Consider the following 57,671-nt stretch of genomic DNA (forward strand, 5'->3'; position numbering starts at 1 on the left):
TTGCTATGTGATAAACTTTTTACATCATCTTGCATGATAAAACCTCCTGTGTTGATAGTGTGGTTGCCAGGCCACATCAATCTTAACACAGGAGGTTTTCTCTTCCGTTTACTAAAGTATTTTTTACCGACCCCCGGTTGAACCGGGGGTTTATTGGCGCTAAAGCCCCAAATATAACAGGCAGCTGGTTTAACGCCAACTGCCTGTTTTTTTATTTGATTCAATCAGCGATATCTTTCACAATCCTGATGCAAATGAGTCTGATGCAATTCAGTTCAGCAAATCCCTGTTTTTTTCATTCGGATTTGAAACCCTGAATACTGGTTTACGATTGTTCCCGCTCATCAGATTTTGCGTCCCGGATACTGTTTTACGGCTTCAGCCAACAACGCCATCGCCTTTTCCAAATCTTCACAGTTGAGCACGTAGGCCAGGCGGGCTTCATCCACACCTTTCCCCGGTGTCGCGTAAAATCCGTTGCCAGGCGCGATCATAACCGTTTCGCCGTTCATGTCAAAGTCCTGCAGCATCCAGATGGCAAATTTTTCCGCATCGTCTACCGGGAACTTGACCATTACATAGAACGCCCCTTTCGGCTGGGACGAAACCAGGCCGGGAATCTTTGCCAGTCCGGCCGCAATGGTATCACGGCGTTTTTTGTACTCTTTGTTAACCTCTTCCAGATACGAAGCCGGCGTATCGTACAAGGCTGCCGCACCCACCTGTTCTACTGCCGGAGCACACAGACGGGCCTGGCACAGTTTCATAAACTGGGCACACAGCTCGGTGTTTTTCGTGATGATGCAACCGATACGGGCGCCGCAGGCGCTGTACCGTTTGGAAACGGAGTCCACCAGGATCAGGTTCTGTTCCAGCTCTTTGTAGGTGCCAAAGCTGGTATACGTTCCGTCATAGACAAATTCACGATACACTTCGTCGGAAATCAGAGCAATGTTGTACTTTTTGATAACTTCCGCAATCATATCCATTTCCTGTTTGTTATAGACTACGCCGGTAGGATTGCCCGGGTTGGTCAGCAGGATAGCTCTGGTTTTATCATTAATGTATTTTTCCACAGTTGCCTGATCCGGCAGGCGGTACCCGTCCTCCGCACTGGTAGGAACGGCCGTAATTTTAGCGGTGCCCAGTTTGGCAAAGGTCGTATAATTTGCATAATACGGCTCAAACACCAGAATCTCATCCCCGGGATCGCACAGACTGAACACTGCCATTTCCAGGGCTTCGCTGCCGCCATTGGTAATATAGATATTCTTGGTTTCGTAATGCATGCCCCAATCGTCATAATATTTCTGAATTGCTTTGATCAGGTTGGGATCGCCCTGGGAATTGCCATAAGCAACAACCTTCTGGTCAAACTTACGGATAGCTTCCATAAACTTTGGCGAAGTAGCAATGTCCGGCTGCCCGATATTCAGGTGATAAATCTTCTTCCCTTTCTGTTTGGCTGCTTCTGCGTAAGGCGCCAGCTTCCGAATCGGAGAAGTCTCCATTCCCAGCGCCCGTTCCGAAATCTTCATGTTCTTTTCCCCCTATTTCACAGTTGTTATAAGGAAACACAATGCAATCCGCTTTCTAAAAAATGTTCTCCCTATAGATATCAATTATAAAGCATGCATGGGCAAGCCGCAAAAAAAATAGTGTAATAGATATTACACTATTTGTAAAAACGAAGCGGGTTTATTAAAAGTATATTGTACACAAAATACGATGAGCCATGTCCAGTTCATCCCAGTATGATGTACCGTCTACTGAATTATTTTACTGTCTCCCGACAAGTATTGCCTTATTATACCATCTCCTGACGACTCTCACCGGATATCAGGAACACACGGATATTATCTTCAGGTCTCGCCCCGTTCCGGCAACGGAATCTGCACCAAGATCGTAGCCGTAAACATCACCACGCACCCCAACAGTTCCCGGGAACTCATCTGCTCACCCAGCAAGAGCGCTCCGGCAATCACGGCAAAAACAGACTCCAGGCTCATGAGCAGCGAAGCAATGGTAGGATCTGTAAACTTCTGGGCGACAATCTGCAATGTATAGCCGATGCCGCCTGAAACCACGCCGCAGTACAAAATCGGAACGGCGGCAGACACGATGCCTGCCCAGTGGGGCGTTTCGATACAGAACGCTATCCCGGCGGAAACAATCGCTGCCGTGGTAAACTGGATGGCAGCCAGTTCAATGGGGTTGACCCGTTTCACAAAGTAATCGCAGCACAAAATGTGCCCGCTGAACATCAGCGCACAGATGCAGACCAGCATATCGCCAAGGGTCAGGCTGAAATCTTCTTTCACACATAACAGATACATGCCGCCCACACCAATAAACACGGCCAGCCATACCAGCCAGGAATTTTTCTTTTTAAACAAAAGAAAATTCAGAATCGGCACAAGCAGCATATACATGGCCGTAATAAACCCGGCCTTGCCTGCGGTCGTATACACTACGCCCATCTGTTGGAACACACTGCCCGCCGTTAAAAACAGACCGCAGCAGATACCTCCTGTTACTGTCTGACTGCATGTCAGTGCACTTACATTTTCATTCGCCGCAGCGTTGTCTGCTGCCGCAGGGGCAGACAGGCCGGCAGTGCCGTCAGGAAAAACATCCTTATTTTTTCTCTGCCGCAACCCAAACGCCAGCGCGCCGACCATCACCGCAGCCAGAGCCATACGCGCCGCATTAAATGTAATCGGCTCTATACTGTCCATGCCCATGCGCTGGAATACAAAGGCCGTGCCCCAGATCATAGCCGTCAGTAACAACAAAAGATTGCCCAACATTTTTTTATCGTTCATCGTCTGTAGTTCCGTTTAAGTAGCTTAAGAAAACTGAAGAAAAAAACTATGCCGCCCGCATTATCAAGCAATGACAATCTACTTCAATGTGATTACAACAATTTCCGGGGTGCTGCCGATACGCACCGGCGACCCCCACAAACCATAACCGCAGGAAGTGATGCCCATCATGTTGCCGAACTTTTTACTGCCGTAATCCAGCAGGTACATACGTTTCGTTACGAAATTCAGCGGTGCCTGCTGACCGCCGTGGGTATGTCCTGCCATATATAAATCGTAGCCGGCCTTCTCCGCTTCCCAAAAACGCCGGGGCTGATGTTCCAGCAGCAAATTTGCTTTTCCGGGATCTTTGCCCGCCAGTTTTTCCAAGTACGGATTGCGCGGTTCGCTGCGATAATCTTCCAGACCTACCAGGTGAATGTGACAGGGAAGGTCAACCGCTTCATCCACCAGCATATGAAAGCCGACGGAACGAAACAGTTCCAATTCCGTCTGAATCCGCCCGTCAAAATGGTCGTGGTTTCCTAAAATACCATATACGCCGTATTTGCTTTTAATTTTTTGCAGCGGCTCATAGCTCTTTTCCCGTAACAGATAGGTAAGACTGTTGTCCACCTGGTCGCCGCCGAATAAAACCACGTCTGCATTCTGACGGTTAATAAGCTCCGTCAGTTCTACCGCATACTGCCGTCCGAACAGGGAACCCAGATGGATATCCGTCACCAGCACGATTTTCACCGGCTGAGGCAGGTTCTTCCCGGTATCGTGTTCCACTTCCCGTACCACGGGATGCACCGCGTTCCAGGCGCCGTAAACCAGAATTGCCATAACAACCACAAAAGCTCCTTTGGCATACAGGGTATATGCGTGTTGCCAGGCAGCGCCGTTCCCTGCAAGCAACCCGGCCAGCCGCAGCAGTATGTACAAAATTCCTGCGTAAGCAGAATAATGGAAAAACGCCAGCCAGTATCCGCCCAAAAAAGCAAACGGCCTCAATAAACGGGGTTCTATCGCAAGGGACGGTCCCCATACATTGACCGCGCAAAACAGCAGCGGTAAACACAAAAAGAAACACAAAACAAAAGCGTGGTTTAAAAAAGTAAAACCACGCCGGTACATCAGCCAATATAGACCGGTCAGCAGCACGCCCACCGCTGACCAAAAATAGAAAAAGCTTCTCATAGTTTACCGATTTAATCCTCTGACAGTTTTCAAACGCATACTGCTACCGTCAATCCTGATTCCGGATTTCTTCCAGAAGGAATTCGTTTTTAACCTTAATGTAGGTTCCCTTCATTCCCAGCGATTTGGTCTCAATCAGGTTAGCGCTTTCAAATTTACGCATGGCATTGACGATAACAGAACGGGTGATCCCTACCCGGTCCGCAATTTTAGAAGCAACCAGGATACCTTCCGTACCTTTCAGTTCCGCAAGAATATTGACGATTGCTTCCCATTCGGAAAACGAAAGAGTGGAAAACGCAATCTGCACCATTGCCTTTTTGCGCGCATTTTCCTGAACCTGCACCTCGCGTTCCCGCAAAATCTCCACGCCGATCACGGCAGCGGCATATTCCGCCAGTAACAGATCGTCGTCATTAAAGTCCCGGTCATAACGGGCCAGAATCAGCGTTGCAATGCGTTCGCCATTGCCATTAACAGGCACGATGGTAGTCCGCTTCTCCCCATACATGCACTTTTTATCGTCAATAAAAGAGCACATCTGTTCTTTGTGACTTATATTCGAATTGGTCTCCGTCGTTTCCCTTACAAGTTCCATATATTTTTCCGGGAAACGCTGGTCAACCAGCACCATATCGCGCATGACACCACATTCAAATTCATCCAGCAGACTATAGCCCAAAATAGTTCCGTTTACATCTATCACATATACATTGCTGGAAATCAGGTTTTTCAGCAATAATGCAACCTCTTTGTATTTAACACGTTCCCCGTTCTGCATCAGCCGGTTCAGTTTACGGGCCTTCTCCAATAATTTCATTCATGCACCTCCATTTGTAAAGCTTATTGTGATTCACGCTCTCGGGAAATTTTTCTGATACACTTTGTTGATTCTCTCATTGGTAATATGGGTATATATCTGGGTGGTGGATAGGCTTGCATGCCCTAACAGTTCCTGAACGGCACGCAAGTCAGCGCCATGCTCCAGCAGGTGGGTTGCAAAAGTATGCCGGATCGTATGAGGACTGACATTTTTCTGCAGCGCCAGCTTTTGCACATATTTATCCAGAATCCGGCGGACACTCCGGTCTGTCAGAATGCCGCCCCGGTTATTGACAAACACATACTGATGCTCATCTACATGATACTTGGCCATTAACGGAGCCCTGCTTTGGGCATAATAACGAAGCAGCGCATCTTTGCAGGTATGACCGATGGGTACGATACGGTCTTTATTGCCTTTGCCGTGCAACAGGACAAAGAGCCCGCTCAAATCCACATCAGAAAGATGCAGACCCGCCAGTTCCGACACGCGGCAGCCAGTAGCATACAGCATTTCCAGCACAGCCTGGTCACGCAATCCCAACGGTGTGGCATCAGGCAGATCCAAAAGGGAATCGATTTCCGTTTCTTCCAGAAAGACCGGCAGCCTCTTATCCAACTTGGGGGTACGGACCTTGGTAAAAGGATTCTGCCCGATGTGCTCTTCCCGCATTAAAAATTTATAAAAGGAACGCAGGGAAGAAATTCTTCTGGCAATGGTCCGTCTGGCATAATTCTCATGATTCAGCCAGGCAAGATACGAACGGATATGAATGACCTGAATCTCATTCCACGCAAAATCAGTTCCAGCTTTGGCTATCATAAACTGCTCAAAATCGGAAATATCCCTCCGATAATTCTCGCCTGTCAGTCTGGAACCGTTTTTTTCAACTAACAAATAATTATAAAATTTTTCAGCCCATTCTTTGCGCAGCTCTGCTTGCGACAAACAATCCACTCCCTATCAAACCATACCCTGTATAACGATATGTAGTCTCTATAATACTGATTCAATATGAGATAGATTCAACTAATAGTACCACGATTTTTGAAAATAAGCAAACTTATTTTTTTAAAACAACAATGAATTTTTTGAATATTCAAAGTCGTTGGTTTATACAAAAAATTAAGTCGTGTATTCGTACATCAGTGACAATCCAACTCCGAACACCGGGCAATCACCTGTGCAAAAGCATCCAATGCCCTCCGGGACAGCAGCTCGTTCCGGAATCTTCTCTTGCGCACCCGTTTTTCCAGGGCCGGCATGATCCCGTAATTCACATTCATAGGTTGGAAATCCGTAACCGCCGGATTGCTGATGTAATGAGCCAGCGCACCCATAGCCGTAATGTCCGGGAACTCAACCGGAGGCAGCCCTTTTAACGCACAGACCGCCTGAATACCGGTCATTAAGCCGGAAGCTGCCGATTCCACATACCCTTCCACCCCTGTCATCTGTCCGGCAAAAAAGAACCGGGGATTTGTCCGCAGCCGGAAATCCGCATTCAGCAGTTTCGGGGAATTCAGGTATGTATTTTTGTGCATCACGCCGTAGCGCACAAATTCCGCATTTTCCAAGCCGGGAATCATACGGAACACCCGTTTCTGTTCCGGCCATTTCAGATGGGTCTGAAAACCGACCAGATTGTACAGCGTCCCTGCCGCGTTGTCCTGCCGCAGCTGTACCACCGCATACGCTTCTTTTCCATTCCGGGGATCCCGTAAGCCGATGGGCTTCAGCGGACCGAAACGCATGGTATCCTCGCCCCGGTACGCCATCTCCTCAATGGGCATACAGCCTTCAAACACATTATGCTCAAAATCTTTGATCTCAGCGGTTTCCGCCGCTTTCAGTGCTTCATAAAACGCAAGGTACTCTTCCTTTGTATAAAAGGGACAGTTGAGATACGCGGCCTCCCCTTTGTCATACCGGGACGCGCGGTAAATAATATCGTAATTCAGTGAATCCCCTTCCACAATGGGCGCCGCCGCATCAAAGAAATGCAGATATTCCGCCTTGATGATGCGCTGGATTGCCTCGCTCAGCGCCGGGGAAGTCAGGGGACCGCTGGCAAAAATAACGATGCCTTCCAGATTCTCCGGCTCGGTTACTTCTTCTTCCATCACCGTGACCAGCGGATGTTCCCGAATAAAAGTTGTCACTGCTTTGGCGAACAGTTCCCGGTCCACAGCCAGTGCGCCTCCCGCAGGAACCTGGTTAGCGTCCGCAGCCTTCATGATGAGGGAATCCAGACGGCGCATCTCTTCTTTCAGAAGCCCTACCGCGTTTTCCACATTGCCGGCCCGGAAGGAATTGCTGCAGACCAGTTCCGCAAAATATTCGGTTTTATGAGCCGGACTGGTTGTTCCCGGCCGCATTTCATGCAAAATTACCGGAATACCCCGGCGCACAATCTGCCAGGTTGCTTCACTGCCGGCAAGTCCTGCCCCGATCACATGCACCGGCAGGTCCGGAAAGATAGGTTCTGTCATAGGTTCTCCATTTCGTCGTCAGCCGGCGGCACAAACAGTGAGAAAAAGAAGTTTTCTCACTGTTGTCCTGCCAACATATTCTTACCATGCCGGTTCTTATTCTTCCGCTTTTTTAACGGCTGGCTTCCTGCCCCGTTTTTTCGTTCCGGCCGTTTTTGCTTTGGCGGATTTTCTGCGGGTTTTAGTTTTTTTCGTCTTTTCAGCAGCCACGCCGTTTTCCGCTTCCATAAGCGAAGCAGTCGTCACCTTTTTCCTGCGTCCAACCCGCTTCGGCGCTGCATTCGTGCAAGCCGGGTCAGAACAGAAGTATTTTACTTTTCCATTTCCTTCCACCCGTTCCAGCAACTGCTTTCCGCAGACCGGACAGGGTTTTTCGGTAGGTCTGTCCCAGGAGGTAAACTCACAGACAGGATAATGCTCGCAGCCATAGAACACGCGACCCGTCTTTGTCCGCCGCTGTGTTACCTCACCGCCGCAGTTCGGACAGGGCACGCCGATTTTTACCAGCAGCGGTTTCGTATTATGACACTGGGGGAAACCGGAGCAGGCCTGGAACTTGCCGAACCGGCCTTCACGAATGACCATATCCTTGCCGCACAGCTCGCATTTTTCTCCGCTTAACTGCAGCGGAGGCGGATCCTTGGGAATCACCCGGTCCGCTTCTTCCAGCAACTGTTCAAAGGGTTTATAAAAATCAGCCAGTGTCTTTTCCTTTTCCACCTGGTGGGCCGCAATGGCATCCAGTTCATTTTCCATGTGGGCCGAATACGGAATATTGATGATATCACCAAAATGCCCTGTGAGCATATCCGCCACTTTGATGCCCAGTTCCGTAGCCATCAGCTTCTTGCCTTCCCGCGCCACATATCCCCGGGTCTGGATCGTCTGGATAATCGGCGAATAGGTAGAAGGACGTCCGATGCCTTCCTCTTCCATCTTCTTGACCAGGGAAGCTTCTGTGTAATGGGCCGGAGGCTCGGTAAAATGCTGTTCACCGGGCAAAACTTTATGTAAGGTCAATACGGTGCCGGATTTAATAAACGGAACCTCCGCCTGTTTCTCTGCGTTCAGTTCTTTTTTATCCGCCAGACGCAGATGACCGTCAAAGGTCATGACCGAACCGGTGGCTTTTAATTCATAAGCGCCTGCCCCGATGGTCAGCGTCGTCTGTTCGTACTCGGCCGGTGTCATCTGGCTGGCCATGGTACGGTCCCAGATCAGTTTATAAAGACGGAACTGCTCTTTCGTCAGGTACGGTTCCATTTCGGAAGGCGTCCGTGCAACAGACGTAGGACGGATCGCCTCGTGGGCATCCTGCGCGTTTCTCTTATTGGTGAAAACATTGGGTTTCTCCGGGCAGTATTCAGCGCCGAAAAGCTGTGTAACCAGCTCGCGGGTGGATGCCACAGCCTCTTCCGACAGCCGGGTGGAGTCCGTTCTCATATAGGTAATCAGACCGGCAGAACTTTTGCCGATGGTAACACCTTCATACAACTGCTGGGCCACCATCATCGTGCGGCGGGTCGTGAAATTCAGTTTATGGGAAGCTTCCTGCTGCAAGGTGCTGGTAGTGAAAGGCGGCAGCGCGCGGCGGGATACCGTCTTGCGGAACGCAGCTTCCACTTTGTAGGCGGCCTCTTTCAGGTCAGCTTCTACCGCCATAGCTTCCTGTGCATTGTGTACTTCCAGCTTCAGGCCGTTTTTCTTGGTTGCTTCTGCATCAAACAGCGGAGCTTTGGCTTCTTCACGAAGCTTTGCCCTGATGGTCCAGAACTCTTCCGGAACAAATTCGTCAATCTGCTTATCACGGTCAGCAATGATTTTAACCGCTACGGACTGTACGCGGCCAGCGCTTAAGCCTTTGCGCACCTTACGCCACAGCAGCGGGCTCAGTTTGTAACCGACGAGACGGTCGATGATCCGGCGGGTCTGCTGCGCGTCCACCATCGACATATTGATGGAACGGGGATGCTTTAACGCTTCCTTCACGGCGCCGGACGTAATTTCATGGAACTCAATCCGGCAGGGGGATTTATCATCCAGACCCAGGATATGGGCCAGGTGCCAGCTGATGGCTTCCCCTTCCCGGTCAGGGTCAGTTGCCAGATACACTTTATCCGCTTTGGCGGCTTCTGCTTTTAACTCGCGGATTAGGTCGCCCTTGCCGCGGATATTGATGTACTTCGGTGTAAAATCATGCTCCACATCCACGCCCAGCGTGCTCTTGGGCAGATCGCGCAAATGACCCATGGATGCCTTCACTGCATAATTTTTACCTAAAAACCTGGAAATCGTCTTTGATTTGGTCGGTGATTCTACAATAATCAAGTTCTTTTTCATATTTCCTCCCGTAATAAAATATTGGGTAATAACCAGATTTAAGGAAACGCTGATTAAATGAGTTTGTTCGATGACCAAGCAGGCTTTGAACATTGTAACCGGTACCGGCAGTTAGGAACACTTCGTCATCAGCTACAGAAATACTGTTGCGCCGGATTCATCTGCACAAAGCCCATCATCTGCATCTCCAGCAGCATAACGCTGGCCTCCCCGATACTGAAGCCCGACGCATTCACGATCTGTTCCAGCGTCAGCGGTCCCTGTGTCAGCAAGTCCAGAATTTTCCGGTGGGCCTCCGGGCATTTACGTAACGGCACCGCGTCACTGCAGCCGGAAAACAGATTGGAATGCACGCTGCCGCTTAACTCCGGGAACAGTTCCTCCAGAATCTCGTTCGGGGAATCCACCAGACGGGCTCCGGCTTTGATCAATTTGTGAGGCCCGGCGCTTTTATCCGTAAAAATATTGCCGGGAACACAGAACACTTCGCGTCCTTCGTCCATGGCAAACTCCGCCGTAATCAGCGCCCCGCTCCGGGCCGCAGCCTGTACCAGTACCACGCCCTGACTGATGCCATTGATGATCCGGTTGCGTTCCGGGAAATGATACCGTTCCGGCTGTGTTCCGGGCGGATATTCGGACACAAGCGCCCCGTTCTCCGCAATGGCCGCAAATAATTTTGCGTTTGTATGGGGATACACCACATCCACACCGCAGCCCAGCACGGCGACAGTTTTTCCTCCGCCCTGCAGCGCTCCCGCATGGGAGGCCGAATCAATTCCTTTCGCGCCTCCGCTGACAACCACCACACCGGCGGCTGCCAGTGCTTTGCCAAAAGCAGTTGCCACCTTTGTGCCATACGCATCTGCCAGACGGGATCCTACCATGCCGATGCTGTAACGACAGTCCGGCAAGGTTCCCTTTACAAACAAAACCACAGGCGGACGCAGAATCTGCTTCAACCGTTCCGGATACTCCGGACCGGTTACAGGCACAACAGAAATACCCAACCTCTCACACTGCTCCCGCAGCTTTTCCGGAAGGTCCCCGTTGTCCTTTCTGCATTCCGCAAACTGCGCAGCGCTTTTTTCAGAAACAATTCCCGTTGCGAGAATGTCCGCTTCCTCCGCTTCATACAGATTCTGTGCGCTGCCAAAAGCCTTGACCAGCGCCAGTAATCGCGCCGTGCCAATTCCTTTGGCAGCTCCCAGTGCAGCCCAGTAATAGTTTTCCATAAAACCGCCTCTTTTCTTAAATTTGGGTGCCCTTTTTTTCCATATTCATTTTTAATGTTACTTTAATATACATAGCACAACCGCTATCATAAAGTCAATGTGTTTTTCATTTTTCTTCATTAAATAGTAAAAAAGCAGTAATAGAACGGAAGGGAGTACAACGTTTGGAAACAGGGAACAAACACGCTGCTGTGTTTTGCAGCCAACGGTCAGCAGCGATGCAGCGAAACCGTGAACTCCGCAATCTGCTGCGCTGCCTCCGGGTGACCGTACAACGCTTTCTGCTGTTCCTGCCGGCGCAGCCGCTCCGGAACCGGAACCGTCCGTACCTGTTCCAGATATTCTGTCAACTGGCGGAGGTCCGTTACCGCCGCAACGCCGTATTCATTTTGCAAAAACGCAGTGTTCCCCTGCTCCTGCCCGGGCAGCGGCCGATAAATCAACAGGTTGGCCCCGCAGGCCAGACACTCGGCCAGGGAAATTCCCCCCGCCTTGGTAACGACCACGTCCGCCGCCTGCATCAGCTGCGGCATACAGTCTGTAAAACCAAGGACCTGCAGGCGGGACTGCATTGTTTCATCTTCCGCGCCAGCAGCCACAGAATGATTTGTAAACGTGTGGCACAGGGCTTCCAGTTTTTTCCGCAACGTATCATTATGCCCGGTAACCGCCACAATATGAACCGGTTCAGACTGTCTGGCCAACAGGCTCCGCACAATTTCTTCCATCGGAAGCATACCGCCCCCGCCGCCGGCTAACAGACAGACAAACGCATCCTCGGGCCAGCCGTATTTTTTTCGTACAGCGGTTCGCGACTCCGCAACGGTATTTTGCAACGCAAACCCGCTGCGAACCGGAATGCCGCTGGCAAAAAGCGCAGGGGCTGCTTCCGGTTGTTTTTCATTTTCTGCCTGCGGTTTGCCATTGTTGTCACCGGAACAGGAACCAGAAACATCAGCCTTCACGTCGCAATGTTCCGCAGCATCGTTTATCTGTCCAAACAGTTTTTCATCCGCCACAAAATAAGCGTCCACCCCAGGACACACAAGCCAGCGATGCACCGTAAAATCGGTTATCACGACGCCCAGCCACAAATCCGGGTCGTACTTCTGCTTGTACAATGAGAGTATCCCCGTTGGCGTCGCGTGGGTGCTGAACACCACATCCGGCTTAACCGCTTCAATAAATGCTTTGCCCAGGCGAAGCAAAATTCCGTTGAGCAGATTACGCATCCACAGGGAACCGCCGCCCTGGTTACTCCAGCGGTAGGACAGTTCATAAAGGAACGGGCAAAATTTCAGAACGGTTCCGTAAAAATTCAGAAACGCTTTTCCGATGACGGAGGGAAAGAAATCAAACACGTTCCCCTGCACCACTTCTACGTTTTTCAGGCGCAGCAACGCTTCCTCCAGCGCAACGGCAGCCATCCGGTGGCCGCTGCCGATGGGGGCGGACATAATCAGTATCTTCAGTTTTTTGTTGCTGCCCGTTTCTCTTTCCATATATTTTTTACCTGACCGATGTGTTACGCAAACACTTTCAAAGCGCCTTTGTAACCATCAGCACGCTTTACAAACTATCTGAAACAGAATTCTCTTATCCTATTGTTGATTTGCCAACACATGTTATAATGTTGTAAGCAAACACGCTATACTATACAATATCTTGAGAAATATTGCAATATGCTTTTTGTATTAAATAGGTACAATCTTTATATTTTTCGGATATGTAACCTGACAGAAAAGGAGAAATCATGAGCAGTTTAAACGCAACCCCGGCAGGTGAACGGGTCCATATCGGTTTATTCGGAAAACGCAATGCAGGCAAGTCCAGTCTGATCAACGCCCTGACCGGGCAGAAACTGGCGGTGGTGGCAGACGTGCCGGGCACCACCACCGACCCGGTATTGAAAGCCATGGAACTGTTGCCCTTAGGCCCGGTGTTGATGATGGACACCGCCGGCATCGACGACAGCGGCGAACTGGGACAGCTTCGCGTGCAGAAATCTTTGCAGGTGTTAAACAAAACCGACATCGCCATCCTGGTCATCGACAGCACCGCCGGCATTACAGACGAAGATTTAAAAATGCTGCAGCGCATCCAGGACAAGGAACTGTCCTGCGTGGTTGTGTTTACGAAAGCGGATGTGGCAGAGAAAAACGAAGCCAACGTTTCAGAAACAACTGCATCAAAACAATTTAAGCCAAACGAAACGCAAGAAAAGGCCGCCAGGGAAGCAAAGCAAAACACAATGCAGGGCAATGCTGCACCGGATGCAAAAATTAACGCTATTACCTCCTCCATTCCGCTAATTTCCGTCAGCTCCACTACGGGGAAAAATATCAAAGAACTGAAAGAACTGTTAGCCCATCTGGTGCCCCAAAAGAAAGCGCCTTTCCCCATCTGTGCCGATTTACTCAAGCCGGAAGATCAGGTACTACTGGTAACGCCCATTGACAGCGCCGCACCCAAAGGCCGTCTCATTCTGCCCCAGCAGCAGACCATCCGCGACATCATCGACAGCGATGCCGTAGCTGTCATCACAAAGGAAAACCATGTGGGCAGCGCACTAAAAAATATGAAAAGGCCGCCGGCGATGGTCATCACCGACAGCCAGGCATTCGGTAAAGTCAATCAGGCGGTGCCGCAGGAAATTAAGCTTACCTCTTTTTCTATTTTAATGGCCCGTCACAAAGGTAATCTGGAACAGGCCGTGCTGGGCGTGGCGGCCCTGAAACAACTGCATGACGGCGACCGTATTCTGATTTCCGAAGGCTGTACCCATCACCGCCAGTGCGGCGACATCGGCACGGAAAAGCTGCCGAAATGGATTCAGGATTTTACCGGAAAGCATTTTAACTTTTCCTGGACCAGCGGCACGGAATTCCCCACCGACCTGTCCCTGTACAAACTGATTATCCACTGCGGCGGCTGTATGCTGAACGAACGGGAAATGCAGTATCGGTACCGCTGCGCTGCGGACCAGAACGTACCCATGACTAACTACGGACTGTGCATCGCCTACACTCACGGAATTTTAAAACGCTCGTTAAGCGTGTTCCCGGATTTGGCGGAAAAACTGTAACGTTTAATTGTCTTTTTAGAATAATATTAAGAAAAGGACTTCTTCAAAATCACGGCCTGACGATCCAGTCTTCCACCTTCAGGTTTGGAACACGGCTGAACTCGCCGGTGTTGTGTGTAATGAGAGTGACGTCCCTTGTAAAAGCCTGAGCAGCAAGCTGGATGTCATAAGGGCCGATGGGCGTCCCCTGCTTCTCAAGATAACCGCGTATCCTTCCGGCAATCACTGCGTCATCAACGGTAAACGGGACGATGTTGAACGGCGCCAGGAAAAGCGACAGCTTCTGTCTGTTCTTTTCTCCCCAGTTGCTCTTTTCCGCACCGTATTCAAGTTCAAAAACGGTGACGGAAGAAATCAGGACAGAAGACGGATCCAGGGAAAGCAGCTTTTCTGTCAGGTCAGGGTAAATGTTTTTCATAAAATAGATGCAGATATTGGTATCCAATAGGTACATTAGAGAGCCTCCCGCGGGGGAACGGTATTCCAGGAAGGCTGTTCCCTGTCAGTCATATAATCTTCCGGAAAAGTACCGATCACCTGCCGGACCGGAGCCCACGGGTCATCTGCCGGATACGCTATATAAATCTCCCCGATTTTACTGATATAGTATTCCTTTTTATCTGTTCTTAACTCCTGCGGAATTCTCAACGCCTGGCTGTTTCCGTTCTGAAAAATTCTTGTGGTTGTCATGAGAATCTCCTCCTTTCGTGTGTACATACCGTAAGTACACACATTCAGTATACACGAAATCAAAGACAAACGCAAGAGAAAGGTAACGAACAACTCTTTTCAGGATTTATCAAGTTTTATATCTTTTTATAAATCGTTTGTGCACTTTTGAAACGAAAAAGCACAGGGACATTGTGGAAGCAGAAAATCCCTCAGGTTTTGTTTCAAGAATTGTTTCAGGAATCATCAGTCTTTAAACAGCTTCTTCTTCCCGATATAAAATACCACAGCCACCACGATTACAAGAACGGTTAAGCGCACCATGCTCTCCCGGAAGTGTACCACGTCGTGACCGATGACCACTTCCAGTGCGGTGGATGGAAATTTGCCGATGAGGTTGGCGATGATGTAGTCTCTTGTGCTCATGCGGCTCAGGGCGCCGACGGCAGTAAGGATGCCGGACGGAAAATACGGTAGCGCCCGGGCGAAGGTCATCCAGATGATGCCGTTCTTTTCACTGGCCTTGTCAATATCCTGCAGACGGTTGGCTTTGCGGATCAGTTTTTCCGCCGTGTTGCGGAAGAAGAAACGCATCAGCAGGAAGCTCAGCACCACGCCGGTGGTCTCCGCCAGCCAGGACACGGCGATACCCAGGGGCAGGCCGAAAATCAGGCCGTTGGCGGTTGACAAAAAGATAGAGGGAAAGATACTGCCCGCATTGATGAGCACATCAATAAAAAAGCTGATGAAGATGGCCCAGGGACCGAAGGAACGCAGGTATTCCGCCAGCGCTTTCACGTTGCCACTGACTGCAAGCCGGCCTGCTTTGTGTAACACTTCGCCGGCAAACAGGTTCAGGCACAGCAGCAATACCAGCAGCAGCACAAGGGCCGCAATCTTGGTTACCCCGTCCGGATCCTGATACCACTTCTTTTTTTCTTCTGACATGAAAGTTCTTCTTTCTTGTTTTTATTTACAACATTGGATGGAAAATTGCAAAACGCTGCAACATTTTATGAAAAATCAGAATTCATTTTTTCAAAAAATGCGGCCAGATCGTCTTCATTTTATAAAACATTACGAATTAAAAATTCCGGCAAAGCGGCTGTCAAACAGATTGGCGGCGCCTTTCAGCATTTCTTTCCGCAACTCCGGCTGCGCCAGGGCCCGGGCTGCGTCTTTGCGGGCCGCCAACAGCACGTCCGTGTCTCTCAGTATATCAGCCAGGCGCAAATCCGGCAAGCCGTGCTGTCGCAGGCCGAACAGCTGCCCCGCGCCCCGCAGTTCCAAATCCCGCTGGGCCAGTTCAAAGCCGTCGTTGGAATTGTGCAGTACCGTTAAGCGGGCCAGGTTGTCCTGCTCCTGATTGTCCGTCAGCAACACGCAATAGGACTGTTTGTCGCCCCGGCCTACCCGTCCCCGCAGCTGATGCAGCTGGGCCAGGCCGAACCGGTCCGCGTTCTCCACGATCATCAGGGTGGCGTTTGGCACATTGACGCCTACTTCAATAACAGTCGTAGTCACAAGACATTTCAGTTTCCCTGCCGCAAAGGCTTCCATAATTTCGTCCTTTTCCGCAGGCTTTAACTTGCCGTGGAGCAGACCGCAGGGAATGTTCTTCAGCCAGGTCTTTTTCAGTTCGGCATACACATCGTTCACGCTGCGAATGCCTTCCATAGCTTCCGATTCCTCAATGGAAGCGCACACCACATACACCTGCCGCCCCGCTTCAATCTGCCGAACCATGCCGGCATAAACTTTCTGCCGCATGTCGCCGGTGTAGCATAAGGTTTCCACGGCCTTCCGCCCCGGGGGCATGCCCCGCATCACAGAAGTTTCCACATCGCCATAGACCGTCAGCGCCAAGGTACGGGGAATGGGCGTGGCCGTCATAATCAGCACGTCCGGCGCGTAGTCCGATTTATTCACCAGCGCCGCCCGCTGGTTCACGCCGAAGCGGTGCTGCTCGTCCGTCACCACTAACGCCAGATGGGCGAAGACCACGTCATCCTGCAGCAACGCGTGGGTGCCCACCAACACGTTCAGCGTGCCTTCCGCCAGTTCCTGCAAGATTTCACGGCGCTCTGCCGCTTTGGTGTTGCTTGTCAGTATTTTTATCGTAATATCGGTATCTTTAAAAAATTCTGTCAGCGTTTCCAGATGCTGCTGGGCCAAAATGCCCGTAGGCGCCATGATGCAGCCCTGAAATCCGTTTTCCGCAGCTTTTGCCAGCCCCAGGGCCGCAATGACAGTCTTACCGCTGCCCACGTCGCCCTGCAGCAGGCGATGCATAGGCTTCACATCTTCCATGTCGCCGGAAATATCTGCCCAGGCTTTTTGCTGGGCCCCGGTCAACGTAAAAGGAAGATTCTGCAAAACCTTTTGCACCAGCTTCCCGTCCCGGGCCAGTTTAACGCCCGGCCGTCCGTCGTGATTGTGCTCCTGGTTCAGCATCAGCCCGCACTGAAGCAAAAACAGTTCTTCATACACCAGACGCTTTTTCGCCGCGCGGAAATGCGCTGCACTTTCCGGAAAATGAATGTTGCTCACCGCTTCGATGCGTGATAAGAATCCGTATTGCCTGCAAATGCTGTCCGGTATGGTTTCCGGCAACCCGTACTCCTTCGCCAGCTGCAACGCCTGCCGTACCGCCGCCCGGAGATTTTGCTGGGTCAGTGACTCCGTTAAGTTATAAACAGGTAGAATCCCTACCGATTTATCCAGGCTTTCTTCATCACAAAACTGCAGCAACACTTCGCTCACTGCTTTGGCGGTGCGCCCCGGCTTCACCCGGCCCGTCACCAGAATGCGGCTGCCCGCTTTAAAGCGCCGGGCCTGAAAACGCTGGGCGCCGAACAGAAAAATTTCCGCATACCCGCTTTCATCTTTTACGGTAATGACCGCGTAGCGACGTCCGCCCCCGGACACCCTCTCCACCGCACGCAGGGCTTCCGCTTCAAAAATCTGGCGGCTGCCGTCCGTTTTTAATTCGCGTATAGTTGCCAGATGAGAATAATCAACATAACTGTCCAGCCGGGGATAATAATTCAGCAAGTCCCCGATGGTTACAATCTCCAGACGGGCAAACGCTTCCGCACGTTTGGAACCGATTCCCTTTAAGGCCGTAATCGGTTTCTGCCACCAATTTTCCATGCCTTCCCGTCCTTTCTGCATTAAATATATTTTGATTATAGCACTATTTCTACTTTTTTCTTTGACATTTTTGAAAAATGCTTGCTTTTCAATGCCACTTGTGGTAATATACTCATGTTAAATTTTAATGAGTAGCTATATGCTGATTCTGTGAAGGAGGTCGAACCAAATGGCACATATTTGTGAAGTATGCGGTAAGGGCATCATGTCCGGCAACAACGTCAGCCATTCCAACCGTCACACCAAAGCTGCATGGAAACCCAATGTACAAACTGTACGGGCTATCGTTGACGGCGAAGTGAAACGCGTGAATGTCTGCACCCGTTGCCTGCGTTCCGGCAAAGTTACCCGCGCATAATCAGAAATGATACAATGAGCTGTTCTCTACGAAGAGCAGCTTTTTTGTTTTTTAGCTTTTGTTTTATAGTTTTTCTATTTTGCACTTTTCGTTTTAAAGCTTTTGTGTTTCCTAAGAAACAGAATAACTCCTAACAAATTAACAACGACAAAAAAACGTTGTGTAAGGAAATACTTTAAAGGCTAAAAACTACTGCAGCCGGTAAGGCATACGTAAAACATCGTGAACGTTTACGATATTTCATGAGGTGAAATTTGCCGTCGTGGCGAGACTGTCTGAGGGCGAAGCCCGAGTTTCGAAGCCAAAGGCAAATAAGCCCATGAAATAGCAAACGCGAACGGTTTTGCGATGCCTTACCGGCTGCAGTGTTACTTGTACTTTTTAAGGTTAATCATCACTCCGGAAAATAGAATCAAAAATACTCTTCTTCTCATCCGAATTATCAATCACGTCTTCATTGAAGTTGATCCGCGTGCCGCATTCCGGACAGAACTTTGTGTTAGCCCTCACCTTGTGCCCGCAGCTGGTGCAACGGATGAACGCCTTCATCTCGATGAGGCGCTGCTCATACAGTTTGTAAAACGCGTCCACATCACTGTAATCCGGTTTCCAGGTGTACACCTCAATGTATTTTTTATGCTGGTCAAAGAACAGCTGCACTGCACCGTCCCCCATGTCCTGCAGGGTAACGTCAAAATATTTTTTCCGTTTGTGCCCGTGAATCACGTGATGCTCTTCATCCCGTTCATCCACATCAATGCCGATATCGTTCAGGCAATCAAAAATCAGCTCCCAGGCATCCTGGAACGCCACTTCATAAATACGAATATCCTGGACTCCGCCAGCTCCCGGTATACGCATATGTTTCCACCTCTCATCAACTAAAACTGAAACCAAGTTTTTATGGTTATCGCTCAATAAATAAAGCGTAATTTTCAAAATCAAATGTCAGGCAAACTGGGACTGCATACAAAACGCAGCAGCAATCGTCGCAAAACAACTGTACGAATTCTTTTCGTAAACTCTTTTAAAAAATGGCTGCGAGCCTTGCGGTACGCAGCCATATATTTACTTCGCATAGTCAACAGCCCGTGTCTCACGAATGATGACCACTTTGATCTGTCCGGGATATTCCATTTCTTCCTCAATCTTCTTGGAGATATCGCGGGCCAGTAAAACGGCTTTCGTATCATCAATGACTTCGGGTTTAACCATGATGCGGATCTCGCGGCCAGCCTGAACAGCATAGCACTTCTCCACACCGTCAAAGGATTCGGAAATCTCTTCCAATCGTGTCAGTCGTTTCAGGTAACTTTCCAGAGTCTCTCTGCGGGCGCCCGGACGGGCAGCAGATACCGCGTCAGCAGCGGCAATCAGTACAGATTCCACGCAATTAGGTTCAATGTCCCCGTGATGGGAACCGATTGCGTTGATTACAAATCCGGACTCACGGAACTTCTTGGCAACTTCCACGCCCAGCTCCACGTGGGAACCTTCCATTTCGTGGTCAATCGCCTTGCCAATATCATGCAGGAGGCCTGCACGTTTCGCCAATGTAACATCCACGCCTAATTCAGAGGCCATAATGCCGGCCAGCTGCGCCACTTCAATGGAATGATTCAGCACATTCTGTCCGTAGCTGGTACGGTATTTCAGGCGTCCCAGCAATTTGATAAGCTCTGGTCTCAGACCGTTGACTCCAACGGTAAAGGTTGCCTGTTCGCCGGCTTCCTTGATATTCTGCTCAACTTCTTTCTGGGCTTTTTCAACCATTTCTTCGATACGGGCCGGATGAATCCGTCCATCATTGATGAGCTTTTCAAGGGCAATGCGGGCAACTTCCCGGCGTACGGGGTCAAAACCGGAAATAATAACTGCTTCCGGGGTATCATCGATAATCAGATCAATGCCTGTCAGGGTTTCCAGCGTACGGATGTTTCTGCCTTCCCGGCCGATGATACGGCCTTTCATTTCATCATTGGGCAGACCCACTACGGAAACCGTAGTCTCCGCCACCTGATCGGCAGCACAGCGCTGGATGGCCAGCGCGATGATGTCCCGGGCCTTTTTATCAGCCTCTTCTTTCGCGCGCTGTTCCATTTCCTTGATCATAACGGCAGTGTCATGCTGTACATCGTCGCGGACTGCAGCCAGCAGTTCCTGCTTCGCGTCTTCGCTGCTTAAACCGGATAACCGTTCCAGTTCCTGCAACTGTCTCTGGTAAAGGGCGTCGACCTTTTCCTGTGCAGCATTCAGTTTGGATTCTTTTACTGTAAGATTTTCTTCTTTCTTTTCGAAAGCCTCAATCTTGCGGTCCAGATTTTCCTCTTTCTGTACCAGACGGCGTTCCTGTCTTTGCAGATCGTTGCGCCGTTCTTTATTTTCACGTTCCATATCGGAACGTAAACGATGAATCTCATCCTTAGCTTCCATTAAGGATTCTTTTTTCTTTGCTTCAATTGTTTCTTCGGCTTCTTTGATCATGCGGTTCGCTTTTTCTTCCGCTGTGGCCAGCTTGCCTTCCGCCACATTCTTGCGCAACACATAACCTGCGCCTCCGCCAACGGCCAAAGCTACAACTGCAGCAATCACTGTTTCGAAAATTTTCTCTCACCTCCTTCGTTTACGACATAAAAATAAGGCAACCGATACGGTGGTTCGCCTCGTGAAATACTACTTTTTAATTATAGGAAATACTGATTAATTTTACTTACACGATTGGCAACTATAATTGTAATGAAAAATCCCCAAAAAGTCAAGGCGGCAATCATGAAATACACTGATTTACCGACCTGGATTTTTTGGGGATCGTGCATTACTTTAATAATTAGTAAGGAACCATTGCTTATGCATAATCTTATTATGCGCTTGCAACTGCATCGCGCAGGTTCATTTCATATGCGATTCCTTTAAGGAAAATCGCTGCTGACATTTGATCTGACCGCACGCTTGCCGTTGCATCGCACAAATATTCAAATCTTATGCGTTTCCCTTAAATAACTGTTTACGAATCACACAACTATTTTTCCTGCCACACTGTCCCGGCTTCTTCTTTGGCCAAAGCCAGGCCCAGGCGGATCATGGAAGGGCCGAACCCTCTGGCGGAGAAATATCGCGCCAGTGCCGCCATTCCTTTTTCCGTCGTGCAGTCATATTTTTTATCGCGCCTGGCCGCAATCTGCCGGTACGCTGCCTGCACGCGCCATGATTCTTCTTCTTCGCTCAGCATGTCCAGGATGACAGGAATATATGCTTCACTCACCTGCTTTTTTATGAGTTCCGCCTGCAGGTGCAATCTGCCGTAAACCTTCCTGGCACGCCAGGATTCAAAAACACGTCTGGCGTACCGTTCTTCGTTCAGCAGATCATATTCTTTCAGCTTTGCCACGGTCTCACGAATCAGTTCAGAAGAAGGACAACGCCGTTTCAGCTTCTGCACCAGTTCCTTTTCACCGTGTTCCCGCCGGTCCAGCAGGCTTAACGCATATTCGTAAACTTCATCACTGGTTGTCAGGGATTTGCTGGCGTTCCGGAACATCTGCCGCTACTCCTTCTGCATCCTTCGGTGCAATCAGTTTATTGACAGTCAGCTCGCGGATTTTGGCTTCCACTTCCGCTGCCACTTCCGGGTTATCCCGCAAAAACTCCTTGGCTTTTTCCCGGCCCTGTCCGATGCGTACGTCGCCGTATGAGAACCAGGCGCCACTCTTCTGCAAAATTTCCAGATCCACGCCCAGGTCCACCAGGCAGCCGGTCCGGGAGATCCCCTGCCCGTACATGATATCGAACTCTGCCTGTTTAAAGGGTGGGGCCACTTTGTTCTTGACCACTTTGATACGGGTGCGGGACCCAATCACATCATTGCCGTTTTTAATGACTTCCACCTTGCGCACTTCCATACGGATGGTAGAGTAGAATTTCAGTGCCCGTCCGCCGGTGGTGGTTTCGGGATTGCCGAACATGATGCCCACCTTTTCGCGAATCTGGTTGATAAAGATGGTGGCGCATTTGGATTTGGCAATGATGCCTGTCAGTTTGCGCAGGGCCTGACTCATGAGGCGGGCCTGCAGACCTACATGGCTGTCACCCATCTCCCCTTCGATTTCCGCCCGGGGCACCAGGGCCGCCACGGAGTCGATGACGATGATATCAATGGCGCCGCTGCGCACCAGCGCGTCACAGATTTCCAGCGCCTGCTCCCCGTTGTCCGGCTGGGAGATCAGCAGATTGTCAACGTCTACGCCTAAACGACGCGCGTAATCCGGATCCAATGCATGTTCCGCGTCAATAAACGCCGCATAGCCGCCCATCTTCTGGGCCTCTGCAATCATATGCAGGGCAACGGTCGTTTTGCCGGAAGACTCCGGTCCGTAAATCTCTACCACACGTCCCCGGGGAATGCCGCCTACCCCTAAGGCAATGTCCAGCGACAACGCGCCGGTGGGAATGGTTTCCACATTCATCTTGGCGCTGGCTTCGCCCAGACGCATGATGGAACCTTTTCCAAAATCCTTTTCAATCTGCCGCATGGCGCTGTCCAGCGCCCGTAATTTATCGTTTGAAATACCTGCCATAATTAACCTCCTGTATTCGTCGAGAACTTTCCTGTAAGTATTATACAAACAGAAGTTCGTTTTGTCAACTGTTTCTAATTGAAATTCAGGAGAGTTAATTTGTCTGCGTGATTATAATTGAAAGAGAAAAACATATTCAAGTTTTATAGATTATTACAGGACCTTCATTTTATCCTTCCGGTCACTTCAGTGACCGGACTTTTTTCGCAACTCCAATAATGACGCGGCTTTCCAGCCTGCTTTCTGTTATAAATATAGACAGCTTAATTGTCTGTCTCCAGATAGCACTTCTTTCGTTCATTTTATTGCTTTGTTCGGGAAAGCTGCCACTGCGCCGACGCGAAAATCCCTGGCTATGCACTTAAAAAGAGGAATGGGAAATCCCCACTCCTCTTTCTTCATATTATATAGGGTAGTGTTTGTCCCTTTTACATGGCATTCTTGTTTTTGCCACTAACACTTCCTTTAGAACGTATACGCTACGTTCACACTACCGCCAAAGCCGCGGTGCTTGCCGCCGTAACCGTAGATGCTGATGTCTGTCCGCCACGGATTGTCCTTCGTGGCATCCATCCGCATACCGAACTCACCTCGCACGCTGCTGCCCTTGATGCTGGCCGCACGAATCTCTGTTCCATTGACCGTGCCTTTTGCCTCTCCGTCAAATTCGTATTCGTAGGCCAGGCCGCCGTACCAGTTCCACTTCTTATCTGTAGTACCATACCGGGCGCCGATTCGCAGCACACTGCTGGCTACGCTGTCCAGATTGTAATGCTGCTTGGCATCGTATTCCACACCGTCACGCTTCGTGTAGAAGTACTTGCCGTACACGTCCAGGCTCTTCCCGCCTTTATAATTAAAGACCTTGCCAATGCCCACATGGGCGCCGTAATAGTTGGCGTGAACATCATACCCGTATTTGTTCCCGCCGCCTTCCAGGATGTTGTCGGCGCTGTCGCTCATGCGGCCCAGACGGAAGCTTGCCTCCGCATATACATCATGCTTGTTTGTCCACTTAACCATCAGGCCGCCGCCTGCGTAATGGGCGTCACCGTCACCCTTGCCGCCGTCGTCATTGTACAGTTTATAACTGCCTTTGCCGTATTCACCGAAGACACCGTATTCCAGTGCGCCTTGCTTCAACTCCCGTTTAGCGCCAACAGCAACTACCGCATTCCAGGCGTTCACGTTCACATGGCTGCCTGTCTCGTAACGGTTCCCGCTGCCGCCTATGGAAACACCAACCGAAGTTCCATCGGGACCCCGGTTCGCAGCATCCCCCAGGCCTTCCAGCGCCTTGCCCACATGCTCACCGCCGCCTGCCAACAATGCCATACCGGCCTCCATAGCCATTACGGTCTTATGGGTCTGCTCGGACAGCCCCGCGGCGGTCGTGGTATGGATGATCAGGTTATCGCCTTCCATCTTTGTTTCGCTTTCGCCCTCGTACGCCGTGCCCACCATGTACTTGGTGCTTTCCGGCGTAACTTTTGCCTCACCGCCAAAGTTGGACACCAGGGTCATCGTCTGGTCTGCCTCAATGTACATCTCTTTGTAGAAGTCGATATTGGACGTGTCTACCGTTGCGCCGTCGAAGGAAACGTTTGTCAGCGTCTTGCTGTGATCGATCAGCGCCGTATCGCCAGTCCATTCTACTTTGCCAAAGGTCAGCGCAGTCGCTTTATTTTCCGTAGCAGTAAACACAACATTGTTGCCGCTCTTGGACAGCTTACCGTTGATTTCACCCTTCAATGTTACGCCGGCTACCGGTTCGTAGGCATCGGGGTAGTTCCAAGTATTCGTTTCTTCTTTTACAATATCTTGCAGCGTCTCATTCGCTGCAATCAACGTCATGCTGTCACCCTTTGCAACAGTTTGCGGTACACCATCCGCATACGTCACGGCAAAGTTCTTCGTGCCGATTTCCTTAACACCTGTGAAGTCATAACTTGCATCATTGTTGTCAACAAGGGTAGCGCCCTTCTGCCACGCAACTTCGCCAATGTCAACACTGTTCATGCCAACACCTGTCACTTCATACTTCACCGCATTGTCCGCCGCTTTCACTTCGCCCTTGGTCTTTCCGGTAAAGGAAATGCCCTTTTCAGTGTAGCTGAGGTCCACGCCGCCTGCATCGGCAGGTGCTGCTGTAATGTTTGCCTTCATCCCTTCCGCAGACAGCAGCGTCATAGCATCGCCTTTTGTCAACACCGCAGTGGACGAACCCGTCACTGTCAATCCGGCCGCATCCACATCCGTCGCAGCAAATTTATATCCTGCATCTGCTTCGTAATACGCGCTGTCACTCCAGGCAACTTCACCGTCAAACTTCACGCCGGTAACGTTCTTGTCGCCAACCTTGTAAACGATCTGCGTCTGCGCGTCATTCTGCTCCAGCGCGTCCTGATGCGTGCCGCTGAACGTCAGCACCGTTTCCGCAATTTTATCCTCAAACGCAACAGCGTCTCCAACATTTTGTTTCTCAAATTTTTTCAGTGTTGCACCGCTGGAGTCGTCCTTAATCGCATTCGTTGCATCCACAACCACTACCGATGCCTTTGTCGCATCCAAATTGGAAATGCTGAAGCCTTCTGCATTTATCGTTGCGCTTCTTAAATCGTCGCCGCTGCCAAAGCTGCGCGCCGCCTTCGACGCATCAAACGCGCCCAGAGTAATACCTGTCACATTTTTCTTATCCTGCTGGTAAACCAGCTGGCTCTTGTCATCACTTACCTTCACACCGCCGCCGGTGGTCTCGCCGGCAATGCTCACGCCGTTCACAGCCGTATCGGTAATAGCGCCGCCCTCTTGCCACGCGCCGGCATCCAGCGTCACATTGGAAAAATCAGAGCCGCTGGCAGCCGTCAGGATCGTTTTGGTGTCGCCGGGGTTCATGCCGGAAACTGAAATGCCATTTGTCGTCACTGCAGCATTTTTCGTATCCCAGCTTGCCGTCACGGCTGAAGTTGTTCCGTTCCACTGCGATACATCAATGTCGCTCACCGTCACGCTTCCCACCGTGTACTTCACCGCACCGCCTGCAGAAGTTACAGTACCGCTGGCGGTTGCATTGTATTTAATCTTCTGCGCGTCCTTATAATCTTTGATTGCTATCGTCTTGCCAGTTTCGTTGGCAACCGTTGTGGTAATCCCCGTTGCATTCGTCACCAGCGTGATGCTTTCATTCTTCTTCAGCGCGTTGGCAGTATCCGCAAACTTCAAATCTTTTGCATCTACCGTATTCGCAGTCGCAAAGGAAGATCCGGTCAAATCCCTTGCACCCTTGTCAATATCAAACGTACCAAAGGTAATCGCGCTCACTGTCGTTGCACCTTTGGAATAATTGATTGCCTTTTTGTCCGATGCCAGCAGCACCTTATCGCTGGAAGTGGAAGTCAGCTTCACTCCGTTCACGCCGTCTTTTTCCGTTGAGGGTGTGCCGCCGCTGATCACTACGCCGCTCGCATTAATCTCTTTGCCTGTCACAACGGTGCTGCCATCTTTATATGTAAGTGTAATAGCGCTCAGGTCGCTGTCATCAGCAGTTGCTTTCAGCAGCGCCATCGTCCCCGTGCCAAGGGAATCAAAGGCCAGATTCGTAATGTCTATGGCATCAACATCATACAACGTCTTTACTTCCAGCGCCGGCACATTTTCATCCCACTTTACGTTGTGGTACACAATTGATTCAAATAACTCCACCGTACTAATTTTGTTCGTAACGACATCGCCGGTCATGCCCTGCCATGCTTCACCTTTGCTAACAACAGGCTCACCTGATTCATTGTATGTCTTCGTGCCGCCGATGTGCAATTCATTGCCGGTGTTATCAGCGTTGCTCCCGCCACAACCAGATACAACGCTATACTCGCCATCCAATCCGGATACCTTGCCCGTGAGGTTCACCGCATTTTTCATCGTTTCACCTTCCCCCCACGTCCAGATGCCGTAGACATCGCCGTTGATTGTGCAATTACTCAGGGTAACGGTGTTCTTAGCCGCATCAGAATAGGCATAGCCGCCGACCACGTCACCGTTTACCGTGCCGCCGGTAATGGTCACAGAGTTACCGGTCGCGTCGCTCGAATCGGAATAGCCGCCATAGACATTACCGTTTACCGTGCCGCCCTTAATGATGACGTTATTTTGATCGGAATCACCATATATATTGTTGTAATAACCGGAATAGCCGCCATAGACATCACCGTTTACCGTGCCGCCCGTAATGATGACGTTATTTTGCTTGGAATCACCATTATTGGTGTAGCCGCCAAATACTGTGTCGCCATCGCTTTTGCCAATGGTGCCGCCTTTAATCTCGACAGTATTACTCGTCGCATCGGCCGAGACCTTCGATTTAAAAACATTACCGCCGTAAACTTTGCCCTCTACCTGTGTTTCGGCGCCGCTGATGGTCACTCTGTTACCCGTAGCATCGCCTTGAGAGCTGCCACCGAAAACGTTCCCCCGGTATCCTTCTTCGGCCTTTTTCACCGTGGTATTATCAATTGTGACGATGTTATTGGCAGTCTTGCTGTTGGAAGAGTAGCCTCCGTATACCTCGCCAATCAGCTGCGTTCCCCCGCTAATCTTGACCTCGTTTTTCGTTGCGCTTCCATCGTAGGCATCACCACCCGTGACCAAACTGACTGCATCCATTTGGCCCAATTTGCCGCCGGTGATTTCTACCCTGTTCTCAAAAACATCTTGGTCGCCATCGCCGCCGGACACCGCTCCGCCAATGGTGGCATCGGTTATCTTGACCGTGTTATTATTCACGGTAAATTCCGCGTTATCGGTTTCATTGTTGTAGCCGCCATAAACACCGAAGCCCACGTTCGTGTTTTTACCGCTGATATCGACCGTATTATTGCGCGCCGCGCCCCCCACGGAGTAGCCTGCGTAAACATTGTAGTTCAACGTGCCGCCGGTGATCGTGACGTTATTATTCGACACCTCGCCCGTACCAATAGCATAACCACCGTACGCATTTCTCTCCAGTACCGTATCTGCGACAGACGTGTCTGCAACAGAAATGTTCAGCTTATTCCCCGTCGCCGCACTCGTGGCGTTGTTTACATGACCGCCGAAGACGCGACTTTTCACCGTGCCGCCGGTGATCGTGACGGCATTATCCATCGCCGCGCCTGTGGCATATTCGTCCACATAGCCGCCGGCAACAACAGTTTTATCATTGGTGCCAACCGTGCCGCCGGTGATATGTACCTCGTTCTTCTTCACATTACCGGCCGGTTCTTCGCTAGCACCCATAGAATAATTTGTAATATATCCACCGTACACATTGCCGCTAACCGAACCACCTTCAATGAAGACCTTGTTTTCCGTTTTATCCTTTACGTTTAAGTTGCCGTACCCGCCGTACATACTGCCGTCGATTACAGCGCTTTCTTTAATCGTTACCGTGTTTTTGTTGACCACCGCTGCGTATGCTGCATCCGCGCCTCCGATGACAGAACCCTTAATTTTCGCATTTCCTTTAATGATTACCTCATTTTCTTGGGTTACGCTGTCCTCACTGGTGCTTCCACCAGCACCGCCGACCACGGCGCGAACGCCGGTGCTCGTCACGGTACCGCCGCTTATCGTAACCCTATTTTTGATTGCTGATCCGGATCGCGCGGTGCTGTACCCGCCTTTCACGGAAACTACGGAACCGTCTTCGATGGTCACCTTATTCTCGTTTGCGTCGCGACTATACGAATAACCGCCATACACACCATCCTTACCATTAACCGTTCCGCCATAAATGAAAACCTTATTCCCCGTCGCGGAACCCGAAGCTTGTAATCCATTACTAGCATTTCCGCCATAAACCGCACCATTGATCAAAGCCGCATCTCCGGAGACCGTGACAGTATTTTCCGTCACCTCGCCACCATTAAAGGCGTATCCGCCGGTAACATAACTTCCGCTTACGGTGCCGTAAACATAAACCGTATTTAGGCTAATAGATGCAGTACCACTCCCGTAGATGTCATGCACACTGCCTCCACTGGCTACCGTGAAGGTGATGTTCGATCCATTCAGATTGTATGTCACACCAGATTTGTTTTCGCTAATCGTTATTTTGCTGTCGCTTGCAACATTTACAGATTCAGCATGTACCACGCTCGTACCCACTCCGGTCCAGGCTGAAAGCAGCGCAGCCGTCACGCCCATAGATACCGCAGCCACACGCAAGGAACGGGCTCCGCAGCCTTTGCCGCGTCGCTTCGCCAGTTCGCTCGTCACTACATAGCATTGTTTTACTTGGCTCCAAATCACTTGGTAGATATTGTTCATTCTCCAATCCTCCATCTTATAAAATTATAAAATATGTATCCTGCAACTCATGCAACGGTTCACTTGTAAGCGTAATAGTTCCCCCCTTTGCTCTATGTTCTAATCTCCCTATGAGGATATACCCCGGCTATTCGATGACGACAGGAAAATTTCCTTTTGCCCTTTCGTACAGTTTTGCCTTGTAAGGAGGGGGAAAACGGTAAAATAGACCTGTACCCGCGTACAGTTTTGCAATTATATCCGCTAATCGGTGCTTTTTTATTGCTAATACAAGATTTTTGGCTTATAATATTCATGTGAAATTGTTATCCTTAACAAGAAATTATTTGCTTTTTATTTTTTCATTTTGATTGCCAATTTATTGATTGCCAATTTAAATAGAAAAGGATTTGATGAACGTGACTCCTACATCTTTATCGCCGATATCGCGTTCCATTATCTTACAAAAAACTGTCGGTGCAGATAGATGCACCGTGTCCCTGTTCGTGGCCAATGCGTTGTACTTTTTCTGGGCCACCACGGTGTACATGGCGCTCCATTTTGCCGGCATCGACTGGCCACAAACCTTTTTCTCTTCCATTATCCCCGGTACGGAAATGTTACCGGATCTTTGCATGATGTTGGCAGTTTTCTCCGGCACCGTGTGCTACGGGCTCCGGCCTACATGCTGGCAGCGGTATCTGCTTCTGGTGTTGGCGACGATCATGCTTTCCGTAGTGGCGTTCCCATTCGTGGAAACGGGCCCTCGCCTGTTGCTGCTTGCTTTCTTTATGGCACTTTCAGGGGGCGTGTTTGCGCTGATTTTTCATTTGGTTTCCCTGCACGTGGCGCTGGACGTGACCGGTCGTTTCTTCGGTTTTTCGACCGCCTTTTCCCTGCTGTTGCAGTCAGGTTTCCATGCGGTTCTGAATGCCTCGTTGACTGGCTTTCTGACTGCCTCGGTGCTGTGCATGGGCGGTCTGGCAATGCTATTGCCCAAATGCCTGGAACAACTTTCCCCGATGGAAACGTCAGCGGCTGAACAACCTGCGGAACAAACACCACCCCGTGTCGATATATCCGTTTTCCGCTGGTCCGTACCCATGACGCTTTTGATTGTTGTCCTGCTTTCCCTGCTCCATGGCATTGGGGACCTGTATATGGACGCTTATCACGATTTTAATGATTTGTTCGGATTCTCCCGCCTGTCCTATTGCGCAGGTTCCATCGCAGCCGGTTATTTTGCTGACCGCAACCGGCTGTATTTGCCCTTGGCCGCACTGTTTGCCAAAGCGCAGGACATTTTGGATATCTGGGTCGGACAAGAACAGGTTTTGTATTACCCACTTCATTATTTTGGCGATTTCATGAATGGCTTCTTTACCCTGTTCATCATTCTGGCCTTTGTAGACCTCGCCGCCCACCGGCCATCGCTGAAGCCCTGGGCCGTAACCGGTCGTTCCTTGCAGATGTTTACCGTCAGCGTGGCCACTGTTTTCGGCGCTTTTATACTGGATGCGGACAAACTGTTCTTTACGTTGCTGTATGTATTAGCCATTGTCGGGTGCCTGGTCATTGTTTTTTACAGCAGTGCCCTGCGTTTTACCCTTGGTTCCGCCGCAGCGGATTCTGCCGCAGCGGAGGTAACAACCCCACTCCCCGCAGCGGAGGTAACAACCCCACTCCCCGCAGCGGAGGTAACAACCTCGCTCCCCGCCCCGGATTACTGTGTCCGCTATGGGCTGACCCAGCGAGAGGCCGAGGTGCTGGATTGCATTCTTTCTGGCCAAAGCATTGCCGAAATCAGCGAAGCGCTTTTCATCAGCCAGCGAACTGTCAAGTTTCACATCACCAAGCTGCTGCGCAAGACCGGCACCACTTCGCAAAGGGAATTGCTCCTGCTGCTGTACGAAAAGCAGGGAAAATTATAATTACAAAGGGAACAACAGACTAAAGGGGCTGTTGCACTAATTTGGTGCAACAGCCCCTTTTTCTTTCGCCTGCGGTTTCAAAATATTACAAAACAGAAGGAGGGTTATCTTTGAAAAACATTCAGCCTTTCTCCGCCACTTTCCACTCCGTCAGGTTCCGCGCTGCAGAATCATAGTTCACGCCAATCTTATACATCTTCCGCGTATCCGCCGCGTAAGGCAGCGCATACTGCTTTTCTACAATCTGCGCCAGCACCGCGTCCACGCTCTGGTCCAGTTTGAATTCAAAAAGGTAAAAACCGCGGCCTGCCATTTCTGACAGACCGCAACGGAAGCAAGCCCAGTCTATTATTTTTATTATTTATTATTTAAACCAAATCAATCGTCTTTCCAACATAGTCACAGCGCCGCAACTTCACGCAACGGAAGAGCCGTCACTTCGGCAATTTCGGAGTCAGACAACTTGCCCTGCTTTTTTAACGCTTTGGCCGTGTCAATGCGGCCTTCCTTGTTACCAGCTAAGCGGCCCTTCTTTTCTGCATCTTCCTGTATAATCTTTAAATCCATTTCCCAGGTCACGTATCTCTCCCTCCAATCTTCATCATTTGTCACACGCTTCGTTTCTGCATCAATAGCCTGCGTAAACTCGCTGCCGGCCTTTCCGCTGTTCACATAACACAGAAAGTCTGCCAGTGCCGTATCCTCTGCTTTATCCGCTGCCCTGGCGTTCAGGTAAATATTCTCCGTCAGATCACCCATCTCAAGGGTATTATCTTCCTTGCACCGATAAGTGAAATGATACATCGGCAACCCTTTACCGAACGGATCAAAGGTACAGATAAAAATTACATAGGACTTGCGCAACTCGCGATACTTCATTCCCTGTTTCAGCATATCCATACTAATCAGACTCTGATAATACCGCGTGCGCAGGGGCAGCCCTTTAATCACCGTTGCTTCATCTTTGTCGGAATACACCGTGCTGTTGTCACCGGTCACCTGCATTTCGATGTCCAGTACTGTTCCTTCCTGATTCTCCACATACACATCAAGCCGTATGCTTTTACTGCTGATTCTCGCGCTGTTGATCTGTCGTTCTGCTATGAGATAGCGGATATCCTTGATTTGTATGTGTAAAATCCGTTCAATCAGGTACTTGCAGAGTTCTTTGTTCTTCAGCACCTCCTGAAACACATAATTATTGGCAAACGTTAACGAATCCCAGTCAATTGTTTTCAAACTATACCTCTTTCCGACCGGGGCATTGTTTCCATTTATATTGTATCGCGATTCGTATAAGGGTGCAAGGGAATGTGTGACGGTTTTATGAACATTTTGCTATCCCCGGCGGAGAAACCCAAAGCCTCCACGCTCTTGCAGTTTGACAGTTGTATCTTACGGCTTCGCCTGTACAGACATATAAACTGTCTATCCTTTATATATTAAGAGGTGGCGGAACCAAATCCCAGTATCCATGCAAGTTTGCGTTTCAAGGTTGGTCGTTTTTACGACCACAGTATGGAAAATGGAGATAATTATAAAGCTTTAAACGATTATTTTTAAACAAAAGGAACAGACATCGTAAAAAGGTCAACGATTGCTTATTCCATGGACTTATTCGCCTGTGGCTTTGACACTCAAAGTCGCGTTGCCGGGCAACCCGTGTCCCACTTTTTCACACAGGTTTTTCTTGCGCGCAACAGTAAACTGCGTTAGTCTTTCCTGTCCGTGTTGCTTTTGTTGCTTTATATATCACACTTGCAAAGAAAAAACGCCGAAATGTTTGTGACATATTCGGCGCTTTCTGATAAGGAAGATATATTCTGTTACGACGTTTCTTACAATTATGCTTTTTTCATCCCTTACACCATCTCTGCCAGTTCAAGAATCAGGCGCTCACTCTTGGCCCAGCCCAGACAGGGGTCGGTAATGGAGCGGCCATACACGCCGCCGCCGATTTTCTGGTTGCCGTCTTCCAGGTAGCTTTCGATCATGATGCCTTTCACCAGCTGCCGGATATCGGGAGCAACCTGGCGGCTATGCATCACGTCTTTGGAAATGCGGATCTGTTCCAGATATTTTTTCCCGGAGTTGGAGTGGTTGGCGTCCACAATGACGGCCGGGTTGATCACTTCCCGCTCGTGATAGGCGTCCAGCAGTCCCTGCAGATCTTCATAATGGTAGTTAGGCATGTTGTTGCCGAATTTGTCAACATAACCACGCAAAATAGCGTGAGCCAGCGGATTGCCTTTCGTGCGCACTTCCCAGCCGTGGAACAGGAAGCTCTGTTCATGCTGGGCCGCTTCAATCGAATTCATCATGACGCCGATGTCGCCGCCGGTGGGGTTCTTCATGCCCACGGGAATGCCCACGCCGCTGGCGATCATCCGGTGCAGCTGGTCTTCCACGGAACGGGCGCCGATGGCTGCATAGGATAAAATGTCGGAAAGGTAGCGGTGATTTTCCGGGTACAAGATTTCTTCCGCACTGGTGAGACCGGTTTCCTGCACCACCCGCACGTGCATCTTGCGGATGGCAGTAATACCCGCCAGCATGTCTTCCTTGCCTTCCGGATTGGCCTGATGCAGCATGCCTTTATAACCGACGCCGATGGTCCGGGGCTTGTTCGTATAAACCCGGGGGATCAGCATCAGTTTGTCTTTAACTTTTTCCTGCACGCCGGCCAGACGGTGAACGTAGTTCAGCACCGCATCTTCGTTATCGGCGGAACAGGGGCCGATCACCAGAATGAAACGGTCATCCGTGCCGGAAAAAATATCCTTAATTTCTTTGTCTCTTGCGGCTTTTACGGCTAACGCTTCCGCGCCAAGGGGATAATCCTGCATCAGCTCCTGAGGAGAGGGCAGCTTCCGTATGAATTCCATCTGCATTTCCATTTGTATTTCCTCATTCGTTTTTTATAATTACTATGATAGATAAAGAGATTCTTTGCTAATATAAACGGTCCGATATCAGAAACGGTCCAACAACCGGTAGCCTTTGCCCCGCAGGAACGTTTCCGTTTCCGGTTCGTCGGTACAGAACACCGCAATGGGCGTACTGTCGCTGCGGTCAAAGGAAATGTACAGATAGCGTATCATCACATTGGCGTTCTGCAAATCAGAAAGGATCCGGTTCAGCGTGCCCGGTTTATCCGAAGCCATGTCAATGGCAAGGACTTTGTCCAGGCGGCACTGGTAGCCGGCTTTTTCCAACGCAGACTTTGCCTCTTCCGATTTGTCCACGATCAGCCGGACAATGCCGAACTCCGCGCTGTCCGTGGCCAGCATCGTATAAATATTAACATCTGACTGAGCCAGCACTCCGGTTATTTTACTTAATGCGCCTTTCGTGTTGGCCGCAAACAATGAAATCTGATTCAGCATGGTAATTCCCCTCTTTCTTTTCACCTATGCAACAAGCCTCCCTGAACGCATGTTGCATTTCGGGACAGGTCTCTGCACTGCCGTTTTATAAAGATAAGAATATACAAAAAGAATGAAAATGTAAATAGACAGGCTGAAGTGCTTTTGAACAGCGGCTTATTTCTTAGCCTTTTGTGCCAAATGTTGCATTTCTTCCTGAGTAAATTCATATTTTGCATTGCAGTACGGACAGGTAATTTCGGTTTTCTCATCCTCTGCCAGCTGCTTCAGTTCCTTTTTCGGCAACGTCTCCAGGACGCCTTTTACACGCTCCCGGCTGCAGCGGCAGCCAAAATGCAGCGGATAGCTGTCCAGAATTTCCACTTCCATATCTTTTCCCAGCATCTGAATGATCCGCTCCGGGGTGAAGCCCATGTCGATGAGACTGGAAACATAGGGGGTGCGCCTGACATTTTTGTCCAGTTGCTCCAGGGTTTCCTCACTGCAGTTGGGCAGCGCCTGGATGAACCAGCCCCCTGCCGCCTGCACGTCGCCCGTTTCATCTACCAGCACGCCCAGGCCTACAGAAGACGGTGTCTGTTCGGAAGTGTACAGATATCTTGTCAGGTCATCGGCAATCTCACCGTCCACCAACTCCGCCGTTCCGGTAAAAGGTTTCGCGCCGGCTGTGTAACGGGTCACGGAAATAGTGCCGTTGCCAACCGCGCCGCCAACATCCAGATGTCCGTTCTTCGGAGGCAGATACACATCCGGATTTCCCACATACCCCCGGGCAATACCTCCCTGGGCTTCTCCCGTGATGCCCTGAATGGGCCCGTCGCCGGTCACTTTGATGCCAACGCCTTCCTCGTTTTTCATGGTGGCCGCCAGCAGCAGCGCTCCGGTTACGGTACGCCCCAGGGCTGCGGTGGCCAGGTGGGACAGATTATGGCGCAGGGACAGCTTGCGCACCAGACGGGTGGTGCGAGCCACATAAATGCGCGCGTCACCCACCGTCGCCCGGGTCAGGATATCTCCTTCACCGGTAAACTTTGCTTTCGCAGTTTTATCTTTATTAATTTTTTCGTCAGGTTTGTTCAATGTACTACTTTTGATATCTTCCATAATAATCCTTTTCCGATTCTATATAAAGCACGCAGACGAATGAATCAGTGTTTCGTTATGTAACGCTTATACGTTTCACTATGTTACGCACGCCCGCGTTTGCATTGCTTCTGCAATACTGCAATCCAGTTCCGTTACAGTTTTTTGAACAGATTGGCCATTTCGATAGCGCTCATGGCAGCATCATAGCCTTTATTACCAGCTTTGGTTCCGGCACGCTCCACGGCCTGCTGGATAGTTTCCGTAGTCAGGATTCCGAACGCCACCGGCACGCCGGTATTCATGGACGCCTGAGCCACACCCTTGGCCGCTTCCGCGCAGACGTAATCAAAATGCGGAGTGGAACCGCGGATAACCGCACCCAGCGCAATCACGGCGTCAAACTTTCCGCTTTCCGCCAGTTTCTGCGCAGCCAGGGGAATCTCGTAAGCCCCGGGCACCCAGACCAGAACCACCTCATCGGTGTTTCCTCCTGTGCGGCGGATGGCGTCTTCCGCACCGCCCAACAGCTTGCTGGTAATAAACTCGTTAAACCGGGAAACTACGATAGCCAGCTTCAAGCCTTTTGCCGTTAACATACCTTCAATCGTTTTCATTTTCAATCCTCCTCATATGGTTCATTCTCAGTATATTTAAAAAATCTATAATAAATTCAATTAAGCTGATAGGGAAATGCATGAGCAAAACATCGGAGACGATTGTGTTATTCCACGAGATGAAGTACGCCGTCGTGGCGAGACTGTCCGAGAGGCGCAGCCTCGAGTTTCGAAGCCACAGGAGTATAAATCCGTGGAATAGCAATCGTATACGGTTTTGCGATGTTTTTCCCTGCTTATTCTTTATGGTTGCCGCAATGACACCCCAAATGCAGATCCGACAGCTCATGCCCCATTTTATTTTCCTTTGTTTCCAGGTAAAACTCATTGTACTGATTGGGTGCAATTTCAATGGGCACTCGTCCGGTGACCGTGATGCCGTAACCGGATAAGCCGGCCCGTTTTGCCGGATTGTTGGTGATTAGCCGGACGCTGGTGAGACCCAGGTCCGATAAAATCTGGGCGCCCATGCCGTAGTCCCGCAGGTCCGGAGCAAAACCCAGCCGCACATTGGCTTCCACGGTATCCAGTCCCTGCTCCTGCAGTGCGTAAGCCCGGATTTTATTGGCCAGCCCGATGCCCCGGCCTTCCTGTCGCATATAGACCACAACGCCGCAGCCTTCTTTTTCAATCATGCGCAGGGCGGAAGCCAGCTGGTCGCCGCAGTCGCAGCGCAAACTTCCGAAGGCGTCACCGGTGAGGCATTCCGAATGGACCCGCACCATCACGTCTTTTTTCCCTGCAACCTCTCCCTTGACCAGGGCGATGTGGCATAAGTCGTCCAAATCGTTTTCATAGGCAATAATTGTAAAGGTGCCGAATTTGGAAGGCAGCTTGGCCTCCGCCACCCGGTGGACCATCTTTTCATGCTGCTTTCGGTACGCCACCAGCGAGGCCACCGTTATGAACACCAGATTGTGTTTCTTCGCGAACTCAATCAGCTGGGGCGTGCGCATCATATGGCCGTCTTCATCCATAATCTCGCAACAGATGCCTACCGGTGTCAGGCCCGCCAGCCGGCACAGGTCCGTAGTGGTTTCCGTGTGCCCGGTCCGCACTAACACCCCGCCTTTCCGGCTGCGCAGCGGGAACACATGGCCCGGCCGCCGGAAATCCATAGCCTGGGCGCCGGGTTCCGTTACCTTTTTCATAGTGTAAGCCCGCTCATAAGCCGAAATGCCCGTCGTGGTATCCACGTGATCGATGGAAACGGAAAAGGCCGTTTCATGATTGTCCGTATTGTGGGAAACCATGGCGCCAAACTGCAGCTTGTCCATGATTTCGGCATCGGCCGGCATACAGATGAGGCCCCGGGCTTCCTTCGCCATAAAATTGATGGACTCCCCGGTACAGAACTGGGCCGCCATGATCAGGTCGCCTTCGTTTTCCCGGTCCTCGTCATCGGTTACCAGCACCATCTTCCCTGCCTTGATGGCAGCGATGGCTTCTTCAATCGTGTTGAATGTAAAGTCTTTCATCATCTTCTCCCATTCCGCCTTTAATGGAAAAACCTAACTGATCTTATTGATACTCTTCTTACTAATATTGAAAAGGAAGCGCGGTTTTATTAGTGTTTCCTTAAAAACCATGCCGGAGCAAAAACGCTTCCGTTAATTCCGGTTCAGAATTGTTATTCTCAGCAGTACCCGGCTTATGCCGGCCCGCAAAACCGTTCCCCTTTTTATCCATCCCCAGCATTTTCTCCACATACCGGGCCAGGATATCTGTTTCCAGATTGACAGCATCGCCAGCGCTTTTATACCCCAGCGTGGTCATCTTTGCCGTATGGGGAATCAGGGAAACACCAAAGCCCGAATCATCGGTTTCCGTCACCGTGAGGCTGATGCCGTCCACAGCGATGGAACCTTTCTCCACAATGTAGCGAAGCAGTTCCCCGGGGGCCTGAATCCGGTACACCCGTGCATTGCCTTCCGGAATAATCTGCTGAATCGTTCCCACGCCTTCCACGTGTCCCTGCACGATATGCCCGTCCAATCCGTCCGTGGGCCGCAGCGCTTTTTCCAAATTCACCCTGTCCCCCGGCTGCAGCAGGTGCAGCGTGGTCCTGCGCACGGTTTCCGGCATCACGTCCGCTGTAAAGGTATCGCCCCGCAGATGCACTACCGTTAAACAAACACCGTTCACGGCAATACTGTCCCCGATTTTTACACCGGACAGCAACTGGGGAGCGCGAACCGTCAGCCGACAGCTTGTACTTCCTTCTGCAAGACGTTCCACCGTGCCAAGGGTGGCAATTAAACCCGTAAACATGATACATCCTCTCTTTAACAGTTTCTATTTTGGAAAAATAGTTACTCTTAACAATCTTTAAAACAATTTTATATAACTACGCTATCGTAAGTGCAAAACCCATTCCTTGCTCATGCAGACAAACAATGCCATACGGTTTATCAGTCAGACAAAAGAGAGCCTCTGCATTTCTTTTTAAAACGTTACCCTGCCGGTGATCAGCCAGTCTTTCCCCAGGGTCAGCAGTTCCGGTTCCACAACCGTTGCGCATTGGGACATTCGCTCAATGCCCCTGCCTCCAACGGAAGGCAGTGCATGGGTTCCTCCCACCAGTTTCGGCGCAATAAAGGCGTAGACCCGGTCAGCCGTCTGACTGTCCAAAAACGAGCCCAGCACTTCGCTGCCGCCTTCTACCAAAACAGACGTAATCTCATGCTCATGTAAGGACTGCAGCAAAGCAGAAACGGAAATTTTTCCATTCTCACAGGGAAGAGTTACCACTTCCACGTTATGCAGACGCTGCAGTGTATCGCATGTATCTGCGTCCGCTTCCGGAGCGGTAACCACTACCGTCCTCGCATCCCCCTGCAGCACCTTTGCCGTCAGGGGGATCCTGGCCCTGCTGTCCAACACGATGCGGATGGGATTTTTCCCCTCCACCAGCCTTGTAGTCAGTTCCGGATCATCATCCAGTACCGTACCGATGCCTACCAGGATTGCGTCATGGATCTTACGAAGGTAATGGCTGTACGTATGCGCCTCCTGCCCCGTCACGAAATGGGAATCCCTGGCAGATGTGGCCAGTTTGCCGTCCAGCGTCTCCGCAAATTTCAGACTGACAAAGGGACGGTTTTGGGTAACCCACAGTAAAAAGTGTTCATTCAGACGCTTTGCTTCTTTTTCGCAGACGCCTGTAACAACTTCTACGCCAGCTTCCCGCAGGCGGCGAAACCCATTGCCCGCCACTTTGGGATTGGGGTCTTCCATGGCCGCCACCACCCGTTTGATGCCCGCTTTGATCAGAGCTTCACAACAGGGACCGGTCCGTCCCCAGTGGGAACAGGGTTCCAGCGTAACAAACGCAGTGTAGCCCTGCCGTTGCTTCGCCTTCATGTCCGCGATGGCGTTCACTTCCGCATGGGGCGTCCCCGCCTTACGGTGCCAGCCTTCGCCGACTATCTTTCCATCTGCGTCGGCAATCACACAGCCCACCATGGGATTGGGACTGGTACAGCCTTCCGCCCGTCGGGCAAGTTCCAACGCCCTGCGCATATACATTTCATTGTCAGACATAGGCAACTCTCCAAAATAAAAAACCACAGGAAACGTCACGAGGCATTTCCTATGGCAAGACAAATCGTTCCTACATGTCTTTTCTCATCCAGACTATACTGTCGGTTCCGGAATCACACCGGATCGTGCGTCGGCGCACCAGGCGCTGTCGGCTCGCGGACTGTACCGCCGGTTGGGAATTATGCGCCGGATTTTCCGGACACACTCACCCTGCCCCAAAGACTGTTTTCGCTATATAGTTTAATATGAAATCACGCGTCTGTCAATCGTACAAGCCTGCAATTATACATTCCTTTGCAGGCGCTTACCCGCGCAGGCTCTTTACCGCGGCGTTCACGTCCTTCGCCCCGTACACATACGAACCCGCCACAAGCACCGTCGCCCCGGCCCCCACAACCTGTCGGGCCGTTTCCGCATTGATGCCGCCGTCCACCTGAATGTCGGTACGAAGGCCGGCCAAATCCAGCATCCGGCGCAGCCGGCTGATCTTCGGCAATACGGAAGAGATAAACTGCTGCCCGCCAAAGCCCGGATTCACCGTCATCAGCAACACCATATCCACATCGGGCAGGATTTCTTCAATCAAAGCTAAGGAACTGGCGGGATTCAAGGCCACGCCGGCTTTGATCCCTTTGGCATGGATAGCCTGTATGCAGCGGTGCAAATGCTTTGTAGCTTCCGCATGCACCACGATCTGGTCTGCCCCGGCTGCGGCAAAATCCTCAATATAGGTTTCCGGATGATCCACCATCAGATGACAGTCGAAAAACATCCTGGTCACGTTCCGGATTTTTTTCACCACCGGCGCGCCAAAGGTCAGGTTCGGCACAAAATTGCCGTCCATCACATCAATATGCACCCAGTCGGCGCCGGCCTTTTCTATCTTCCGGATTTCGTTTCCCAGGCAGGAAAAATCTGCCGATAATATGGACGGAGCTATTTTGATCATCTTCGGTTCCTCGCTTTGTTTTCTATTAACTCTTTCCGAATTGACAAATACGATGCGTAACGGGAAGACGCGATTCGGTTTTCCTGCACCGCATCCTTGACGCCGCAGACCGGTTCATGGGTGTGACTGCAGGGTGAGAATTTACAGATTGCTTCAAACTGCCTGAACTCGGGAAACCAGGCCGGCAACAGGTCCGGTTCAAGATTTTCCATCATCACGTTGCCAAAACCGGGCGTATCGGCCAGATACCCTCCGTTAAAGGGAATGAGTTCCGTATACCGGGTGGTATGCTTCCCCCGGCTGATTTTCGTGCTGATCTCCCCTGTGGTCCGCAGAACGCCGGGCTGAATCGCATTCAGCGCGGAGGATTTGCCCACCCCGCTGGGCCCGCCGAACGCGGTGACTTTTCCCTCCAGACGCCGGCGCAGGGCGTCGATGCCCTCTCCGGTTTTGGAAGAAATCACAAAGGTTTCATACCCGATCTTCCGATACACCGAAGCAATGGTTTCCCTCTGTTCTTCCGTTGCAAGGTCTGCCTTGGACAGCACCAGCAGTACCGGAATGTTTGCTGCTTCCGCCAGCACCAGCAATTTATCCGCGATCAGAAAACTGAAGTCCGGCTGTACCAGCGCCAGGGTGATCACCAGCAGGTCAAGATTGGCCACCGTGGGTCTGTCCAGATAATTACGGCGGGGCAGCACGGCGGTGATCATCCCCTCGTCCGCCTTATCCGGATTCACTTCCAGCTGCACCCGGTCTCCCGTACACAGGGAAAACCGTTTTTGTTTCATGTGCCCTTTGACCTTACAGGTTATCATGACGCCGGCACAATCCACATAATAGTAACCGCTGTAAGACCGCACTACCAATCCCGATGTTACCAACTCTTCTCCTCTACCAGCCTGTGGTCTACATAGAAGCCGACACGCTGTACATCACTGTCGACCTTTGTACGCAACCGCACACCGCCGTTATAGGATCCGGACACTTCCACCTTCTGGGACTTTCCGTTGTTGGAAACGATCTGCACCGTATGGGTTCCGGTTCCGGGCACCACAAATTCGGCATACCGGCTGCCGCTTGCTTTGCTCACTGTCACACTGCCGTTGCTCTTACCGCTGTTATCATTGATTTTGTCCGTCGTAGCCGGTAAGTTAGTCTGCTTTTTCGCATTCGATACCAGCAGGACCACCGTGGAGCCTTCCGGTATGGAATCATTGGCTCTCGGCGACATACCGATAACCGTATTTTTATTCTTGTCGCTGTCTTCTTCTTTTACTTCTACTTTCAGCTTCATCGCTTCCAGTTTTTTTCTGGCTTCTGCAAGCGTTGTACCTTTCAGGTCAGGCAGCGCCACCTGTGTTTCTTCTTTTTTATTGATTACGATTTTCACAGCGCCATTGTCGCTTAACTGGCTGTTTTCTTCCGGCGACTGACTCAGAATGATACCTTCCGGCTTGGTCTGTTCCCATTTGTATTCTATCTTTTCAATGCGAAGATTTTTATCCGACAGGATTTTTTCCGCCTGCTCCTGCTTTAATCCGACAACTTTCGGAACCGGTATCATCTTTTCCGAAGCAGAAACTATCAGCGTGATCGTCGCTCCCTCTTTGCGCTTGAATCCCGCCACCGGATCCATCCGTAAGACCAGTCCGGGTTTCACACCGGGGTCCACTTTATTTTCCAGTTCAACCTTAAAGCCCTGTGCCTCCAGCACTTTCTTCGCTTCCATAACCGTTTTGCCGTTTACATCCGCCACAATAACATCCGGTTTGGAGGAACTAAAGAGATAGAAAACGCCGCCCGCAACCAACAGGAACAGCACTACCGCAATCGCCAGCAGTTTCCCCCAGAAGCCGGATTTCTTTTTAGGCGCTCTGTAGTTTCTCTTCTGTTCCGGCTCCTCCGGTTTTATCTCTTCCGTTTGCCCTGCAACTGTACTTACAGCATTTCCACTGTCAGGCTCCGCTGCGCCAACCGTCATTACCGGTTCCGAAACATCACTCTTTTCCGCAACCGGAATCACTACCGGCTTTACTTCCGTCTGGGGAACCGTCTCCGGATCGTCAATACCTGCAACCGCCTGCAGTCCCGCATCTCCGCCAGCCGTTCCGTTCCGGACTTCCGCAGGCTGATCCCATTCTGTTTCCGTCTTCCCGTCCCCGGCAAACTCAGGTTCCTCCATAAACAAAGACTGTTGTTCGGCTCCTGCCACACTGTTTGCCGCCGCGATTACGCTTCCTGCTGCAGCAATGCCTGCAGCCGCAGCCGCTTTTTCCGTCCGTTCCGTGGAAACCGGCTCCACTCTTTTTGTATTCTCCGGCGTTCCATAATTTTCAGGCTCCGTTGTCCTGCCATCTATTTTTTTCGTGAGGAAGTCCGGGTTCATGACCATCGTCGCAAATTTATCCCGTTCCTCTTTTGCTTTTGCCTGGGCCGTTGCATTAGCGGCCACAGCTCCTTTAACCGCAGCATTGGACACAATGGCTTTCAGCGGTATGGTCTGCCCCAACATGATATCATTATTTTTGCTGGGATAAAGCCGGTTTTTGACTTCCATCAGATCGTTTTTCATTTCCTCAGCGGTAGCATAACGGTCTTTTGTGTCTTTGGCCAGCGCTTTATCAATAATCTTCTGCAGCTCATCCGGAGCATCCGGCCAATACGCTTTTAAGGGAGGCGCCTGCTCTTCCACCTGTTTGCGGGCCACAGACACCGCATTATTGCCGTCAAAGGGAACGACCCCTGTCAGCATTTCATAAAAGACGATGCCCAGAGAATAAATATCCGACTGAGCCGTCACCGCCAGTCCCTGGGCCTGTTCCGGCGAAAAATAGTGCACGGAGCCCACCACAGAAGCCGTAAACGCCATGGTCTCGTTGGAAACAATGCGGGAAATCCCAAAATCAACGATCTTCGGTACCATGGCTTCCGTCAGCACGATATTCTGGGGTTTAATATCGCAATGGATAATGTTGTGCTTGTGAGCATGAGCCAGCGCCGAAGCCAGCTGCGCCGTCAGCGCAACGGCCAGCGCAGGGTCCATACGTCCGTTCTGTTCCTCAAAGGATTTCAGGCTGACCCCTTCCACATATTCCATCAGAATATAGCTGATATCCCCTTCGTCGCAGACATCATAAATCGTAACAATGGACGGATGGATCAGGCGGGCCGCCGAACGGGCCTCCCGCTTAAACTGTTCCAGCTGGGTTTTGCTGTCCAGGAATTTTTTACGCAGTACCTTGATGGCGATTTTCCGGTCCAGGAGAACATCTTTGGCCAGATACACTTCCGCCATGCCGCCAAATCCAACGGATTTTAAAATTTCATAACGTCCGTTCAAAATTTCACCGACCATCGTGTTCCACCTCTTTTCGATCCAGTTTCAGTATAATAAACGATATATTGTCCCTGCCGCCTTTTTCCAGAGACGCACTGAGCAGCGCGTCGGCGGCATCTTCCGTATCTTCTTTCTGCAGATACTCCGCAATCTCATTATCATGCAGCATATCTGTCAGCCCGTCGCTGCAAAGCAGGATGGTATCGTCCGTGTAGATATCTATGACGAACACATCGCCGTCCACATTCTTATTGACGCCGATCCCCCGGGTCAGCATGTTTTTCTGCGGATGGTTGAAGGCTTCTTCCTGTGTCAGCTCTCCATTCTCAACCATCTCCGCCACCAGGGAATGGTCCCGGGTGATCTGTTTCAGCTGTTTCTGCCGCAACAGGTAGACCCTGCTGTCTCCCACATTGAAAACATATCCCTTTCCTTTTCCGTTGAAATAAATGCCGGAAAGGGTCGTGCCCATTCCCTCTAAGGTATATTCAGACTGGGCTTTCTTATACACTTCCACGTTCACGTCCCGCATGATCTGATATAACTTGGACACCAGCGCGAAACCGTTTTTCCCGTACAGGTCATCTTTTTCCGCTTTTAACTTTTCCAAAGCCAGCTTGCTGGCCACCTCGCCTGCATTATAGCCGCCCATTCCGTCTGCAATCGCAAATAAGAACGGACGCTCCAGCAGCAAACTGTCTTCATTATTTATTCTGACCCTTCCCTTATGGGTCCGAGCCGCTACTGACACAACAATCCCTCCTGTCAGTACATGATAGCACAGCTGCAAACCTGTGCAGTTCAGGAACGTGTTCCCTGTGCTTTTTCTCCGGCAAACGCGGCACGCAGCTGCCCGCAGGCCGCATTGATATCCTTGCCCATCTCTTTACGGACCGTAGCATGGATGCGATGCCGCCGCAAAATCGATACGAACCGTTCAATCCGTTGCATCTTGGGCCGGAAAAACCCTTTTTCCGGAACCGGATTGGCCGGAATGAGATTTACGCCGGCCTGCTTATAACGCAAATACTCCGCCAGCAACTCCGCATCCCTGTCGCTGTCATTGATATCTGCCAGTAAAATATACTCATACGTAACCTGTCTTCCGCTGCTGACCGCATATTCTTCCGCTGCGGCAATCACATCCGGAAACGGAAAACCCTGATTGACCGGCATCAGTTCCGAACGCAGCTCAGTTCTGACTGCGTGGAGCGATATGGCCAGATTAATCGGCAGTTCCAGCTTCTGCATCTTTTGGATGCCGGGAATAATACCGCAGGTGGAAACCGTCATGTTGCGGTACCCGATATTGGCAACATCCGGCTGATGCAAAAACTGCAGGGCCTCGAACACCGCGTCAAAATTCAGCATGGGCTCGCCGCTTCCCATGACCACCACACGGCTCACCCTTTCTCCCGCGGCAGCAAGCCGGGCATCGAAGAGATACACCTGGGCCGCAATCTCGGCGACCGTCAGATTTCTCACCGCGCCATGCAGGCCGCTGGCACAAAACGCGCAGTGCATATCGCAGCCAACCTGACTGGAAACACAGACGCTGTACCCGTAATCATGATGCATCAGTACCGTTTCAATGGCATTGCCGTCGGGCAGTTCCAGTAAAATCTTCTGTGTCAGCCCGTCCGCGGAATCTAATTTACGGACCACCTGTATCTCCGCAGGCAATACCGAAAACGTTTCCTGCAGCAACTGGCGCTCCGCTTTGCCCAGATTGCTCATCTGCGCAAAATCAAACACACATTTCTGATACAGCCAGTCGTAAATCTGCTTTGCCCGGAATTTTTTCATTCCCAACTCAGCCAGCGCCGTCTGCAATTGCGGCAAGGACATTCCGAAAATTTCAGTCTTCATATCTCTGTCTATCTAAAACCAATTGTTGCTATCCAACATTATAAAAGTAAAACTCTATATAAATTAAATTCTGCTACTGTTTTTAAGGAAACGTTATTTATCTTTCTGCAATACTGTCAGATAAAATCCGTCCACGCCATCCCGCTGCGGATACAGTTGCAGTTCTTTTACAGTCTTTTTCGTGCGGGGATGGGCGAAACCGGTTTGCTTCCACTCCCGGTGATTCTGCAAAAATGTTTCTATCAAAATCCGGTTTTCCCGGTCTTCGATCGTACACGTGCTGTATACCAGAACGCCGCCGGGTTTTACATAACGGCTTGCGTTGTCCAGAATTTTCTGCTGCAGCGCCGGAAATTCCCGCAGCCCGGTTTCTGTTTTTGTCCAGCGCGCTTCCGCCCTGCGTCGCAGCACGCCCAGGCCGGAGCAGGGCGCATCCACCAGCACCCGGTCAAAGGCGGCTTCCCACTCTTCCCGGAACACGCAGCCGTCCTGCAATTCCGTTTTTATATTTTCCAGCTTCAGCCTGGCCGCATTTTCTGCAATCAGTTTCAGTTTATGGGGGTAGATGTCACAGGCCGTCACCCTGCCGGTATTTTCCATCAGCGCAGCGATATGGGTGGTTTTACCGCCCGGGGCGGCGCACAGGTCCAACACCCGTTCCCCCAGTTGCGGCGCTAAGGCCATAGCCGGCAGCATGGAACTTTCATCCTGCACATAAAAACTGTGGGGAAATGTTTCCAGCAACATCTGCAGGCCCGGCAATCTTGTCATCACGATCCCGTCGGGACACCAGAGGGACACCTCCGCTTCGCAGCCCATTTCCCGCAAATCCTGCAAAAAGGCGTCACGGGTCGTCATACATGAATTCACCCGCAGACTCAGACGGGCCGGTTCATTATCCCAGCTGCACAACGCGGTTGCCTCTTCGTCGCCAAACTGTATGCGCCAGCGCTCTACCAACCAGCGGGGGTGACAGACGCGCAACGGCATATCGTTCCGGATTTTCTCCCACAGCAGTTCTTTCTGCCGGAGCGTACCCCGCAGCACCCCGTTGACAAATTTATCCGTGCCTTTATGACTGAACTTTTTAGCCAGATTCACACTTTCATTACAGGCAGCGGAGTCCGGAATCCGGTCCATATAAAAAATCTGGTATAAACCCAGATGCAGAATACAGTAGATCACCGGTTCCAGTTTCCGGACAGGACGGTCTGTCATCCGGCCAAGCACAAAGTCCAGGGTGCCTTTCGCCTTGACAGCGCCGTTGACCAGCTCTGTGGCAAAACGCCGGTCCGGTTCTTCCAGGCCGCCCCTGCGCAACGTGCGGTTCAGCGCGATCGCAGTATAGGCTCCTTCCTGCCAAATCTGCAGCAAAGCCTGCAACGCGGCTTCCCTGCCGTTCACAGGACGTTTCAGGCTATCCGGCATTCCGTGTCTGTCTTTACGCACTGGCATCTTCCGGTATATCCTCACTTAACATACGAATTGCTTCTTCCACTTTCGCAATACTGACCCTTGTATTAAAGCAGGGACCAAAGGGACGCTCATTAAAAATCGCAATGACCGGTATGGGAAAAACATCCTGGATACCGCTGGTCAGATCCCGCTCACAGGCCACGGCAATGATTGCCTTGGGATCCGCCTTGGCTACCATCTGCCGGGCCAGCGTCCCACCGGTGGCCACCACGAAATGCATATGATATTTATGACACAGCCCCAGCAGACCGCCCACACAGCAACCGCCGCACTGCTGACAGTTTTCGATGTTCCGGGTGATCTTCCGAGGACAGGTATCCAACTGGAGACAGTGAGGAGTCAGGATCAGCAGCCGGTCCGAAGGGACCTTGATATGATGCTGCTTCACCAGCGCATTATTCACCGCCACAAAACTCTGTTCCACCTTTTCCCTGGGAATGTTCAGAATACGTCCCAGGCCCACCGCAAAGGGAAACAGAAAATTGATCGCTTTCCAGGACCAGAAATATAAAATTTTCGGCAGCGGCATACCCATAATCGCCAGCACAATCGCCAGTTCCCCGGCAAACAGGAAGAAGATCGCCCCGAATACCAGGAAGCCAAAGGCCGCCGGCAAAAACTGGCTGATCGCCTCAAAGCCCAGATAGGTTACCTTCCAGGCAAAAAACAGGAGGACAGCCGTCATGATGGCGCTGAACAGCACCAGTGCAAGGAACACTCTTTTTTTGGGGTTAACCGCCATTTCCACTGCAGAAACCATAAAACATCTTACTCCTTACTGTCAAACCGATCGCCGGCCGTCACGCCGCGGCCGTTCAGAAATACGGCTGCAGGCATGCGTTTTTTTGATTCCGGCTGTACGGTCAGTATCCGCAGCTCCCCATCCCGGCAAGCCACGGAAAAATCTTTTTTCGTCACGGAAACCACAGTCCCCGGAAGCGCTTCCGTCCTGTTTCCGGTCACACGGGTCTCCCATATCTTCAACAGTTTCCCATCAGGCAAATACGTAAATGCGCCCGGCACCGGGTCAAAGCCCCGTACTCGGTCATGCACTTCCTGCGCCGGACGGTTCCAGTCAATTTTCGCCATTTCTTTCGTAAGCAGCGTCGCAAAGGTTGCTTCGCTTTCCTTCTGTATTTCAGGCTGCAGCCCTTCCGCAATCCGGGGAAGCGTATCCGTCAAAAGTGCCGCGCCTTTTTCCATCAGCTCGTCATGGAGCCGGGCAAAATTCATTTCCGCGTCAATGGGCACAACCACCCGGCTGTACATAGCTCCTGTGTCCATACCCTTTTCCATCCGCATGATCGTCACGCCGGATTCTTTTTCCCCTTTGATAATCGCGTACTGGATCGGCGCGGCGCCGCGGTATTTAGGCAGCAAAGACGCATGCACGTTGATACAGCCATAGGTGGGAATATCCAAAATTTCCTGTGTCAGGAACTGGCCGAAAGCGGCCACCACAATAAAATCAGGCTGCCAGGCTTTTAACTGCTGCACAAATTCCGCTTCTTTTACCTTCAGCGGCTGGAATACCGGCAGGCCGTGCTGCAGCGCAAAGGTCTTCACCGGTGTTTCCACCATCTTCTGTCCCCTGCCTTTCGGACGGTCCGGCTGGGTCACCACAGCCTGTATATGATATTGTCCCGCTTCCAACAATGCTTTCAGGGACCCCACCGCAAAATCCGGCGTGCCCATGAACACCACATTCCACATCGTTCAATCCTCCGGCGCTTTCAGGGTAATGGTCACGGCCTTGTCCGTAAACAGAATGCCATCCAGATGGTCCGTCTCATGCTGCAGACAGATTGCCAGCAGCCCGTCGGTGGCAAGGAACTGCTTCTTGCCGTGGGGATCGGTATATTCACATTCCACATATTCCGCCCGTTCCACTTCGCCTTCAAAATTGGGGACCGAAAGACAGCCTTCCCCAGCGATCCGGGAACCCTCTTTTTTCGTAATGACCGGATTGATCAGCTCCAGCAGCCCGTTTCCGTCCTGCAGGTCAATGACCACAATGCGCTGCAGAATACCCACCTGGGGCGCCGCCAGCCCGATTCCGTTACCGGATTTGTACAGCGTATCCGCCATATCTTTCAAAATACGTTTCACTTTTTTATCTATGCGCTTCACCGGTTCGCTGACTTTTTTGAGAACCGGGTCTCCCGCCCTTCTGATTTCCAGGACCGCCATGTTGCCTCCAAATTAAATCTGAATTCAATAAAAAATAAAATTACATTATATTATAACACATAACTCCGTATTTTTAAAGTTACCTATATTGCCATAATCGGATCCACATCGAAAAACACATTTTTTACCGTCCTGTATCTGCTGGCAAGCAGACACGCTTTCACCTGTTCCATCGCCTGGGACTTCACCACGATATTGATCCGGTACAAGTCCCTGACCTTTGCCACGCCGGAGGGAAAGGGGCCCATGATCTCCGTACGTTCCCAGTGCTCCGCCGCATACCGGCCCCGCAAAAACTGCGCCATTTCATCGGCCAGTTCCCAGGCTTTCTTCTCTTCTTTATCCACTACCGTTACTTTTAAAATCTCACCGTACGGAGGATAGAGCAATTCCTTTCTCATAGCCAGCTCGTGTCCGGCAAAGGTTTCGTAATCCTGTTTGGCCGCCAGGGTAATGATCTCATTTTCCGGATCATAGGTCTGCAGCACCACGCGGCCCGGTTTATCGCCCCGCCCGGCCCGGCCGGCCGCCTGGGTCAGCAGGGAGAAGCCCCGTTCGGACGCGCGGAAATCCGGCATGTTCAACGTACTGTCCGCTGCCAGTATGCCAACCAGGGTCACGTCCGGAATATCATGACCCTTGGCCACCATCTGGGTGCCCAGCAGCACATTGGCTTCCTTTCGGGAAAAACGCCGGATGATCTCCTCATGGGCCATTTTAGTGGCCGTGCTGTCCTGATCCATACGCAATACCTGAATGCCGGGCATCTGGCCGATCTCCTGTTCCGCTTTCTGGGTACCGCTGCCGAAGAATTTGATCCGCCGGCTGCCACAATGGGGGCAGGTTTCCGGAATCGGATACGTATTCCCGCAATAATGACACCGCATAGCCTGTTCATCCGCATGAAACACCAGACTGACCGCACAGTGCGGACAGGTCAGCGTTTCCCCGCAGTCCCTGCACATGACAAAGGTGGAATAGCCCCGACGGTTCAGCAGCACAATAGCCTGCTGGTCTGCGTGTACCGTCGCAATGAGCTCCCGGCGCAGCTTCCGGGAAATGACGGAATAATTTTTCTGCGCCAGCTCTTCCCGCATATCTACCACGTCCACAGCAGGCAAAAAGGAACTGCCCGGACGGCGTTTCAGTTGCAAATGACCGATCCTTCCCGAAACCGCGCGGAAATAGGATTCCAGGGAAGGCGTGGCGCTGCCCAGGACCAACACCGCCCCGCTGTTCTTACACCGGTAACGCGCCACTTCCCTGGCGTGGTACGCAGGACGTTCCTCCTGTTTATAACTGGTCTCCTGTTCTTCGTCTACCATTACGAGACCCAGATTCTTAAACGGAGCGAAGACCGCGCTGCGCACCCCGATCAACACATTGGCTTCCCCGGTGCGCATCTTGTACCAGACGTCGCCCCGTTCATTTTGCGACAACTTGCTGTGGGCCACGGCCACTTCCTGACCGAACCAGGCCTGAAACCGCTGCACGATCTGCGCCGTCAGCGCAATTTCCGGTACCAGCACCAGCACCTGCTTTCCCTGCCGCAAAGCATGGTCGGCAGCCCGCAGATACACCTCGGTCTTACCGCTGCCGGTAATCCCCTGTAACAAAAATTCCTGGGGTCTTGTTTTTTCGCAATTCGTCTCTGTCTTCTGTTTACCGGCATCTCCACTAAACGCAGCCGCGCCGGGTTCATCCTTTTCCGCCGGCTTCCCCGTCGGAAAATAATCCAGCGACGCCTTAATCGCCGCCACCGCCTGGGCCTGTTCCTCCGTCAGCTGCAACGTTTCCTTACGCTCTGCCTGACGGTCATAACTGTTACGCAGCAACCGCTTTTCCGTCCGCAGCGCCCAGCCCTTTTCGGCCAGCGTCTGTAACACAGCCCCGCTGATGTGCTGCGCCTCCGCCTCTTTCCGGTCCAGCGGCTCCGTTGCATGAAGCAGAACTTCCAGCGCCTGCATCTGCGCTTTCGCCCGGCGGCTTCCTTCCGCCAGCGCCGCCTTTCCCATTTCTGTAATGGTATAGGCCACCACCGTCCGGGCCTTCAGCCGCTCTTCTATCTCATAGGCGATCAGCCTGCCCTCCTGATAGACAGGCTTACGCCGGATGCTCGTCTTCCCGGGGATAAACAGCCGCATAGCTTCCGCCAAGGAACACATATAATATCCGGCCAGCCACTTTGCCGTCCCCATCATCTCTTCCGAAAACCAGGGACGGGTTCCCAGCACCGCCGTAACCTCTTTCATCTTATCAATGGAAAAACCGGGATTCTCCTTCTGCAATAACGCCAGGGCTTCTTCCCGGTCAAAATCCCGCACGATAAAACCTTCCACCTTCTGGGGGCCGAAGGGAACGACTACGCGCCATCCTTCCCCGGCCTGCCCCATACTGTCCGGAAGGCCATATATAAACTGCCTGAACAGATTTTTAACAGGCAGATTGATCGCTACCAGTACATATTTCATAGAAAACCTCATTGCCGGTGATTGGCGCCATCGGCATAATTGATCGCGATGCCCGGCTGCACATTATACACAAACACATGGAAATGGAGCGCCCTGCCCCCGTCATCGGCAGACAGCGCTTCCATCGTCACGCCCCGGGCCACCAGTTCGCGCCCGTAAAACACAGGCGTCACCCGGTAAAACACATGCTTACGGGTCTGCCGGATATAATTGGCCACGCGGTTTTCAAAGGGAAGCATCCCCACCACGTTAAAATGCCGCGTCCCCGTAATCAGATTCCGTTTATTGGCATTCTCTCCCGTCAGCTGGAATGCCAGCAGATGACAACGATTGTATAAATACTTTTTATCAATCTCATTGTACTTGCTGAACTGCCAGCCCGTAGGCTTTACCATCCCGATGGGCCCCCTGGGCTTCGTGGGAAGGAACTCCGGCCCCAGTTTTCCGTACGCCGGCCCGCAGCGCCCCAGTGCATCCAGGGGCGTAAACGAATAATACGGATTTTCCTTTGCCTTGAATTCTTCGGAAAACTGCGGCTTGTTCCCATACAGGACCACAAAGGAACGGCCCGAATACTCCGGCAGGTTATCCAGCGTAACAAAGGGCGCCCCCTGGGCCGCACGTCCCCCGCCCTCAACCGGCTTCGCCTCCCGTTGCTGCAGATTGACAAACTCCAGCCCGAAAAGCACCAGGACAACCACCAACACCGCCCGAAGAAAAAACCATTTTACTTTTTTCCAAAACCCTGACCTGTTGCGCGCCGCCATCCCGACTCCTGTTTCCACAACTTACAGTCCATCATACTTCCGCACCATTTCAACATGAAAAAAGAGGGCGGCTACAGGATAGAAATCACGCTGTAGCCACCGACAGATCCGTTCCGGTTATTTCAACATAGACAGAAGCCCCAGCAAATCGCTTCCGTCAAAAGACGCCTGGTTTTGCGGACGACGCTGCGCTCCCCCCTGGGCGGAAGACATCATCTGCATAAAGCCCATGATATCCGAAGCGTCAATGCCGTCGCTCAGGTCAATGGCCGGTCTCTGCCGCTGCACCGGCGCCTGATTGGACGCAGCAGACAAACTGCTGAGCAATACGGGAGCCAGGGCGCTCAGCGCCGAGCCCACCTGATCGTTGCTCAGGCCGCTCTGGCTGGACAGCCCGTTCATCACCGAAGAAGAATTTCTTCCCAGAATATGCTGTAAAATCTTGGCGCCGTCGTCCATATCCGCCGTGGCAAACTGTTCAGCCACCGAACCCGTCCCGGTATGCTGTCCCAAAGCTTCATTCAGGGACGCCGCGCCGGACTGGGTGGAAGCATTGGCAGTCATGGCCCGCAGCAAGATGGGCAGCGCCGCCGTAATGAGGGCCGCCATCTGATCATTGCTGCCGCCGGTCCTCCGGGACATGGAATCCAGGGAAGAGGAAGAAGTCATTGATGTTAATAAGGTTTCCAACAAGCTCATGATTACATCTCCTTTTCTTAAAAACTCATAAAACCCTGCAAGCTACTTTGCCTGCTTTTGTAAAACCGTACCCCGACGGGATCATTCCGAATAAAACGTATAGGTATGCCGGCCGCGGTTTTTGGACTCATACAGGGCCAAATCACATTTTTCAAACAGCCCGGCTTCGTCCTTTACCTGCAAACCGTGGGCAATGCCGACGCTGACCGAAAAGGGCGGCAGCCCGTCCTCCGGATTCCCCAGCTCCTCGTTGATATTTTCAATCTTCGCCTTAATCAGGTGCTGCTGCATTTCGCTGGCATGCCCCATAAACACCACGAACTCATCCCCGCCGATCCGGCAGACATAGTCGTCGGAACGGAAATTCCGTTTCAGCACGCTGACCAGTTTCCGCAGCACCTTGTCCCCGGTCTCGTGTCCGCAGGTATCGTTGACCGATTTGAAATGATCCACGTCAAACAGAATCATGTAGGTGGATTTCAAATCCACACCGGAAAGAAGGAGTTCATACCCGGCCCGGTTATACGCGCCGGTCAGTTCATCGTGGGACGCCTTGAAATTCAAATGCTCGATGCTGCTCTTATACACCGAATACATCTTGTTATAGGCCTGGGCCAGATACCGGAACTCATTGGCGCCCACTTCCGGGATCGGACAGTCCTCCTTGATCCGGTCCACAGCCCGCAGAATCGGATTGATGCCAAGATGCGACGTAAGCCAGACCACAAAAAAGATGACCAGAATCTGAAGCAGGATGACCCCCCGCCCAAAATTCATATCCAGCTGAAAGGTATCCATCGCGTTGGTTTCCGTGTTGTGGGTCAGCTTTTCCACCGCGTCGATACTCTTCTGGATCCCTGCGCGAATCTTGTTTTTCTGTTCATAATATTCCGCATCCAGCACCATCTCCGTAGCGAGCCGCATTTTATCCTGGGGCGAAAGGGCCGCATCCCCGGTGCGCAGCGTAACCTTTTTCAGCACGTCCGGATACTCTTTGATCCCCTGGGCCTCAATCACCAGGCGCATGGCATAATACTCCCGGTCCATCAGCTTCACCGAATAGTGCATTGCCTCCCGCAAATGCTCCAGGGCCGCCGTGGCATTGGCATCCAGCTCCAGTTTGGCAATGGCTTCCTCCCGCCGCTTGGAGGCAAAAGCCTCAATAAAATAATGCTCCATGAAGATGCGGTCCCCGGTTACCGTAAAGCGCTGCACCTTCTCCGTAAGGTAATCCGAAGCGTCCATGAGACGGTGAACCGCAGTTTCCAACTCAATATTTTTTTCCGACGCCTGCTTCACATGCATAAAACTGCCGGCGAGCCGGTACGTGGAATAAATCATAAAACAGGTCAGAATGACAGCCGACACGATCAGCCATTTATGGATCGTGCGCAGGGAAACCCCATCTCTTTTCCAGTTATCGAGCATTCTTTTTCTCTCCGTAAGGGTACTTGAACTAACGCAAACCAAAACAAACCAACCCCGGCCCGGGACCCTAACCCCGGTCCCCAGACCAGACCACTACATACCTAATTATTATACCACAATATGGGATAGTTAGCTACCTGAAAAGGGAAAGGTAAAAACCGCGGCCTGCCATTTCAGACAGACCGCAGTGGAAACAATGCCCAGTCTTTTATTATTATTTGAAACTAACCATTAATCTTTTCAACAAGTCACAGCGCTGCAACTTCACGCAAAGGAAGAGCCGTCACCTCGGCAATTTCGGAGTCAGACAATTTACCCTTTTCTTTCAGGGATTTGGCAATTTCAATCGCTTTTTCCTTTTTTCCGGCTAAACGGCCTTTCTTTTCTCCACGCTTTTCGCCCTTCTTTTCCGCATCTTCCTGTATAATCTTCAAATCCATTTCCCAAGTCACGTATCTCTCCCTCCAATCTTACAACACTGCCACACCGATGGACTTGACAAGTTTGCGTATATAATCTTCGTATAAACTGCTGATATTCTTATAGTTTAGAACCTTGTGACGAAATACTTACTTGAAGCGTACGATTCTACACTGATTGTAAAAAGCCATTGTTATTTTTATGAATATTTTTTGAATAACAACACTTGAACTCTAATAGTAAAACGACATTAGAGTTTATCTTTTTTAACCTTCACAAAAAAATGAAAAAGCCTCATGGTTTCAATCATATAAATAACTTTGCTAACATTCTAGACTTGTGCAGTAACTGCGTCATGAAGCAGACTCACGATAGATACTACTTTGGGTAAATTGGTACCAAACAAACCATGCAAGTCATAATTTCTAAACGGTTCGTTATTCACAAGGTCTGACAGCTCCACATCACCATTCACACGCACATAATTGATGATGGTTTTAACAAATTCCTGTTGCTTGGAATTGAGCATATTACCTGCCAAATACTGACCAAACTTCTCATTGACAGCTTCTTGGCTTAATCCAATTAAGCTTCTGACAAACACAGCCAAATTACCTATCTGTGTTGTATTATCGTAATCCACCTTTGTTCCAAGTTCATGCCACAGTATTCTTTCCAACTCCTGAAAATCATCGTCGTTTATTGGTTCAAGATTATGGATTTTACGTATCACTTCACTGTCACTGTTTTCCATCAGATAGTCAATGACTTTTTCCTTATAGGTTCTGATATCAAAAACAGTGCCTTCCGGCTGATCCGGCGATAATGTTATTTCATCTGTTATATCTATATCAAACCTTCCAATGCCTTCGCCTTTTAAGAACTGCATCAGATCCCTTAACGAGGCTCTTAACCTTTCCAGTTCAGGTATTGTCACAACCTTCCAGAATTCTTTATCAATAATTCTCTTTAAATCTTCTGTTTTGGCCAGCACTTGCGGAATAGACGCCTTTTCATTCAGCAGATACTGTGCTACAAGCCTGATATTCTTTACATGGTCGCCCACAGCAGCTACGGAGTTTGTCGACAGTAATGCATGCTCAATATAATACACACGTACATCAAACGATACTGCTGAATAATCTCCATTCACACCACTGTCAAGCAACGGTGACAGATGCAGCTTTGCCTCCTGAACCATAACCGGAGAAAGAGACTGCCATGTATCCAAATTATAATACTTATCAACATACTGCATCGCCATGCGTACCTGGATACGGTTAGAATGGGATTTTATTACCACTACAGCATTATGCAACTCAGTCTTAATCTGATTGTAGTAGGCGTTAAACCAAGTATCTTCCTGATATTCTGCTCTTTGTAGTTCATACAGCATATCCAAACGGATTTGGAACAGTCTCTGTGAAAGGGTCAGTATCTCCCTTCCCTCTTTACCATTCGGATGATATTTGAAATACTCAAAGTTCCCACAATAATCAAATATCATGAACTCTTTTTTATTTTTCCCCGGGCCGAATACATTCTCACAAAGCCTTGTTCCTCTGCCTATCATCTGCATAAACTTGATCTTGGAACGAACCTTTTTAAAGAATACCAGATTCAGAACTTCCGGCACATCAATACCCGTATCTAACATATCAACCGATATTGCAATACGGAACGTAGGGTCTTCTTTGAATTTGAGGACAAGGTCGTCCGCATATGTTACCGAATAGTCAACCAACTGACAAGTATTTGCAGGATAATCCGGATATAATTCATGGAAGCAATCCACCAGCATCTGAGCATGTTTATGATTATACGCGAAGATAATGGTTTTTCCCATTGTCTCACCACCATCTACACGCAGGCCATTTTGCATCAACTCTTCAAGCACCATATTACAGGTCTTTTTGTTGTAAAGGATGGTGAACAACTGATTCCCGGGGATTTTAAAGTCAGGTGTTGGAGCAACACCCTTCAAATACTCTTCTAACTGTTTCTTTTCATCTTCTGTCAAAGTTTTATAGTCAATGCCTTCGTTAATCAGTTTTGAAGTTCTACTGATAGCCTGATATCCTACTAGATATTTTTCTTTGATAGCTTCCTTTAACGGGTAATCAAAATTCGGAATTCCGGCTTCACAGCCAAAAATTCGGTACGTGTTGGCATCTACTTCATTCTTAGGTGTTGCTGTTAATCCAACGAGATAGCTGTCAAAGTAATTAAATATGGTACCGTATTTATTAAAAATACTTCTGTGGGCTTCATCTGTGATAATTAAATCAAAGCGACCTGTAGTAAAGACCTTATCTTCTGCATCAATATAATTAATCATAGATTGATATGTACAGAACATCAGCCTTGCGTTATAATCCTTTTCTCCACCGGCAGACAGTTCACATACGCTCATATTGGGCAGCAGTTCGGCAAAGCTTCGTTTGGCCTGATTCACCAATGAGGTTCTGTCAGCCAGGAACAATA

General features: G+C 50.7%; 46 protein-coding genes and 1 riboswitch (1 of these 47 only partly in view). Of the genes, 3 read left to right on the top strand and 43 right to left on the bottom strand.

Going from position 1 to position 57,671, the window contains the following annotated elements; translation table 11 throughout:
* The 10 genes from QZV31_RS09470 to QZV31_RS09515 all read right to left on the bottom strand — a co-directional run.
* The coding region (locus QZV31_RS09470; protein ID WP_295359907.1) for a hypothetical protein at window positions 1-224 on the bottom strand (224 nt) is incomplete at its 3' end.
* A 120-nt stretch (window positions 225-344) separates the two neighbouring features.
* The gene (locus QZV31_RS09475) at window positions 345-1,538 is read right to left on the bottom strand and encodes a pyridoxal phosphate-dependent aminotransferase (RefSeq protein ID WP_295359909.1); all 1,194 of its coding nucleotides are present in this window, start codon (window positions 1,536-1,538) and stop codon (window positions 345-347) included.
* A 324-nt stretch (window positions 1,539-1,862) separates the two neighbouring features.
* Window positions 1,863-2,825: a DMT family transporter gene (locus QZV31_RS09480; RefSeq protein ID WP_295359910.1), complete on the bottom strand. Its 963-nt coding sequence runs from the start codon at window positions 2,823-2,825 to the stop codon at window positions 1,863-1,865.
* A 78-nt stretch (window positions 2,826-2,903) separates the two neighbouring features.
* Complete coding sequence (locus tag QZV31_RS09485) at window positions 2,904-3,803, bottom strand: metallophosphoesterase (protein ID WP_295359911.1); 900 nt, start codon at window positions 3,801-3,803, stop codon at window positions 2,904-2,906.
* A 253-nt stretch (window positions 3,804-4,056) separates the two neighbouring features.
* Window positions 4,057-4,827 (bottom strand): GTP-sensing pleiotropic transcriptional regulator CodY, encoded by a 771-nt coding sequence (codY, locus tag QZV31_RS09490; protein WP_295359913.1) that lies wholly within the window; start codon window positions 4,825-4,827, stop codon window positions 4,057-4,059.
* 33 nt (window positions 4,828-4,860) lie between these two features.
* A complete protein-coding gene (xerC, locus tag QZV31_RS09495) occupies window positions 4,861-5,778 on the bottom strand; it encodes a tyrosine recombinase XerC (RefSeq protein ID WP_256324754.1) in 918 nt (305 codons plus the stop codon).
* Window positions 5,779-5,975: 197 nt separating this feature from the next.
* The gene (gene trmFO / locus QZV31_RS09500; RefSeq protein ID WP_295359915.1) at window positions 5,976-7,322 is read right to left on the bottom strand and encodes a methylenetetrahydrofolate--tRNA-(uracil(54)-C(5))-methyltransferase (FADH(2)-oxidizing) TrmFO; all 1,347 of its coding nucleotides are present in this window, start codon (window positions 7,320-7,322) and stop codon (window positions 5,976-5,978) included.
* 96 nt (window positions 7,323-7,418) lie between these two features.
* Window positions 7,419-9,662, bottom strand: coding sequence for a type I DNA topoisomerase (topA, locus tag QZV31_RS09505; protein ID WP_295359917.1), 2,244 nt, complete (start codon window positions 9,660-9,662; stop codon window positions 7,419-7,421).
* 128 nt (window positions 9,663-9,790) lie between these two features.
* Window positions 9,791-10,897, bottom strand: coding sequence for a DNA-processing protein DprA (gene dprA / locus QZV31_RS09510; RefSeq protein WP_295359919.1), 1,107 nt, complete (start codon window positions 10,895-10,897; stop codon window positions 9,791-9,793).
* 209 nt (window positions 10,898-11,106) lie between these two features.
* Window positions 11,107-12,399 carry a glycosyltransferase gene (locus QZV31_RS09515; RefSeq protein ID WP_295359921.1) on the bottom strand — a complete coding sequence of 431 codons (1,293 nt, stop codon included), beginning with the start codon at window positions 12,397-12,399 and terminating at the stop codon, window positions 11,107-11,109.
* A gap of 251 nt (window positions 12,400-12,650) precedes the next feature.
* Here QZV31_RS09515 and hydF point away from each other — a divergent pair, with 251 nt between their 5' ends.
* Window positions 12,651-13,982 (top strand): [FeFe] hydrogenase H-cluster maturation GTPase HydF, encoded by a 1,332-nt coding sequence (gene hydF, locus QZV31_RS09520; RefSeq protein WP_295359923.1) that lies wholly within the window; start codon window positions 12,651-12,653, stop codon window positions 13,980-13,982.
* Between the two features lie 49 nt (window positions 13,983-14,031).
* Here hydF and QZV31_RS09525 read toward each other — a convergent pair whose 3' ends face one another.
* The 4 genes from QZV31_RS09525 to recG all read right to left on the bottom strand — a co-directional run bounded on the left by QZV31_RS09525 (window position 14,032) and on the right by recG (window position 17,825).
* A complete protein-coding gene (locus QZV31_RS09525) occupies window positions 14,032-14,436 on the bottom strand; it encodes a type II toxin-antitoxin system VapC family toxin (RefSeq protein WP_295359925.1) in 405 nt (134 codons plus the stop codon).
* Window positions 14,436-14,672, bottom strand: coding sequence for an antitoxin (locus QZV31_RS09530; RefSeq protein ID WP_093729546.1), 237 nt, complete (start codon window positions 14,670-14,672; stop codon window positions 14,436-14,438). Before QZV31_RS09530 ends, QZV31_RS09525 begins: the two co-directional genes overlap by 1 nt.
* A 225-nt stretch (window positions 14,673-14,897) precedes the next feature.
* On the bottom strand, window positions 14,898-15,599 hold the full coding sequence (locus QZV31_RS09535) for a TVP38/TMEM64 family protein (protein ID WP_295359927.1): 702 nt from the start codon (window positions 15,597-15,599) through the stop codon (window positions 14,898-14,900).
* Window positions 15,600-15,728: 129 nt separating this feature from the next.
* Window positions 15,729-17,825, bottom strand: a complete 2,097-nt coding sequence (gene recG, locus QZV31_RS09540; RefSeq protein WP_295359928.1) for an ATP-dependent DNA helicase RecG — start codon at window positions 17,823-17,825, stop codon at window positions 15,729-15,731.
* 148 nt (window positions 17,826-17,973) lie between these two features.
* Between recG and rpmB the strand changes: the two genes are divergently transcribed.
* Window positions 17,974-18,162, top strand: coding sequence for a 50S ribosomal protein L28 (gene rpmB, locus QZV31_RS09545; protein WP_093729543.1), 189 nt, complete (start codon window positions 17,974-17,976; stop codon window positions 18,160-18,162).
* Between the two features lie 387 nt (window positions 18,163-18,549).
* On the opposite strand, the gene QZV31_RS09550 is transcribed toward rpmB, so the two are convergent.
* From QZV31_RS09550 to QZV31_RS09570, 5 genes are all read right to left on the bottom strand, one after another.
* Window positions 18,550-19,023 (bottom strand): zinc ribbon domain-containing protein, encoded by a 474-nt coding sequence (locus QZV31_RS09550; RefSeq protein WP_176760379.1) that lies wholly within the window; start codon window positions 19,021-19,023, stop codon window positions 18,550-18,552.
* A 207-nt stretch (window positions 19,024-19,230) separates the two neighbouring features.
* A complete protein-coding gene (gene rny, locus QZV31_RS09555; protein ID WP_256324753.1) occupies window positions 19,231-20,754 on the bottom strand; it encodes a ribonuclease Y in 1,524 nt (507 codons plus the stop codon).
* 427 nt (window positions 20,755-21,181) lie between these two features.
* Window positions 21,182-21,700 (bottom strand): regulatory protein RecX, encoded by a 519-nt coding sequence (locus QZV31_RS09560; RefSeq protein ID WP_295359932.1) that lies wholly within the window; start codon window positions 21,698-21,700, stop codon window positions 21,182-21,184.
* Window positions 21,663-22,736, bottom strand: a complete 1,074-nt coding sequence (gene recA / locus QZV31_RS09565; protein ID WP_093729539.1) for a recombinase RecA — start codon at window positions 22,734-22,736, stop codon at window positions 21,663-21,665. The genes QZV31_RS09560 and recA overlap by 38 nt, the downstream gene beginning before the upstream one ends.
* Before the next feature lie 465 nt (window positions 22,737-23,201).
* Complete coding sequence (locus QZV31_RS09570) at window positions 23,202-29,039, bottom strand: ESPR-type extended signal peptide-containing protein (protein WP_295359935.1); 5,838 nt, start codon at window positions 29,037-29,039, stop codon at window positions 23,202-23,204.
* Between the two features lie 473 nt (window positions 29,040-29,512).
* Here QZV31_RS09570 and QZV31_RS09575 point away from each other — a divergent pair, with 473 nt between their 5' ends.
* The gene (locus tag QZV31_RS09575; protein ID WP_295359937.1) at window positions 29,513-30,949 is read left to right on the top strand and encodes a helix-turn-helix transcriptional regulator; all 1,437 of its coding nucleotides are present in this window, start codon (window positions 29,513-29,515) and stop codon (window positions 30,947-30,949) included.
* Between the two features lie 121 nt (window positions 30,950-31,070).
* On the opposite strand, the gene QZV31_RS09580 is transcribed toward QZV31_RS09575, so the two are convergent.
* The 24 genes from QZV31_RS09580 to QZV31_RS09695 all read right to left on the bottom strand — a co-directional run.
* Window positions 31,071-31,262 (bottom strand): PD-(D/E)XK nuclease domain-containing protein, encoded by a 192-nt coding sequence (locus tag QZV31_RS09580; RefSeq protein ID WP_295359939.1) that lies wholly within the window; start codon window positions 31,260-31,262, stop codon window positions 31,071-31,073.
* 86 nt (window positions 31,263-31,348) lie between these two features.
* The gene (locus tag QZV31_RS09585; protein ID WP_295359941.1) at window positions 31,349-32,188 is read right to left on the bottom strand and encodes an Rpn family recombination-promoting nuclease/putative transposase; all 840 of its coding nucleotides are present in this window, start codon (window positions 32,186-32,188) and stop codon (window positions 31,349-31,351) included.
* Window positions 32,189-32,811: 623 nt separating this feature from the next.
* The gene (locus tag QZV31_RS09590) at window positions 32,812-33,846 is read right to left on the bottom strand and encodes a 3-deoxy-7-phosphoheptulonate synthase (RefSeq protein ID WP_295359943.1); all 1,035 of its coding nucleotides are present in this window, start codon (window positions 33,844-33,846) and stop codon (window positions 32,812-32,814) included.
* Between the two features lie 75 nt (window positions 33,847-33,921).
* Window positions 33,922-34,335: an amino acid-binding protein gene (locus tag QZV31_RS09595; RefSeq protein ID WP_093729532.1), complete on the bottom strand. Its 414-nt coding sequence runs from the start codon at window positions 34,333-34,335 to the stop codon at window positions 33,922-33,924.
* Window positions 34,336-34,491: 156 nt separating this feature from the next.
* Window positions 34,492-35,439, bottom strand: coding sequence for an Hsp33 family molecular chaperone HslO (gene hslO, locus QZV31_RS09600; protein WP_295359945.1), 948 nt, complete (start codon window positions 35,437-35,439; stop codon window positions 34,492-34,494).
* 134 nt (window positions 35,440-35,573) lie between these two features.
* A complete protein-coding gene (gene ribE / locus QZV31_RS09605; RefSeq protein ID WP_295359947.1) occupies window positions 35,574-36,035 on the bottom strand; it encodes a 6,7-dimethyl-8-ribityllumazine synthase in 462 nt (153 codons plus the stop codon).
* A 236-nt stretch (window positions 36,036-36,271) separates the two neighbouring features.
* Entirely contained in the window at window positions 36,272-37,513 is a 1,242-nt protein-coding gene (locus tag QZV31_RS09610) for a bifunctional 3,4-dihydroxy-2-butanone-4-phosphate synthase/GTP cyclohydrolase II (protein WP_366508711.1), read from the bottom strand.
* A gap of 100 nt (window positions 37,514-37,613) precedes the next feature.
* A complete protein-coding gene (locus QZV31_RS09615) occupies window positions 37,614-38,306 on the bottom strand; it encodes a riboflavin synthase (RefSeq protein WP_295359950.1) in 693 nt (230 codons plus the stop codon).
* 174 nt (window positions 38,307-38,480) lie between these two features.
* A complete protein-coding gene (gene ribD / locus QZV31_RS09620; RefSeq protein WP_295359952.1) occupies window positions 38,481-39,578 on the bottom strand; it encodes a bifunctional diaminohydroxyphosphoribosylaminopyrimidine deaminase/5-amino-6-(5-phosphoribosylamino)uracil reductase RibD in 1,098 nt (365 codons plus the stop codon).
* 72 nt (window positions 39,579-39,650) lie between these two features.
* Window positions 39,651-39,805: riboswitch (FMN riboswitch) on the bottom strand.
* Between the two features lie 77 nt (window positions 39,806-39,882).
* On the bottom strand, window positions 39,883-40,527 hold the full coding sequence (gene rpe, locus QZV31_RS09625; RefSeq protein WP_295359954.1) for a ribulose-phosphate 3-epimerase: 645 nt from the start codon (window positions 40,525-40,527) through the stop codon (window positions 39,883-39,885).
* Entirely contained in the window at window positions 40,524-41,411 is an 888-nt protein-coding gene (gene rsgA, locus QZV31_RS09630) for a ribosome small subunit-dependent GTPase A (protein ID WP_295359956.1), read from the bottom strand. The genes rpe and rsgA overlap by 4 nt, the downstream gene beginning before the upstream one ends.
* Entirely contained in the window at window positions 41,405-43,885 is a 2,481-nt protein-coding gene (locus QZV31_RS09635) for a protein kinase (protein ID WP_295359958.1), read from the bottom strand. The genes rsgA and QZV31_RS09635 overlap by 7 nt, the downstream gene beginning before the upstream one ends.
* Window positions 43,875-44,618, bottom strand: a complete 744-nt coding sequence (locus QZV31_RS09640; protein ID WP_295359960.1) for a Stp1/IreP family PP2C-type Ser/Thr phosphatase — start codon at window positions 44,616-44,618, stop codon at window positions 43,875-43,877. The genes QZV31_RS09635 and QZV31_RS09640 overlap by 11 nt, the downstream gene beginning before the upstream one ends.
* Before the next feature lie 50 nt (window positions 44,619-44,668).
* Entirely contained in the window at window positions 44,669-45,736 is a 1,068-nt protein-coding gene (gene rlmN, locus QZV31_RS09645) for a 23S rRNA (adenine(2503)-C(2))-methyltransferase RlmN (protein ID WP_295359962.1), read from the bottom strand.
* A 93-nt stretch (window positions 45,737-45,829) separates the two neighbouring features.
* The gene (gene rsmB / locus QZV31_RS09650; protein WP_295359964.1) at window positions 45,830-47,185 is read right to left on the bottom strand and encodes a 16S rRNA (cytosine(967)-C(5))-methyltransferase RsmB; all 1,356 of its coding nucleotides are present in this window, start codon (window positions 47,183-47,185) and stop codon (window positions 45,830-45,832) included.
* Window positions 47,178-47,972, bottom strand: a complete 795-nt coding sequence (locus QZV31_RS09655) for a DUF116 domain-containing protein (RefSeq protein ID WP_093729521.1) — start codon at window positions 47,970-47,972, stop codon at window positions 47,178-47,180. The genes rsmB and QZV31_RS09655 overlap by 8 nt, the downstream gene beginning before the upstream one ends.
* Window positions 47,973-47,980: 8 nt before the next feature.
* Window positions 47,981-48,925 (bottom strand): methionyl-tRNA formyltransferase, encoded by a 945-nt coding sequence (gene fmt / locus QZV31_RS09660; protein ID WP_295359966.1) that lies wholly within the window; start codon window positions 48,923-48,925, stop codon window positions 47,981-47,983.
* 3 nt (window positions 48,926-48,928) lie between these two features.
* A complete protein-coding gene (gene def / locus QZV31_RS09665; RefSeq protein WP_093729519.1) occupies window positions 48,929-49,402 on the bottom strand; it encodes a peptide deformylase in 474 nt (157 codons plus the stop codon).
* A gap of 83 nt (window positions 49,403-49,485) precedes the next feature.
* Window positions 49,486-51,873: a primosomal protein N' gene (gene priA / locus QZV31_RS09670; RefSeq protein ID WP_295359969.1), complete on the bottom strand. Its 2,388-nt coding sequence runs from the start codon at window positions 51,871-51,873 to the stop codon at window positions 49,486-49,488.
* An 8-nt stretch (window positions 51,874-51,881) separates the two neighbouring features.
* On the bottom strand, window positions 51,882-52,658 hold the full coding sequence (locus QZV31_RS09675; RefSeq protein WP_295359971.1) for a DNA/RNA non-specific endonuclease: 777 nt from the start codon (window positions 52,656-52,658) through the stop codon (window positions 51,882-51,884).
* Window positions 52,659-52,757: 99 nt separating this feature from the next.
* Window positions 52,758-53,339 carry a DUF937 domain-containing protein gene (locus QZV31_RS09680; RefSeq protein WP_093729517.1) on the bottom strand — a complete coding sequence of 194 codons (582 nt, stop codon included), beginning with the start codon at window positions 53,337-53,339 and terminating at the stop codon, window positions 52,758-52,760.
* Window positions 53,340-53,420: 81 nt separating this feature from the next.
* Window positions 53,421-54,767 carry a GGDEF domain-containing protein gene (locus tag QZV31_RS09685; protein WP_295359975.1) on the bottom strand — a complete coding sequence of 449 codons (1,347 nt, stop codon included), beginning with the start codon at window positions 54,765-54,767 and terminating at the stop codon, window positions 53,421-53,423.
* Window positions 54,768-55,015: 248 nt separating this feature from the next.
* Complete coding sequence (locus tag QZV31_RS09690) at window positions 55,016-55,219, bottom strand: hypothetical protein (RefSeq protein ID WP_295359977.1); 204 nt, start codon at window positions 55,217-55,219, stop codon at window positions 55,016-55,018.
* Window positions 55,220-55,518: 299 nt separating this feature from the next.
* Window positions 55,519-57,671 carry the 3' portion of a DEAD/DEAH box helicase family protein gene (locus tag QZV31_RS09695; RefSeq protein WP_295359979.1) on the bottom strand. Its footprint extends 982 nt past the window's final position, so only the last 2,153 of its 3,135 coding nucleotides appear in the window; its start codon lies off the right edge, out of view — the gene reads right to left on this strand; it ends in the stop codon at window positions 55,519-55,521.

The sequence above is a fragment of the uncultured Succiniclasticum sp. genome, from assembly GCF_902793885.1.
Lineage (GTDB): Bacteria > Bacillota > Negativicutes > Acidaminococcales > Acidaminococcaceae > Succiniclasticum.

Excerpts from the sequence above, each read along its gene's own strand:
- QZV31_RS09475 (WP_295359909.1), bottom strand. The coding sequence starts at position 1,538 with ATGAAGATTTCGGAACGGGCGCTGGGAATGGAGACTTCTCCGATTCGG.
- QZV31_RS09480 (WP_295359910.1), bottom strand. The coding sequence starts at position 2,825 with ATGAACGATAAAAAAATGTTGGGCAATCTTTTGTTGTTACTGACGGCT.
- codY (WP_295359913.1), bottom strand. The coding sequence starts at position 4,827 with ATGAAATTATTGGAGAAGGCCCGTAAACTGAACCGGCTGATGCAGAAC.
- trmFO (WP_295359915.1), bottom strand. The coding sequence starts at position 7,322 with ATGACAGAACCTATCTTTCCGGACCTGCCGGTGCATGTGATCGGGGCA.
- topA (WP_295359917.1), bottom strand. The coding sequence starts at position 9,662 with ATGAAAAAGAACTTGATTATTGTAGAATCACCGACCAAATCAAAGACG.
- dprA (WP_295359919.1), bottom strand. The coding sequence starts at position 10,897 with ATGGAAAACTATTACTGGGCTGCACTGGGAGCTGCCAAAGGAATTGGC.
- QZV31_RS09515 (WP_295359921.1), bottom strand. The coding sequence starts at position 12,399 with ATGGAAAGAGAAACGGGCAGCAACAAAAAACTGAAGATACTGATTATG.
- hydF (WP_295359923.1), top strand. The coding sequence starts at position 12,651 with ATGAGCAGTTTAAACGCAACCCCGGCAGGTGAACGGGTCCATATCGGT.
- QZV31_RS09525 (WP_295359925.1), bottom strand. The coding sequence starts at position 14,436 with ATGTACCTATTGGATACCAATATCTGCATCTATTTTATGAAAAACATT.
- QZV31_RS09530 (WP_093729546.1), bottom strand. The coding sequence starts at position 14,672 with ATGACAACCACAAGAATTTTTCAGAACGGAAACAGCCAGGCGTTGAGA.
- QZV31_RS09535 (WP_295359927.1), bottom strand. The coding sequence starts at position 15,599 with ATGTCAGAAGAAAAAAAGAAGTGGTATCAGGATCCGGACGGGGTAACC.
- recG (WP_295359928.1), bottom strand. The coding sequence starts at position 17,825 with ATGCAGAAAGGACGGGAAGGCATGGAAAATTGGTGGCAGAAACCGATT.
- rpmB (WP_093729543.1), top strand. The coding sequence starts at position 17,974 with ATGGCACATATTTGTGAAGTATGCGGTAAGGGCATCATGTCCGGCAAC.
- QZV31_RS09550 (WP_176760379.1), bottom strand. The coding sequence starts at position 19,023 with ATGCGTATACCGGGAGCTGGCGGAGTCCAGGATATTCGTATTTATGAA.
- QZV31_RS09560 (WP_295359932.1), bottom strand. The coding sequence starts at position 21,700 with ATGTTCCGGAACGCCAGCAAATCCCTGACAACCAGTGATGAAGTTTAC.
- recA (WP_093729539.1), bottom strand. The coding sequence starts at position 22,736 with ATGGCAGGTATTTCAAACGATAAATTACGGGCGCTGGACAGCGCCATG.
- QZV31_RS09570 (WP_295359935.1), bottom strand. The coding sequence starts at position 29,039 with ATGAACAATATCTACCAAGTGATTTGGAGCCAAGTAAAACAATGCTAT.
- QZV31_RS09580 (WP_295359939.1), bottom strand. The coding sequence starts at position 31,262 with ATGGCAGGCCGCGGTTTTTACCTTTTTGAATTCAAACTGGACCAGAGC.
- QZV31_RS09590 (WP_295359943.1), bottom strand. The coding sequence starts at position 33,846 with ATGGAAATGCAGATGGAATTCATACGGAAGCTGCCCTCTCCTCAGGAG.
- QZV31_RS09595 (WP_093729532.1), bottom strand. The coding sequence starts at position 34,335 with ATGCTGAATCAGATTTCATTGTTTGCGGCCAACACGAAAGGCGCATTA.
- hslO (WP_295359945.1), bottom strand. The coding sequence starts at position 35,439 with ATGGAAGATATCAAAAGTAGTACATTGAACAAACCTGACGAAAAAATT.
- ribE (WP_295359947.1), bottom strand. The coding sequence starts at position 36,035 with ATGAAAACGATTGAAGGTATGTTAACGGCAAAAGGCTTGAAGCTGGCT.
- QZV31_RS09610 (WP_366508711.1), bottom strand. The coding sequence starts at position 37,513 with ATGAAAGACTTTACATTCAACACGATTGAAGAAGCCATCGCTGCCATC.
- QZV31_RS09615 (WP_295359950.1), bottom strand. The coding sequence starts at position 38,306 with ATGTTTACGGGTTTAATTGCCACCCTTGGCACGGTGGAACGTCTTGCA.
- ribD (WP_295359952.1), bottom strand. The coding sequence starts at position 39,578 with ATGTCTGACAATGAAATGTATATGCGCAGGGCGTTGGAACTTGCCCGA.
- rpe (WP_295359954.1), bottom strand. The coding sequence starts at position 40,527 with ATGATCAAAATAGCTCCGTCCATATTATCGGCAGATTTTTCCTGCCTG.
- QZV31_RS09635 (WP_295359958.1), bottom strand. The coding sequence starts at position 43,885 with ATGGTCGGTGAAATTTTGAACGGACGTTATGAAATTTTAAAATCCGTT.
- rlmN (WP_295359962.1), bottom strand. The coding sequence starts at position 45,736 with ATGAAGACTGAAATTTTCGGAATGTCCTTGCCGCAATTGCAGACGGCG.
- QZV31_RS09655 (WP_093729521.1), bottom strand. The coding sequence starts at position 47,972 with ATGGTTTCTGCAGTGGAAATGGCGGTTAACCCCAAAAAAAGAGTGTTC.
- fmt (WP_295359966.1), bottom strand. The coding sequence starts at position 48,925 with ATGTGGAATGTGGTGTTCATGGGCACGCCGGATTTTGCGGTGGGGTCC.
- def (WP_093729519.1), bottom strand. The coding sequence starts at position 49,402 with ATGGCGGTCCTGGAAATCAGAAGGGCGGGAGACCCGGTTCTCAAAAAA.
- priA (WP_295359969.1), bottom strand. The coding sequence starts at position 51,873 with ATGAAATATGTACTGGTAGCGATCAATCTGCCTGTTAAAAATCTGTTC.
- QZV31_RS09680 (WP_093729517.1), bottom strand. The coding sequence starts at position 53,339 with ATGAGCTTGTTGGAAACCTTATTAACATCAATGACTTCTTCCTCTTCC.
- QZV31_RS09685 (WP_295359975.1), bottom strand. The coding sequence starts at position 54,767 with ATGCTCGATAACTGGAAAAGAGATGGGGTTTCCCTGCGCACGATCCAT.